This is a genomic window from Chromobacterium sp. ATCC 53434, from assembly GCF_002848345.1.
In the GTDB taxonomy this organism is placed as follows: Bacteria; Pseudomonadota; Gammaproteobacteria; order Burkholderiales; family Chromobacteriaceae; genus Chromobacterium.
Window position 1 is genome coordinate 3,782,703 of sequence record NZ_CP025429.1, and the last position, 57,671, is coordinate 3,840,373.

The 57,671-nt window shown below is 62.5% G+C and carries 50 protein-coding genes, 2 tRNA genes, 3 rRNA genes and 2 pseudogenes (2 of these 57 cut by a window edge); 21 read left to right on the top strand and 36 right to left on the bottom strand.

Annotation, left to right across the window (positions count from 1 at the left end):
- The 17 genes and pseudogenes from CXB49_RS16625 to CXB49_RS16705 form a co-directional block, all read right to left on the bottom strand.
- A protein-coding gene (locus CXB49_RS16625) for an ion channel (RefSeq protein ID WP_101709436.1) crosses the window boundary here: on the bottom strand, positions 1–780 show its 5' portion. It extends 111 nt beyond the left edge of the window; the window shows 780 of its 891 coding nt (coding positions 1–780); the start codon lies at positions 778–780; its stop codon lies off the left edge, out of view.
- 188 nt (positions 781–968) lie between these two features.
- A 5S ribosomal RNA gene (gene rrf, locus CXB49_RS16630) occupies positions 969–1,083 on the bottom strand.
- Positions 1,084–1,207: 124 nt separating this feature from the next.
- A 23S ribosomal RNA gene (locus tag CXB49_RS16635) occupies positions 1,208–4,099 on the bottom strand.
- Positions 4,100–4,355: 256 nt separating this feature from the next.
- A tRNA-Ala gene (locus tag CXB49_RS16640) sits at positions 4,356–4,431 on the bottom strand.
- Between the two features lie 122 nt (positions 4,432–4,553).
- A tRNA-Ile gene (locus CXB49_RS16645) sits at positions 4,554–4,630 on the bottom strand.
- Between the two features lie 94 nt (positions 4,631–4,724).
- Positions 4,725–6,260 (bottom strand): 16S ribosomal RNA (locus CXB49_RS16650).
- The 16S, 23S and 5S rRNA genes sit together here with 2 tRNA genes alongside, the layout of an rRNA operon.
- A 373-nt stretch (positions 6,261–6,633) precedes the next feature.
- Entirely contained in the window at positions 6,634–7,185 is a 552-nt protein-coding gene (locus CXB49_RS16655) for a glutathione peroxidase (RefSeq protein WP_101709437.1), read from the bottom strand.
- Positions 7,186–7,260: 75 nt separating this feature from the next.
- A complete protein-coding gene (trxA, locus tag CXB49_RS16660; protein ID WP_101709438.1) occupies positions 7,261–7,623 on the bottom strand; it encodes a thioredoxin in 363 nt (120 codons plus the stop codon).
- 133 nt (positions 7,624–7,756) lie between these two features.
- The gene (locus tag CXB49_RS16665) at positions 7,757–8,701 is read right to left on the bottom strand and encodes a class I SAM-dependent methyltransferase (RefSeq protein ID WP_101709439.1); all 945 of its coding nucleotides are present in this window, start codon (positions 8,699–8,701) and stop codon (positions 7,757–7,759) included.
- A gap of 79 nt (positions 8,702–8,780) precedes the next feature.
- Positions 8,781–9,311, bottom strand: coding sequence for a pantetheine-phosphate adenylyltransferase (gene coaD / locus CXB49_RS16670; protein ID WP_101709440.1), 531 nt, complete (start codon positions 9,309–9,311; stop codon positions 8,781–8,783).
- A 91-nt stretch (positions 9,312–9,402) separates the two neighbouring features.
- Positions 9,403–9,813, bottom strand: a complete 411-nt coding sequence (locus CXB49_RS16675) for a VOC family protein (RefSeq protein ID WP_101709441.1) — start codon at positions 9,811–9,813, stop codon at positions 9,403–9,405.
- 111 nt (positions 9,814–9,924) lie between these two features.
- Positions 9,925–10,896, bottom strand: coding sequence for a peptide ABC transporter ATP-binding protein (locus CXB49_RS16680; protein ID WP_101709442.1), 972 nt, complete (start codon positions 10,894–10,896; stop codon positions 9,925–9,927).
- Positions 10,889–11,871, bottom strand: a pseudogene (locus CXB49_RS16685) (ABC transporter ATP-binding protein). Before CXB49_RS16685 ends, CXB49_RS16680 begins: the two are co-directional and overlap by 8 nt.
- Before the next feature lie 10 nt (positions 11,872–11,881).
- The gene (locus CXB49_RS16690; protein WP_101709443.1) at positions 11,882–12,802 is read right to left on the bottom strand and encodes an ABC transporter permease subunit; all 921 of its coding nucleotides are present in this window, start codon (positions 12,800–12,802) and stop codon (positions 11,882–11,884) included.
- Positions 12,803–12,815: 13 nt separating this feature from the next.
- Entirely contained in the window at positions 12,816–13,844 is a 1,029-nt protein-coding gene (locus CXB49_RS16695) for an ABC transporter permease subunit (protein WP_101709444.1), read from the bottom strand.
- 411 nt (positions 13,845–14,255) lie between these two features.
- Positions 14,256–15,851 (bottom strand): ABC transporter substrate-binding protein, encoded by a 1,596-nt coding sequence (locus CXB49_RS16700; protein WP_101709445.1) that lies wholly within the window; start codon positions 15,849–15,851, stop codon positions 14,256–14,258.
- Positions 15,852–16,020: 169 nt separating this feature from the next.
- Positions 16,021–17,142 (bottom strand): beta-ketoacyl-ACP synthase III, encoded by a 1,122-nt coding sequence (locus CXB49_RS16705; protein ID WP_101709446.1) that lies wholly within the window; start codon positions 17,140–17,142, stop codon positions 16,021–16,023.
- Between the two features lie 417 nt (positions 17,143–17,559).
- On the opposite strand from CXB49_RS16705, the gene iscR reads away from it, so the two are divergent.
- The 12 genes and pseudogenes from iscR (at position 17,560) to CXB49_RS16765 (ending at position 25,677) form a co-directional block, all read left to right on the top strand.
- The gene (gene iscR / locus CXB49_RS16710; protein ID WP_101710743.1) at positions 17,560–18,054 is read left to right on the top strand and encodes a Fe-S cluster assembly transcriptional regulator IscR; all 495 of its coding nucleotides are present in this window, start codon (positions 17,560–17,562) and stop codon (positions 18,052–18,054) included.
- Between the two features lie 31 nt (positions 18,055–18,085).
- On the top strand, positions 18,086–19,303 hold the full coding sequence (locus CXB49_RS16715) for an IscS subfamily cysteine desulfurase (protein ID WP_101709447.1): 1,218 nt from the start codon (positions 18,086–18,088) through the stop codon (positions 19,301–19,303).
- A gap of 63 nt (positions 19,304–19,366) precedes the next feature.
- Positions 19,367–19,750 (top strand): Fe-S cluster assembly scaffold IscU, encoded by a 384-nt coding sequence (iscU, locus tag CXB49_RS16720; protein WP_043628269.1) that lies wholly within the window; start codon positions 19,367–19,369, stop codon positions 19,748–19,750.
- A 13-nt stretch (positions 19,751–19,763) separates the two neighbouring features.
- Positions 19,764–20,087, top strand: coding sequence for an iron-sulfur cluster assembly protein IscA (iscA, locus tag CXB49_RS16725; RefSeq protein WP_070980833.1), 324 nt, complete (start codon positions 19,764–19,766; stop codon positions 20,085–20,087).
- 91 nt (positions 20,088–20,178) lie between these two features.
- Positions 20,179–20,706, top strand: coding sequence for a Fe-S protein assembly co-chaperone HscB (hscB, locus tag CXB49_RS16730; protein WP_101709448.1), 528 nt, complete (start codon positions 20,179–20,181; stop codon positions 20,704–20,706).
- Between the two features lie 45 nt (positions 20,707–20,751).
- Positions 20,752–22,612 (top strand): annotated as a pseudogene (hscA, locus tag CXB49_RS16735) (Fe-S protein assembly chaperone HscA).
- A 9-nt stretch (positions 22,613–22,621) separates the two neighbouring features.
- On the top strand, positions 22,622–22,963 hold the full coding sequence (gene fdx, locus CXB49_RS16740) for an ISC system 2Fe-2S type ferredoxin (RefSeq protein WP_101709449.1): 342 nt from the start codon (positions 22,622–22,624) through the stop codon (positions 22,961–22,963).
- A 119-nt stretch (positions 22,964–23,082) separates the two neighbouring features.
- Positions 23,083–23,277, top strand: coding sequence for a Fe-S cluster assembly protein IscX (iscX, locus tag CXB49_RS16745; RefSeq protein WP_101709450.1), 195 nt, complete (start codon positions 23,083–23,085; stop codon positions 23,275–23,277).
- Positions 23,278–23,410: 133 nt separating this feature from the next.
- A complete protein-coding gene (locus tag CXB49_RS16750; protein WP_101710744.1) occupies positions 23,411–24,046 on the top strand; it encodes a glutathione S-transferase family protein in 636 nt (211 codons plus the stop codon).
- A 90-nt stretch (positions 24,047–24,136) separates the two neighbouring features.
- Positions 24,137–24,751 carry a uridine kinase gene (udk, locus tag CXB49_RS16755; RefSeq protein WP_101709451.1) on the top strand — a complete coding sequence of 205 codons (615 nt, stop codon included), beginning with the start codon at positions 24,137–24,139 and terminating at the stop codon, positions 24,749–24,751.
- On the top strand, positions 24,748–25,197 hold the full coding sequence (locus CXB49_RS16760) for a hypothetical protein (protein WP_158300918.1): 450 nt from the start codon (positions 24,748–24,750) through the stop codon (positions 25,195–25,197). Before udk ends, CXB49_RS16760 begins: the two co-directional genes overlap by 4 nt.
- 33 nt (positions 25,198–25,230) lie before the next feature.
- A complete protein-coding gene (locus CXB49_RS16765; protein ID WP_101709453.1) occupies positions 25,231–25,677 on the top strand; it encodes an LEA type 2 family protein in 447 nt (148 codons plus the stop codon).
- On the opposite strand, the gene CXB49_RS16770 is transcribed toward CXB49_RS16765, so the two are convergent.
- The 4 genes from CXB49_RS16770 to CXB49_RS16785 form a co-directional block, all read right to left on the bottom strand.
- Positions 25,678–26,121 (bottom strand): hypothetical protein, encoded by a 444-nt coding sequence (locus CXB49_RS16770; RefSeq protein ID WP_233492837.1) that lies wholly within the window; start codon positions 26,119–26,121, stop codon positions 25,678–25,680. It lies immediately after the preceding gene.
- 102 nt (positions 26,122–26,223) lie between these two features.
- Positions 26,224–28,107: a methyl-accepting chemotaxis protein gene (locus CXB49_RS16775; protein WP_101709454.1), complete on the bottom strand. Its 1,884-nt coding sequence runs from the start codon at positions 28,105–28,107 to the stop codon at positions 26,224–26,226.
- A gap of 262 nt (positions 28,108–28,369) precedes the next feature.
- Positions 28,370–30,256 (bottom strand): methyl-accepting chemotaxis protein, encoded by a 1,887-nt coding sequence (locus CXB49_RS16780; protein WP_101709455.1) that lies wholly within the window; start codon positions 30,254–30,256, stop codon positions 28,370–28,372.
- A gap of 103 nt (positions 30,257–30,359) precedes the next feature.
- Entirely contained in the window at positions 30,360–31,316 is a 957-nt protein-coding gene (locus CXB49_RS16785) for a LysR family transcriptional regulator (RefSeq protein ID WP_158300919.1), read from the bottom strand.
- Between the two features lie 86 nt (positions 31,317–31,402).
- Between CXB49_RS16785 and CXB49_RS16790 the strand changes: the two genes are divergently transcribed.
- From CXB49_RS16790 to CXB49_RS16800, 3 genes are all read left to right on the top strand, one after another.
- The gene (locus CXB49_RS16790; RefSeq protein WP_101709457.1) at positions 31,403–32,908 is read left to right on the top strand and encodes an MFS transporter; all 1,506 of its coding nucleotides are present in this window, start codon (positions 31,403–31,405) and stop codon (positions 32,906–32,908) included.
- Positions 32,909–32,952: 44 nt separating this feature from the next.
- Positions 32,953–33,594 carry a TetR/AcrR family transcriptional regulator gene (locus CXB49_RS16795; protein ID WP_101709458.1) on the top strand — a complete coding sequence of 214 codons (642 nt, stop codon included), beginning with the start codon at positions 32,953–32,955 and terminating at the stop codon, positions 33,592–33,594.
- 123 nt (positions 33,595–33,717) lie between these two features.
- Positions 33,718–34,986 carry a hypothetical protein gene (locus tag CXB49_RS16800; protein ID WP_101709459.1) on the top strand — a complete coding sequence of 423 codons (1,269 nt, stop codon included), beginning with the start codon at positions 33,718–33,720 and terminating at the stop codon, positions 34,984–34,986.
- Positions 34,987–35,059: 73 nt separating this feature from the next.
- On the opposite strand, the gene sucD is transcribed toward CXB49_RS16800, so the two are convergent.
- From sucD to CXB49_RS16865, 13 genes are all read right to left on the bottom strand, one after another.
- On the bottom strand, positions 35,060–35,944 hold the full coding sequence (gene sucD / locus CXB49_RS16805) for a succinate--CoA ligase subunit alpha (protein WP_101709460.1): 885 nt from the start codon (positions 35,942–35,944) through the stop codon (positions 35,060–35,062).
- Between the two features lie 27 nt (positions 35,945–35,971).
- A complete protein-coding gene (gene sucC, locus CXB49_RS16810) occupies positions 35,972–37,144 on the bottom strand; it encodes an ADP-forming succinate--CoA ligase subunit beta (RefSeq protein ID WP_021478969.1) in 1,173 nt (390 codons plus the stop codon).
- 163 nt (positions 37,145–37,307) lie between these two features.
- Positions 37,308–38,741 carry a dihydrolipoyl dehydrogenase gene (gene lpdA, locus CXB49_RS16815; protein WP_101709461.1) on the bottom strand — a complete coding sequence of 478 codons (1,434 nt, stop codon included), beginning with the start codon at positions 38,739–38,741 and terminating at the stop codon, positions 37,308–37,310.
- A 16-nt stretch (positions 38,742–38,757) separates the two neighbouring features.
- Positions 38,758–38,943 (bottom strand): hypothetical protein, encoded by a 186-nt coding sequence (locus CXB49_RS16820; RefSeq protein WP_101709462.1) that lies wholly within the window; start codon positions 38,941–38,943, stop codon positions 38,758–38,760.
- Between the two features lie 56 nt (positions 38,944–38,999).
- A complete protein-coding gene (gene odhB, locus CXB49_RS16825; RefSeq protein WP_101710746.1) occupies positions 39,000–40,247 on the bottom strand; it encodes a 2-oxoglutarate dehydrogenase complex dihydrolipoyllysine-residue succinyltransferase in 1,248 nt (415 codons plus the stop codon).
- Between the two features lie 52 nt (positions 40,248–40,299).
- Positions 40,300–43,128, bottom strand: a complete 2,829-nt coding sequence (locus tag CXB49_RS16830; RefSeq protein WP_101709463.1) for a 2-oxoglutarate dehydrogenase E1 component — start codon at positions 43,126–43,128, stop codon at positions 40,300–40,302.
- A 156-nt stretch (positions 43,129–43,284) separates the two neighbouring features.
- Entirely contained in the window at positions 43,285–44,574 is a 1,290-nt protein-coding gene (gene gltA / locus CXB49_RS16835) for a citrate synthase (RefSeq protein WP_101709464.1), read from the bottom strand.
- Between the two features lie 49 nt (positions 44,575–44,623).
- On the bottom strand, positions 44,624–44,872 hold the full coding sequence (locus tag CXB49_RS16840) for a succinate dehydrogenase assembly factor 2 (protein WP_101709465.1): 249 nt from the start codon (positions 44,870–44,872) through the stop codon (positions 44,624–44,626).
- Positions 44,869–45,579 carry a succinate dehydrogenase iron-sulfur subunit gene (locus CXB49_RS16845; protein ID WP_101709466.1) on the bottom strand — a complete coding sequence of 237 codons (711 nt, stop codon included), beginning with the start codon at positions 45,577–45,579 and terminating at the stop codon, positions 44,869–44,871. Before CXB49_RS16845 ends, CXB49_RS16840 begins: the two co-directional genes overlap by 4 nt.
- Before the next feature lie 14 nt (positions 45,580–45,593).
- Positions 45,594–47,366 carry a succinate dehydrogenase flavoprotein subunit gene (gene sdhA / locus CXB49_RS16850; RefSeq protein ID WP_101709467.1) on the bottom strand — a complete coding sequence of 591 codons (1,773 nt, stop codon included), beginning with the start codon at positions 47,364–47,366 and terminating at the stop codon, positions 45,594–45,596.
- Positions 47,366–47,710 carry a succinate dehydrogenase, hydrophobic membrane anchor protein gene (gene sdhD / locus CXB49_RS16855; RefSeq protein ID WP_101709468.1) on the bottom strand — a complete coding sequence of 115 codons (345 nt, stop codon included), beginning with the start codon at positions 47,708–47,710 and terminating at the stop codon, positions 47,366–47,368. Before sdhD ends, sdhA begins: the two co-directional genes overlap by 1 nt.
- A complete protein-coding gene (gene sdhC, locus CXB49_RS16860; protein ID WP_101709469.1) occupies positions 47,704–48,081 on the bottom strand; it encodes a succinate dehydrogenase, cytochrome b556 subunit in 378 nt (125 codons plus the stop codon). Before sdhC ends, sdhD begins: the two co-directional genes overlap by 7 nt.
- Before the next feature lie 218 nt (positions 48,082–48,299).
- Positions 48,300–49,034 (bottom strand): GntR family transcriptional regulator, encoded by a 735-nt coding sequence (locus CXB49_RS16865; RefSeq protein ID WP_101709470.1) that lies wholly within the window; start codon positions 49,032–49,034, stop codon positions 48,300–48,302.
- A 198-nt stretch (positions 49,035–49,232) separates the two neighbouring features.
- Between CXB49_RS16865 and CXB49_RS16870 the strand changes: the two genes are divergently transcribed.
- From CXB49_RS16870 to lysS, 3 genes are all read left to right on the top strand, one after another.
- Complete coding sequence (locus tag CXB49_RS16870) at positions 49,233–50,213, top strand: malate dehydrogenase (RefSeq protein WP_101709471.1); 981 nt, start codon at positions 49,233–49,235, stop codon at positions 50,211–50,213.
- A 111-nt stretch (positions 50,214–50,324) separates the two neighbouring features.
- Positions 50,325–51,432 (top strand): peptide chain release factor 2 gene (gene prfB, locus CXB49_RS16875; RefSeq protein WP_101709472.1). Its coding sequence is split into 2 segments (ribosomal slippage): positions 50,325–50,408 and positions 50,410–51,432, totalling 1,107 coding nucleotides; the frame shifts between segments, so codons are not numbered across the junction.
- Between the two features lie 90 nt (positions 51,433–51,522).
- Positions 51,523–53,031, top strand: a complete 1,509-nt coding sequence (lysS, locus tag CXB49_RS16880) for a lysine--tRNA ligase (RefSeq protein WP_101709473.1) — start codon at positions 51,523–51,525, stop codon at positions 53,029–53,031.
- A 643-nt stretch (positions 53,032–53,674) separates the two neighbouring features.
- On the opposite strand, the gene CXB49_RS16885 is transcribed toward lysS, so the two are convergent.
- On the bottom strand, positions 53,675–54,721 hold the full coding sequence (locus tag CXB49_RS16885; RefSeq protein ID WP_101706528.1) for an IS630 family transposase: 1,047 nt from the start codon (positions 54,719–54,721) through the stop codon (positions 53,675–53,677).
- Positions 54,722–55,229: 508 nt separating this feature from the next.
- On the opposite strand from CXB49_RS16885, the gene CXB49_RS16890 reads away from it, so the two are divergent.
- The gene (locus CXB49_RS16890) at positions 55,230–56,276 is read left to right on the top strand and encodes an IS630 family transposase (RefSeq protein ID WP_101706528.1); all 1,047 of its coding nucleotides are present in this window, start codon (positions 55,230–55,232) and stop codon (positions 56,274–56,276) included.
- Positions 56,277–56,387: 111 nt separating this feature from the next.
- On the opposite strand, the gene CXB49_RS16895 is transcribed toward CXB49_RS16890, so the two are convergent.
- Positions 56,388–56,663 (bottom strand): helix-turn-helix domain-containing protein, encoded by a 276-nt coding sequence (locus CXB49_RS16895; protein ID WP_369826503.1) that lies wholly within the window; start codon positions 56,661–56,663, stop codon positions 56,388–56,390.
- 375 nt (positions 56,664–57,038) lie between these two features.
- Between CXB49_RS16895 and CXB49_RS16900 the strand changes: the two genes are divergently transcribed.
- Positions 57,039–57,335, top strand: a complete 297-nt coding sequence (locus CXB49_RS16900) for a DUF1484 family protein (protein WP_233492838.1) — start codon at positions 57,039–57,041, stop codon at positions 57,333–57,335.
- A 171-nt stretch (positions 57,336–57,506) separates the two neighbouring features.
- Positions 57,507–57,671, top strand: the beginning of a protein-coding gene (locus tag CXB49_RS16905; protein ID WP_101709475.1) for a PAAR domain-containing protein. 1,083 nt of this gene lie beyond the right edge of the window; 165 of the gene's 1,248 nt are visible here — the first part of the coding sequence; its start codon is at positions 57,507–57,509; its stop codon lies beyond the right edge, outside the window.

Sequence of the window (57,671 nt, forward strand, 5' to 3'; positions counted from 1 at the left end):
GATATCCTGGTGCGAGAAGACATGCCGGGCCACCATCGGCTGGATGGTGGTCTCGTCTATGCCGTTGATCGACAGGATCAGCTGCGCCCTGGCCTTCTCCAGCGACTCGGCATCGCGCTGATGCAGCGGGCTGTTCTCGTCTATCTTGTGCACCAGCGTCCAGCCCAGCACGAACATCGGGTGCTCGTCGCGCACCAGATTCAGATCATACAGCTTGCGGAACGTCGTCCCCTCGGAGGTGACCTCATGCTGCAGCAGGCGCAGCCTGGCGCTGGCGTCGATGATCACATTGTTCCTGGCATTGGCGGCGCGCAGCATCAGCGCCGGCTCGCCGCCCAACGGCCGCACGACGACGCTGCCGGTGAACACGATGCGCGCCCTAGGCCGCGAGAAGCGGGCGAAGGTCACACCGGTGATCAGCGCGATGCTCATCATGCCGATGAAGATCTCCAGCATCGAAATCCAGTGGGTGAACAAGGTCTGCGGGTGCATGTCGCCATAGCCGACAGTGGCCAGCGTCTCGACGCTGAAGAAAAAGGCGCCGAGAAAGCCCCGCGGGAATTGATTGGCGATGCCGCCCGGCTGCAGCTGATAGAGCCCGGCGAACAACAGGTTCAATGTAATGAAGGCGGCCGCGATGAACAGATAAAAATACGGCCAGCTGATGGTCATGCAATAGTGGTAGAGGTCGTGCAGCGAGTAGCGCGGCAGGCTGTGAATGAACAGGCTGCGCCCGCCCGCCTCTATGCGCCGCGCCGGCTTGGCTCTGCGGGGAATCATCTGCCGTCGTCCCGTTGAAGTTCGCAAACCGCCGATTGTGTCGGCGATGCCGCCGGGCGTCAATGCGCGCGCCGCAAACGACAAAGCCCCGCCGGATTGCTCCGGCGGGGCTGGTTTTCGGGGTCGCGCGTTTCGACCGCACAACGCAAAAACCCCAGCTCATCGAGCTGGGGTTTCGCTTATCGGGCGTCTGGCGGTGTCCTACTTTCACATGGCGAATGCCACACTATCATCGGCGCTAAGGCGTTTCACGATCCTGTTCGGGATGGGAAGGCGTGGGACCACCTCGCTATGGCCACCAGACATAAACTGGTACAAACTCAAGAAGCCTGGGCCGGTTTCAAACCAACCCTCGAATATTCGGTATTTAATTGTGTCGCACAACACTCCATCATCGTCACCTGGTTCTCCAAGTCACTCAAATGATAGGATCAAGCCTCACGAGCAATTAGTATCGGTTAGCTTCACGCCTCACAGCGCTTCCACACCCGACCTATCAACGTCCTGGTCTCGAACGACTCTTCAGGGAGGTCAAGCCTCCAGGGAAGTCTCATCTTCAGGCAAGTTTCCCGCTTAGATGCTTTCAGCGGTTATCTCTTCCGAACTTAGCTACCCGGCGATGCCACTGGCGTGACAACCGGTACACCAGAGGTTCGTCCACTCCGGTCCTCTCGTACTAGGAGCAGCCCCCGTCAAACTTCCAACGCCCACTGCAGATAGGGACCAAACTGTCTCACGACGTTTTGAACCCAGCTCACGTACCACTTTAAATGGCGAACAGCCATACCCTTGGGACCGGCTACAGCCCCAGGATGTGATGAGCCGACATCGAGGTGCCAAACACCGCCGTCGATGTGAACTCTTGGGCGGTATCAGCCTGTTATCCCCGGAGTACCTTTTATCCGTTGAGCGATGGCCCTTCCATACAGAACCACCGGATCACTATGTCCTGCTTTCGCACCTGCTCGACTTGTCGGTCTCGCAGTTAAGCTACCTTTTGCCATTGCACTATCAGCACGATTTCCGACCGTACCTAGGTAACCTTCGAACTCCTCCGTTACACTTTGGGAGGAGACCGCCCCAGTCAAACTGCCTACCATGCACTGTCCCCAATCCGGATCACGGACCAAGGTTAGAACCTCAAACACACCAGGGTGGTATTTCAAGGTCGGCTCCACCAGAACTAGCGTCCTGGCTTCAAAGCCTCCCACCTATCCTACACAAGTCTGTTCAAAGTCCAATGCAAAGCTACAGTAAAGGTTCACGGGGTCTTTCCGTCTAGCAGCGGGGAGATTGCATCTTCACAAACACTTCAACTTCGCTGAGTCTCAGGAGGAGACAGTGTGGCCATCGTTACGCCATTCGTGCGGGTCGGAACTTACCCGACAAGGAATTTCGCTACCTTAGGACCGTTATAGTTACGGCCGCCGTTTACCGGGGCTTCGATCAAGAGCTTGCACCCCATCACTTAACCTTCCGGCACCGGGCAGGCGTCACACCGTATACGTCCACTTTCGTGTTGGCACAGTGCTGTGTTTTTGTTAAACAGTCGCAGCCACCGATTCTCTGCGACCTGTCAAAGCTTCGTGAGTAAATCACTACACCTCAACAGGCATACCTTCTCCCGAAGTTACGGTATCAATTTGCCGAGTTCCTTCTCCTGAGTTCTCTCAAGCGCCTTAGAATTCTCATCCTGCCCACCTGTGTCGGTTTGCGGTACGGTTCTTATGTAGCTGAAGCTTAGTGGCTTTTCCTGGAAGCGTGGTATCAGTCACTTCAGGTCCGTAGACCCTCGTTATCACGTCTCGGCCTTAAGGGGCGGCGGATTTGCCTACCACCCCAGCCTACCGGCTTGAACAGACTATTCCAACAGTCTGCTGACCTAACCTTCTCCGTCCCCACATCGCACTACATAAAAGTACGGGAATTTTAACCCGTTTCCCATCGACTACGCTTTTCAGCCTCGCCTTAGGGGCCGACTCACCCTACGCCGATGAACGTTGCGTAGGAAACCTTGGGCTTTCGGCGAGCGGGCTTTTCACCCGCTTTATCGCTACTCATGTCAGCATTCGCACTTCTGATATCTCCAGCATCCCTTACGAGACACCTTCACAGACCTACAGAACGCTCCCCTACCACGCACAGTAAACTGTGCATCCGCAGCTTCGGTTATCAGTTTGAGCCCCGTTACATCTTCCGCGCAGGACGACTCGACCAGTGAGCTATTACGCTTTCTTTAAATGATGGCTGCTTCTAAGCCAACATCCTGGCTGTCTGGGCCTTCCCACTTCGTTTACCACTTAACTGATCATTTGGGACCTTAGCTGGCGGTCTGGGTTGTTTCCCTCTTGACGATGGACGTTAGCACCCACCGTCTGTCTCCCATGATTGCACTTTCCGGTATTCAGAGTTTGCCATGGTTTGGTAAATCGCAATGACCCCCTAGCCATAACAGTGCTTTACCCCCGGAAGTGATACATGAGGCACTACCTAAATAGTTTTCGGGGAGAACCAGCTATCTCCGAGTTTGTTTAGCCTTTCACCCCTATCCACAGCTCATCCCCTAGTTTTGCAACACTAGTGGGTTCGGACCTCCAGTGCGTGTTACCGCACCTTCATCCTGGCCATGGATAGATCACTCGGTTTCGGGTCTACGCCCAGCAACTAAATCGCCCTATTCGGACTCGGTTTCCCTACGCCTCCCCTATTCGGTTAAGCTTGCTACTGAACGTAAGTCGCTGACCCATTATACAAAAGGTACGCAGTCACGGAACAAGTCCGCTCCCACTGTTTGTATGCATCCGGTTTCAGGTTCTATTTCACTCCCCTCCCGGGGTTCTTTTCGCCTTTCCCTCACGGTACTGGTTCACTATCGGTCGATCACGAGTATTTAGCCTTGGAGGATGGTCCCCCCATCTTCAGACAGGATTTCGCGTGTCCCGCCCTACTTCTCGTACGCCTAGTCCCTGGAATGTGTTTTCGTGTACGGGGCTATCACCCACTACGGCGGTCCTTTCCATGAACCTTCCACTAACACAATCCATAACACGTACAGGCTGTTCCGCGTTCGCTCGCCACTACTTACGGAATCTCGGTTGATTTCTATTCCTCGAGTTACTTAGATGTTTCAGTTCACTCGGTTCGCTTCCACTGACCTATGTATTCAGTCAGGGATACCGCCTAAGCGGTGGGTTTCCCCATTCGGATATCGCGGGATCAAAGCTCTATTGCCAGCTCCCCCGCGCTTTTCGCAGGCTTACACGTCCTTCATCGCCTGTGATCGCCAAGGCATCCACCAGATGCACTTAGTCGCTTGACCCTATCATTTCAGTAACCTAAATCACTAAAACAACAGAGAGTGTTTGTGCGACGACCGCACCGCCCCTTTTGATATGGCGACGCAGCCTTAGATACAATCAAATACCCAAGATGACGATTCATTCAACAGAAGAGTTAACTCCTATCGTTTGTTTCGCCGTCTTATATATTCGGCTTCTTCAGTTTGTTAAAGATCGGGCGTTTCTACAACGCAAACAGAATCAAACTTCTCAATTTGATTTTGTTTGCGGCGTAAGTGGTGGAGGATGACGGGATCGAACCGACGACCCCCTGCTTGCAAAGCAGGTGCTCTCCCAACTGAGCTAATCCCCCTCTTTTTGTCCCATGCCGCGTTGCTCAGTCGCTCATGTGCATTCGCACACTTCGCTTCTTCGCGCCTTGCCTGGAACAAAAATGGTTCTCCGTAGTGCTCATCAGAACACCCAGAGTGTAACTGGTGGGTCTGGTAGGACTCGAACCTACGACCCCTGCGTTATCAACACAGTGCTCTAACCAGCTGAGCTACAAACCCAGTTGACTTATGAGATCGTGGCATCCACAACCTCAATGCCCTTCAAATCAAATAACCGATAGGTTGTAAGTACTTGGCAATCGCCAGTCTCTAGAAAGGAGGTGATCCAGCCGCAGGTTCCCCTACGGCTACCTTGTTACGACTTCACCCCAGTCATGAATCCCACCGTGGTAAGCGGCCTCCTTACGGTTAGCCTACCCACTTCTGGTGAAACTCACTCCCATGGTGTGACGGGCGGTGTGTACAAGACCCGGGAACGTATTCACCGCAGCATGCTGATCTGCGATTACTAGCGATTCCGACTTCACGCACTCGAGTTGCAGAGTGCGATCCGGACTACGATCGGTTTTCTGAGATTAGCTCCACCTCGCGGCTTGGCAACCCTCTGTACCGACCATTGTATGACGTGTGAAGCCCTGCTCATAAGGGCCATGAGGACTTGACGTCATCCCCACCTTCCTCCGGTTTGTCACCGGCAGTCTCATTAGAGTGCCCAACTTAATGATGGCAACTAATGACAAGGGTTGCGCTCGTTGCGGGACTTAACCCAACATCTCACGACACGAGCTGACGACAGCCATGCAGCACCTGTGTTAACGCTCCCTTTCGGGCACCAAGATATCTCTACCAAGTTCGTTACATGTCAAGAGCAGGTAAGGTTTTTCGCGTTGCATCGAATTAATCCACATCATCCACCGCTTGTGCGGGTCCCCGTCAATTCCTTTGAGTTTTAACCTTGCGGCCGTACTCCCCAGGCGGTCAATTTCACGCGTTAGCTACGCTACCAAGGATTCAAACCCCCAACAGCTAATTGACATCGTTTAGGGCGTGGACTACCAGGGTATCTAATCCTGTTTGCTCCCCACGCTTTCGTGCATGAGCGTCAGTGTCATCCCAGGGGGCTGCCTTCGCCATCGGTATTCCTCCACATCTCTACGCATTTCACTGCTACACGTGGAATTCTACCCCCCTCTGACGCACTCTAGTCGTGCAGTCTCCAATGCCGTTCCCAGGTTGAGCCCGGGGCTTTCACATCAGACTTACACAACCGCCTGCGCACGCTTTACGCCCAGTAATTCCGATTAACGCTCGCACCCTACGTATTACCGCGGCTGCTGGCACGTAGTTAGCCGGTGCTTATTCTTCAGGTACTGTCATCCCCGCCAGGTATTAACCAGCGGGATTTCCTCCCTGACAAAAGTCCTTTACAACCCGAAGGCCTTCTTCAGACACGCGGCATGGCTGGATCAGGCTTGCGCCCATTGTCCAAAATTCCCCACTGCTGCCTCCCGTAGGAGTCTGGGCCGTGTCTCAGTCCCAGTGTGGCGGATCATCCTCTCAGACCCGCTACTGATCGTCGCCTTGGTGAGCTCTTACCTCCCCAACTAGCTAATCAGACATCGGCTGCTCGTATAACGTGAGGCCTTACGGTCCCCCACTTTCCCCCTCAGGGCGTATGCGGTATTAATCCGGCTTTCGCCGAGCTATCCCCCATTACACGGTACATTCCGATGCATTACTCACCCGTTCGCCACTCGTCAGCGGTGCAAGCACCCTGTTACCGTTCGACTTGCATGTGTAAAGCATGCCGCCAGCGTTCAATCTGAGCCAGGATCAAACTCTTCAGTTCAATCTCATAGCAATTTTCTGGCACGCAAGTTCAAAGAAATAAACAAGTATCTCTTGTCTCTTGCAGTGCAAGTGTCGGCTTTCGCCAAGCACTTACACCTATCGGTTATTCGTTCTGTTAAAGAGCAGTGCTGGCCGCTGCGTCGTCTTCACCGGAACCGTTTCGTTTCCGCCGTTTCGTTCGCTGCGTCAGCTGAGGAGGCGAACTATACCGGCCACCCCAGGAGGCGTCAACACCTTTCGCGAGAAATTTCGCAAGATTTCCGCCACGAGAACACAAGCCCTTGATGGATAAGGAAAGCCGGGCTGAAGATTTTCATCGAAATGCAAAACGCCGCCCGAAGGCGGCGTTCCGTCCAGACGCTGCGAGCCGCTTACTGCTGGCTCGCGGCCTGATTTTGCGGCTGCAGATAAGGCAGGAAGGCATCGACCACCTCCGGCGCGTCCGGTTTGGTGCGGGTGCCTATGCTGATCACCTTGCTGGCGCCGGGCAGGATCAGATACTTGTGGAAGTTCCACGACGGCGCGTCGCTGGTTGCCTGGATCAGCGCCTTGAAGAAAGGCTGGGCATCGTCGCCTTTGACATGTCCCTTGCCCGCCATCGGAAAGGTCACCCCGTAGTTGGCCTGGCAGAAGGCGCCGATCTCGCCGGGCTTGTCCAGCTCCTGGAAAAAGTCGTTGCTGGGAAAGCCCACCACCATCAGTCCTCTCGGACCGTACTGCTTATATAGAGATTCCAGCTGCGTGAACTGCGGCGTGAAGCCGCAGTGGCTGGCGGTGTTGACCACCAGCACAGGCCGGTCGGCATACTGGCAGAGATTGATTTCGCCGCCCATCAGGCCGGGCACCGTGTAATTCATCAGCGCCGGACAATTCGCCAGCGCGGCCTGGCTGCACAACAGCAGCACCGCTCCCCATCGCTTCATGACGCGCTCCTTAATCGGTAAACGACTGCACGCCTCAATAATAGGGCAAGCGGCGCCGCGTGGGGCGCCGCACCGTCATTCCGGCTGGCTGGCGATCTCGGCCCTGACCTTGTCCATGTCCAGCTCGCGCAGGCTCTGGATCAGCTGTTCGAACTGGGCGCCCATCATCGCGCCGGCCTGATTGAACACCATGATGCCGTCCTTGATCGCGATCAGCGTCGGAATGGAGCGGATATTGAAGTGGCCGGCCAGCTCGCGCTCGTCCTCGGTGTTGATCTTGCCGAACACGACGTCGCCGTGCGCTTCCGACGCCGCCTCGAACACCGGGCCGAACATCTTGCACGGGCCGCACCACGGCGCCCAGAAGTCCAGGATGACGAGACCCTCGTCCTTCATGTGGTTGTTGAAGTTGTCGGCGTTCAGATTGATGTAGGCCATGGCGGTACTCTTTCGATATTGTGCGCGCCCGCGATCGCGGGCCCTCTGCACGAAAGATATGAGCGCGCCGGGGTCATTGCAAGGCGTGAGCCCGGTTGAATTTATCAATCCGGCCGATAGCCGCCCGACCGGATCAGCCGCGCTCGATGCGCCAGCACTGATGGATTTTCCGGTTGCGGAAGTCTTCCGGCACCGACTGCGCGCTGAGGTCGCGGATCCGGTAATCGCCGTGCAGGCGCTCGTCCAGCTGGAAGCTGCGCAGATTATTGGAGAAGTACAGCCAGCCGCCCGGCGCCAGCAGCGCCATCGCGTAATCGATCAGCCAGACATGGTCGCGCTGCACGTCGAGGATGTCCTGCATCTTCTTCGAGTTGGAAAAGGTCGGCGGGTCCATCACGATCAGATCGAAACGCTTGCCCTCGTCCACCGCCTGCTCCAGATACTGGAACACATCGGCGCGCACCAGCTGGTGCCGGTTCAAATCCAGTCCGTTCAACTCGAAGTTGCGGCGCGACCAATCCTGATAGGTATTGGACATGTCCACGGTTTCCGACGACGCGGCGCCGCCGGCGCCGGCATAGACGGTGAAGCTGCCGGTATAGGCGAACAGATTGAGGAAGCGCTTGCCGGCGGCCTCCTCGCGCACCCGCTGGCGGGTGTTGCGGTGATCGAGGAACAGGCCGGTATCCAGGTATTGGTCCAAATTGACGATGAAGCGCTGGCCGCACTCCTCGACGATGAAGTCCTGGCCTTCGGCGCCCACTTTTTCGTACTGGCTGACACCCTTTTGCCGGCGGCGGTTCTTCAGCGTGACGGCGGCGGCCGGGATGCCGGTCACCTGCGAGATGGCCTCGACCACCGCGTCTATCCACGCGCGGTATTCATCGTCCTCCATCTCCCAGCCGGTGTCGTACTCCTGCAGATGGACGCGCTGGCCGTAGATGTCGACCGCGAACGGAAACTGCGGCACGTCCTTGTCGTAGGCGCGCCAGGCGTCCAGCCCCTGACGGCGGGCCCATTTGGCGTAGTGCTTGTAATTCTTGGCCAGCCGGTTGGCGAAGGCGCTGACATCCTGCATCGGTATCCTCGGAAGCTGCAAAGCGAACGCGCCAGTCTAGGCTGGCGCGATATACGGTTCAAACCGGCATTATAAGACGCTATTGCTCGGAGTACATCGACAGCATCTTGTGGTACACCGGCTCGGGCAGGTACTGACGGATCACGCCCTCCCAGCCGCGCGGGCCGATCAGGCCCTTGACCATGGTCGACGACACCTCGGCGTACTCCCGCGGCGGCAGCAGGAACAAGGTGGTGATGTCGGGGTGCAGATCGGAATTGATGTAGCGCATCGTGCGCTCGTATTCGTAATCGCTGGCGGTGCGGATGCCGCGCACGATGTAGTTGGCGCCGACGCTCTGCGCGTAGTTCACCAGAAACTGATTCTCGAAGACCTCGACCCTCAGCTTGCTGAAGCCGACCGTCACTTCGCGCAGCAACTGCACGCGCTCCTCGGCACTGAAAGTGCAGTGCTTGTCCGGATTGACCCCGACGGCGACGATCAGCTCGTCAAACAGTTCCACCGCCTCGCGTATCATCCACAGATGACCGTTGGTCACCGGATCAAAGCTGCCGGCATAGACGGCTCGTTTCAATTCGCGTTTTCCTTTGGCTTTGATTGCGTGCTCCATGACAAATGTATCTTGCGTTGAGGGAGGGGTAAAGGATTTTTTGTGCGGCGCGGCAAAAATCCGCCGCGCCGGAACGCCTGTCAAGAAAAGGTCACAATTGACAGTTGATCATCCAGTTGACGCCGCCGAATTTATCATTAAAGCAGCCGAAAAGCGCGTTCCAGAACGTTTTGTGCAAGGGCAGCGTCACCTGGCCGCCGTCGCTCAGCGCGGCGAAGACCTTCTCCGCCGTCGCGGTGTCGCCGTCCAGATTGATCGACAAGGAGATCTGCTGGCTGGGTCCCACCGGTCTGTCGGTATCCGAAATCATCAGCACATTGGCGCCGAAGGCCAGCCTGGCGTGCATGATCCAATTCGGGTCTATGCCTCCCATCGCCGGCCCGTCCTTGGGCGCGTCGGCATAGCGCATCAATATCGCGATTTCGCCGCCCAGTGCCTGGCGGTAGAAGTTCAGCGCCTCTTCGCCGCGACCATTGAAATTCAGATACGGATACACATGCATGGCAAGCCTCCGTTGGGGATGGGAAGGCCAGTGTACGCCGAGCGGCGGAGGCGATGGAATAAAAAAAGCCCGCGACGACACTCGCCGCGGGCCCTTGGTGCCGATTCGGTCTCAGCCGTTGATCCGCTCCGCGTGATGGCAGGCCACCATGCGCTGATCCAGCTCGCGCAACTGCGGCACTTCGGCCTTGCAACGCTCGTCGGCGTGCGGGCAACGCTTGTGGAAGGCGCAACCGGACGGCGGATTCAGCGGGCTGGGCAGCTCGCCCTCGATCTTGATCTTGACCCGCCGGTCGTCCGGGTCGATGGACGGCGTCGCCGACAGCAGCGCCTGGGTGTACGGATGCAGCGGACGCTGGTAGACCCGCGCCTTTTCGCCGACTTCCACCGCGCGGCCCAGATACATCACCATCAGGTCGTCGGCCACATGCTCGACCACCGCCAGATTGTGCGAAATGAACACATAGGCGGTGTTGAACTCCTCCTGCAGATCCATGAACAGGTTCAACACCTGCGCCTGGATCGACACGTCCAGCGCCGAAGTCGGCTCGTCGGCGACGACGATCTTCGGATTCAGCATCATCGCGCGGGCGATGGCGATGCGCTGGCGCTGACCGCCGGAGAACATGTGCGGATAACGGAAATAGTGCTCCGGACGCAGGCCGACGCGGGTCATCATCGACCTGACCTTGTCCTCCCGCTCCTTGGCCGACAGATCGGTGTTGATCAGCAGCGGCTCGGACAGCTGGGCGCCTATCTTCTGCCGCGGGTTCAAGGAACCGTACGGGTTCTGAAACACCATCTGCACCTTGCGCCGCATCGCCTTCAGCGCCTGGCCGCCGGCTTGCGCCGCGTCCTCGCCGTCAAGCAGCAGCGAGCCGGAAGTCGGCGGCTCGATCAGCGTCAGCTGGCGCGCCAGCGTGCTCTTGCCGCAGCCGGATTCGCCGACGACCGCCAGCGTGCGGCCGGCTTCCAGTTCGAACGAGACGCCTGCCAGCGCCCTCACCTCGGCCTTGGGCTTGAACATGCCCTGGGCCACATCGTAGTAACGGGTCAGCTCCCGCGCCTGCAAAACCTTAGCCATGCTGCTTCTCCTTGGCCAGCAACGGGTAGTGGCAACGCACCGCGCCATGCTCGTGGGCGGTCAATCCGGGCCGGCTGCCGCGGCAGTCGTCCTTCGCGTACGGGCAGCGCGGCGACAGCAGACAGCCGCTGGGCCTGTCGTACTGGCCGGGCACGATGCCGGGCAGCGTCGCCAGCCGGCGCGCGCCCTTGCTGTGCTCGGGAATCGACGACAACAGCGCCTCGGTGTACGGATGCGCCGGATGGCGGAAGATCTCCGGCACCGTGCCCATCTCGGCCACCTGGCCGGCGTACATCACCACCAGCCGCTGCGCGACTTCGGCGACCACCGCCAGATCGTGGGTGATCAGGATCAGCGCCATGTTCTGGCTCTTCTGCAGGGACACCAGCAGTTCCATGATCTGGGCCTGGATGGTGACGTCGAGCGCGGTGGTCGGCTCGTCGGCGATCAGCAGTTTGGGATTGCAGGCGATGGCCATCGCGATGGCGACGCGCTGGCTCATGCCGCCGGACAACTGGTGCGGATAGGCGGACAGACGCGCGACTCGGCGGCCGGAATCTCCACCAGCTGCATCAATTCGAGCGCGCGCGCCTTCAAGGCCGCGCCGCGCAGGCCCTGATGGGCCTTCAGCACTTCCATGATCTGGTAGCCGACGGTGTAGCTGGGATTCAGCGCCGTCATCGGATCCTGGAAGATCATCGAGATGTCCTTGCCGACGATCTTGCGGCGACCGCGCGCCGAAATGGTCAGCAGGTCCTTGCCGTCGAAGCTCAGTTCATCGGCGACGATGCGGCCCTGCCCTTCCAGCAGGCCCATCATCGCCATCATGGTCACCGACTTGCCGGAACCGGACTCGCCGACGATGCCGACGATCTCGCCCTGGGCGACGCTCAACTCCAGCCCTTCCACCGCGCGGAACGGGTTTTTCTCCGATCCGAACTCGACGGACAGGTTTTTGATTTGCAACAGACTCATGTTCTTGTCCTCAGGCGGCGCGCTTCAGCTTCGGGTCCAGCGCGTCGCGCAGGCCGTCGCCCATCAGGTTGATCGCCAGCACCGACAGCAGGATGGTCAGGCCCGGCAAGGTCACCACCCACCAGGCGCTCTCGATGTAGTCGCGCGCGGAGGCCAGCATCGTGCCCCACTCCGGGGTCGGCGGCTGCACGCCCAGGCCCAGGAAGCCCAGCGCGGCGATTTCGAGGATGGCGGAGGAAAAGCTCATCGTGGCGTGCACGATCAGCGGCGCCATGCAGTTGGGCAGCACGGTGACGAACATCAGGCGGCCGAGGCCGGCGCCGGCCACGCGCGAGGCCACCACATAGTCGCGGTTCAGCTCGGTCATCGCCGACGCGCGCGTCAGCCGCACATAGGCCGGCAGCGACACGGTGGCGATGGCGATCATCGCGTTGGTCAGACCCGGCCCGAGGATGGCCATGATGGCCACGGCCAACAGCAGCGACGGCAGGGCCATCATGATGTCCATCAATCGCATGATGGAGGCGCCCAGCGCCTTCGGGAAGAAGGCGGCCAACAGGCCCAGGATCACGCCCGGCACCAGCGCCATCAGCACCGACATCAGGCCGATGAACAGCGACAGCCGCGCGCCGTGGATCAGCCGCGACAGGATGTCGCGGCCCAGCTCGTCGGTGCCAAACAGGAACTGCACGCTGCCGCCCGACTCCCAGACCGGCGGCGTCAGCAGGTGGTCGCGGTACTGCTCGATCGGGCTGTACGGCGCCAAGACCGGCGCCAGCAGCGCACAGGCGACGATGAACAGCACGAAGACCAGGCCGGCCACCGCGCCCTTGTTGTGGGAAAAGCCCTGCCAGAACTCCTTCAGCGGAGACGGATAGGACAGCGCCAGATCGGCCGTCTGCGCGGCCGCGGTTTGCTTGCTTTGGCTCATATTGCGTCCCTGCTTACTTGGCGTGACGGATGCGCGGATTGGCGATGCCGTACAGGATGTCGACGATGAAGTTGGTGACGATCACCAGCGTGGCCACCATCAGGATGCCGTTCTGCACCACCGGATAGTCGCGGCGGGCGATGGCGTCGATCAGCCATTTGCCGACGCCGGGCCAGGAGAAGATGGTCTCGGTCAGCACCGCGCCGCCCATCAGCGTGCCCACTTGCAGGCCGATCACCGTCAGCACCGGGATCAGCGCGTTGCGCAGCGTGTGAATGAAGATCACGCGAACCGGCGACAGGCCCTTGGCGCGCGCGGTGCGGACATAGTCCTCGCGCAGCACTTCCAGCATCGACGAGCGGGTCATCCGCGCGATCACCGCCAGCGGAATGGTGCCCAGCACGATGGACGGCAGGATCAAATGGGACAGCGCGCTCTTGAAGGCGCCCGCATTGCCTTCGGGATCGGCCGCCTCGGCCAGCCAGCTGTCTATCAGCATGAAGCCGGTGCGCGGATGGATGTCGAACATCAGGTCCATCCGGCCCGACACCGGCGTCCAGCCCAGCTTGACCGAGAAGAACATGATCAGGATCAGGCCCCACCAGAAGATCGGCATCGAGAAACCGGTCAGCGAAATGCCCATCACGCCATGGTCGAACAGCGAGCCGCGTTTGATCGCGGCCACCACGCCGGCCAGCAAGCCCCAGACGATGGCGAACAGCAGAGCGGACAAGGCCAGCTCCAGCGTCGCCGGGAACAGCGTCTTGAACTCGGTCCAGACGCCGACCTTGGTCACCAGCGATTCGCCGAGATTGCCGTGCAGCAGATTGACGACGTAATCGAGATATTGCGCGTACAGCGGCTTGTCCAGCCCCAGCCTATGCAGCGCCTCGGCGTGCAGCTTGGGGTCGAGCGTGCGCTCGCCCACCATCACCTCGACCGGGTCGCCGGGAATCAGACGGATCAGGCTGAAAGTCAGCAGCGTGATGCCGAAGAAGGTCGGCACCAGCAGGCCCAGCCTGCGCAGGATGAATGAAAACATGAAAACCTCTCCCGGACGCGCGCATGACGGCACGCCCTCAGACCTAAGACATCGCGTGCAAGGAAGTCGGTACGGGAAAGGTAGAAACGCAAGACGCGCCGATACGGCGCGAAACGGGTAAACGGGTGCCGGACAGCGGACAGGCAACTAAACCACCCACCAGCATTAGCTGCATCCACTGTCGCGGCAGGAAAGACAATAGCAGCGCACTGTCCCTTCCCCCTTGACGCAGGTCAAACCGACGCCATCGCCGGTCCGTCTCCGTCCCATCTCTACCAATTCCCATGCAGACACTGCCATGCCGCGGCGGCCGTCCTCTCTGACGGAGGGCTGGCCGCCGCGGCACTTACGCCAGGCGGACGGAGCTTGCGCCCCGCCGCCGATTACGGTTATGCCTGGTTCAAGCCAGACTTACTTGACGCTGACGCCGTAGAACGAGTTCAGGCCGAACGGGCTGACCTTGAAGCCCTGCACCGACTTCAGCATCGGCTGATTGACGGTGGAGTGGGCGATCGCGGTGTACGGCAGTTGCTGCTTCACGATCTCCTGCGCCTTCATGTACAGCTTGGTGCGCTCGGCGACGTTGGCGGTGCTCTTGCCCTTCTGGATCAGGTCCTCGAACGGCTTGTAGCACCACTTGGTGAAGTTGTTGCCGTTCATCGCCTCGCAGCCGAGCTGGGTGCCCAGCCAGTTGTCCGGATCGCCGTTGTCGCCGGTCCAGCCGATCAGCATCGCGTCGTGCTCGCCGGCCTTGGCGCGCTTGATGTACTCGCCCCACTCATAGGAGGTGATCTTGGCCTTGACGCCGATCTTGGCCCAGTCGGCCTGGATCATCTCGGCCATCAGCTTGGCGTTCGGGTTGTACGGACGCTGAACCGGCATCGCCCACAAGGTGATCTCGAAACCGTTCGGGAAACCGGCCTTGGCCAGCAGCGCCTTGGCCTTGGCCACATCGTACGGCGCGTCCTTCAGGCTCTTGTTGTACGACCACTGGGTCGGCGGCATCGGATTGGTCGCGGCTTGGCCGGCGCCCTGGTACACCGCCTGCAGAATCGCCTTCTTGTTGATGGACATGTCCAGCGCCTGGCGCACTTCCAGCTTGTCCATCGGCTTGTGCTTGACGTTGTAGGCCAGGTAACCAAGGTTGAAGCCGGCCTGGGCGATCACGTTCATCTTCGGATCGGCCTTCATCGCGGCGATGTCGGTCGGACGCGGGAAGGTGGTGATCTGGCATTCGCCGGCCTTCAGCTTCTGGTAGCGCACCGAGGCGTCGGTGGTGATCGCGAACACCAGGTTGTCAATCTTGGGACCGTCGGCCTTGTCCCAGTACTGCTTGTTGGCGGCGAAGCGGATCTGCGCGTCCTTCTGGTAGCGCTTGAAGATGAACGGGCCGGTGCCGACCGGCTGCTGGTTGATCAGCTGCGGCTTGCCGTCCTTCAGCAGCTTGTCGGCGTACTCGGCCGACTGGACCGAGGCGAAGCTCATCGCCAGATTCTGCACGAAGGCGGCGTCCACCTTCTTCAGCGCGAACTTGACGGTATACGGATCGACCTTCTCCACCTTGACGATATTGGTGTCCATGCCCATGTCGGAGAAGTACGGGAATTCGGTCGGATAGGCTTTGCGGAACGGACTGTTCTTGTCGATCATCCGATTGAAGGTGAACACCACGTCGTCGGCGTTGAAATCGCGCGTCGGCTTGAAGTAGTCGGTGGTGTGGAACTTGACGCCCTTGCGCAGGTGGAAGGTGTAGTTCAGGCCATCGGCCGACACATCCCACTTTTCGGCCAGGCCCGGAATCACCTTGGTGCCGCCGCGCTGGAATTGCACCAGGCGGTTGAACACGGTTTCGGCGGCGGCGTCGAAGTCGGTGCCGGTGGTGTATTGACCGGGATCGAAGCCGGCCGGACTACCCTCGGAGCAGAACACCAGTGTCCCGGCGGCTTGAGACGCGGCGGCCGCCCCAGCGATCACGCTTGCAACCAGCAGCTTTTTGAAAGCTTGCATAATGTTTCCCTTCCCTTTGTACAGACTATTGAGCTTTATTCTGATCTTCGGTCCATGCCCTCGCAGGCTGGCCAGTGGGGGATACATTATGCACAGAGGGCGCTTTTGACAAGCGCCCCCTTTCTTTTTTTGTAAGGCGGCCGATACAGGCGCCGCCGCGACCGCGCGGCTACAGCTTGCGGATCACCACCGAACCGACGGAATAGCCGGCGCCGAACGAACAGATGACGCCGACATCGCCTGCATTCAGGTCGTCGGCATGCAAATGGAAGGCGATGATGGAACCGGCGGAACTGGTGTTGGCATAGCGGTCCAGAATCACCGGCGCCTCGACGCCGTCGGCCTCCCGGCCCAGCACCCGCTTGGCGATCAGTTGGTTCATCGCCAGATTGGCCTGGTGCAGCCAGAAGCGGCGCACGCCGGTCGGCGCGATGTCCACCGACTCCAGATGGGCGATGATGTGCTCGCCCACCATCGGGCACACTTCCTTGAACACCTTGCGGCCCTGTTGCACGAACAGCTTGTCCGCCAGGCCGATGCCGGCCTCGTCGCAGCGATTGAGGAAGCCGAAGTTGTTGCGGATATTGTTGGAGAACACCGTGGCCAGCTTGCAACCCAGCACTTCGTAACGGACGGCGGCCACGGCGGCGTCGGCGCGCTCAAGCACCACGGCGGTGCTGGCGTCGCCGAAGATGAAGTGGCTGTCGCGATCGCGGAAATTCAGGTGGGCGGAGCAGATTTCCGGATTCACCATCAACACCGCGCGCGCCTGGCCAGTGGCGACGGCGTTGACGGCGGTCTGAATGCCGAAGGTCGCCGACGAACAGGCGACGTTGACGTCGAAGGCGTAGCCGTTGATGCCCAGCGCCTGCTGCACCTCGATCGCCATCGCCGGATACGGCCGCTGCATATTGGAGCAGGCGACGATCACCATATCGATGTCGGCCGCGCGCCGGCCGGCGGCTTCCAGTGCCTGCTTCGCGGCGGCCACCGCCATCTCGGCCTGCAGCGACACTTCGTCGTTGCCCCGTTCGGGCAGGCAAGGCGCCATTCTTTCCGGATCCAGCACGCCGTCCTTGTCCATCAGGAAGCGCTGCTTGATGCCGGACGCCTTCTCGATGAATTCGGCGCTGGACTCCGCCAGCGGCTCCATCGTCCCGGCGGCGATCTCGGCCTGGTGCGCCGCGTTGTGCCGGCCGACATAGGCGTTGAACGCCTCGACCAGCTCGGCGTTGCTGACCGCGTGCGGCGGGGTGAACAATCCGGTGCCGCTGATGACAACCTTGTGCATTTCGTATCCTTTTTCATCCCCGGCTGCGGGGCAAGCGTGACGGCGGAACCGGCCGGCGGCTCTCCCGCCGAGGCCCGGCCGCCGTCGGACGCCCTGACGGGCGATCTTGAGTAGCGGGTGTATTGCAGCGATTTTACACAAGCGTCTGCTTGAAAGTGAGAAATCCTTAGTCCGACCGGTCGAGGCCGGCCCGAGCGCACCACGGCGCCGAGATGCGCCGCGCCGAAGGCGGAGGATGCGCGGCCGCCTCCCGCCGGAGCCGGCCGCGGCGTCGAAATTTAGTGTTAACCAGCCCTAAACCAAGTAAAATGGTCGACTTTGTGGCTCCGGCGCGGCGCTTGTTCCTGATCAATACTTGACTAATTTAGTCGGATATTAGGTATAATGGACGGAACCACCCAACCGGAACGAAACATCATGCGCCTCACCACCAAAGGACGTTTTGCCGTCACCGCGATGCTGGACCTCGCGATGCGCGAGGAAGGCGGGCCGGTCACCCTGGCCGGCATCAGCGAGCGCCAGAGCATTTCGCTGTCCTATCTGGAACAGCTGTTCGGCAAGCTCCGGCGCGCCGAGCTGGTTGACAGCGTGCGCGGTCCCGGCGGCGGCTACACCCTGGCCAAGCAAATCAGCGACATCACCGTGGCCGACATCATCGTCGCCGTCGACGAGCCGGTGGACGCCACCCAGTGCGGCGGCCGCGAAAACTGCCGCGGCAGCCAGCGCTGCATGACGCACGATTTGTGGACCAACCTCAACGTCACCATTTTCGACTACCTGTCCAAGGTAAGCCTCGCCAGCCTGGTGGAAGAGCAACACACCAAAGAGCAGCAAGCCAAGGAAACCAGCGTGGTACAGGACAAGCGCGACAGCTGTAGCAGCGCGCACGCTGCCATCGGCAGCGCCCTGTAAGCGCCTGAAAAATCTTGCGGAGATTATGTAAATGAGCCAGCCCAAGCTACCGATCTATCTGGATTACTCGGCCACCACCCCGGTGGACCCGCGCGTCGCCGACATGATGATTCCCTACCTGACCGGCAAGTTCGGCAACCCCGCCTCGCGCAGCCACAGCTTCGGCTGGGAAGCCGAGGAAGCGGTCGAGAACGCGCGCGCCGAAGTGGCCAAGCTGATCGGTGCCGATCCGAAGGAAATCGTCTGGACCTCCGGCGCCACCGAGTCCGACAACCTGGCGATCAAGGGCGCGGCCCAGTTCTACAAGAGCAAGGGCAAGCACATCATCACCGTCAAGACCGAGCACAAGGCGGTGCTGGACACCTGTCGCGAGCTGGAGCGCATCGGCTTCGAAGTCACCTATATGGACGTGCAGGAAAACGGCCTGATCGACATAGCCGCGTTCAAGGCCGCCATCCGTCCGGACACCATCGTGGTGTCGGTGATGTATGTGAACAATGAAATCGGCGTGATCCAGGACATCCCGCAGATCGGCGAGATCTGCCGCGAGAAGGGCATCATCTTCCACGTCGACGCCACCCAGGCGCCGGGCAAGGTGAAGATCGACCTCGCCACGCTGAAGGTCGACCTGATGAGCCTGTCCGCGCACAAGGCCTACGGCCCGAAGGGCATCGGCGCGCTGTACGTGCGCCGCAAGCCGCGCGTGCGGCTGGAAGCGCAGATGCACGGCGGCGGCCACGAGCGCGGCTTCCGCTCCGGCACGCTGGCCACCCACCAGATCGTCGGCATGGGCGAGGCCTTCCGCATCGCCCGCGAGGAGATGGACAGCGAGTCCGAGCGCATCCGCATGCTGCGCGACCGCCTGTGGAACGGCATCAGCGACATGGAAGAGGTCTACATCAACGGCGACGTCGATCAGCGCGTGCCGCACAACCTCAACGTCAGCTTCAATTTCGTCGAGGGCGAGAGCCTGATCATGGCGATCAAGGAGCTGGCCGTGTCCAGCGGCTCCGCCTGCACCTCGGCCTCTCTGGAACCGTCCTACGTGCTGCGCGCGCTGGGCCGCAACGACGAAATGGCCCACAGCTCGATCCGCTTCACGCTGGGCCGCTTCACCACCGAGGAAGAGATCGACTTCACCATCGCCTTGCTGAAGTCCAAGATCGGCAAGCTGCGCGAACTGTCGCCGCTGTGGGAGATGTACAAAGACGGCGTGGACCTGAACAGCGTTCAATGGGCGGCCCACTGAGCCGATAACAGATTACCGGCCGCGGAGACTTGAACAAGTCACGGCCTAGCAGGAGTGAAAGTCATGGCATACAGCGAAAAAGTGTTGGACCACTACGAAAACCCGCGCAACGTCGGCTCGTTCGACAAGGGCGACGACAGCATCGGCACCGGCATGGTCGGCGCGCCGGCCTGTGGCGACGTGATGAAGCTGCAGATCAAGGTCGGCGCCGACGGCGTGATCGAGGACGCCAAGTTCAAGACCTACGGCTGTGGCTCCGCCATCGCCTCCTCGTCTCTGGTGACCGAGTGGGTGAAGGGCAAGTCGCTGGACGAGGCGCTGTCGATCAAGAACACCGCCATCGCCGAGGAACTGGCGCTGCCGCCGGTGAAGATCCACTGCTCCATCCTGGCCGAAGACGCGATCAAGGCCGCGGTGGAAGACTACAAGCAGAAACACGGCAAGTAAGCGGAGGCGACAGATGGCACTCACTCTTTCCGAACGCGCCGCCCAGCACGTAGGCGCCTTCCTCGCCAAGCGCGGCAAGGGTCTGGGCGTCCGCCTGGGCGTCAAGACCTCCGGCTGCTCCGGCATGGCCTACAAGCTGGAGTTCGTCGACGTCGAGAACGGCGAAGACGTCCGCTTCGAAAGCTATGGCGTGGCCATCTACACTGACGCCAAGAGCCTGGCCTATCTCGACGGCACCGAGCTCGACTACGTCAAGGAAGGCCTGAACGAGGGGTTCCGCTTCAACAACCCCAACGTCAAGAACGAGTGCGGCTGCGGCGAGAGCTTCAACGTCTGACCGCCGCCGCCGCGGGGCGGAGCGTTGACGCGCGCGCGTTCATGCTCCGCCCTCGGCTTTTCAGGCCCAACACCTTAGTCCGGACGCATCGATGAACCACGATTTCAACCAGGATTTCTTCAGCCTGTTCGGCCTGCAGCGCCGCTTCGCCATCGATACGGCCGGCCTCGACGCCGCCTGGCGCGCCGCCGCGGCCCAGGTCCATCCGGACCGCTACGCCAGCGCCGGCGACGCCGACAAGCGCAGCGCGCTGATGCTGGCCACCCGCGTCAACGAGGCCTACCAGACGCTGAAATCGCCGCTGGCCCGCGCCCGTTACCTGTTGCAGCTGTCCGGCGTCGACACCCAGGAAGAGAACAATACCCGGATGCCGACCGACTTCCTGATGGCGCAGATGGAGTGGCGCGAGAGCATAGACGACGCCCGCGCCGACGTGGACGCGCTTGAGGCGCTGTCGCGCCGGCTGCGCGGCGAAAGCGGCGAGCTGCAGGCCGAGCTGGAAGCCGCGCTGGACGCGCGCGCCGATTTGGATGCCGCCGCCGTCCTGGTGAGAAAATTGCGCTTCATGGAAAAGCTGGACCAGGAGATCGGCGACGCCATCGAAAGCCTGCTGGACTGAATCCCGCGCGCCGCCGTTCCCGAGCAACGACATAAAGATCACGACATGGCTCTACTGCAAATCGCCGAACCCGGCCTCTCCGCCGCCCCCCACCAACACCGCCTGGCCGTCGGCATAGACCTGGGCACCACCAACTCGCTGGTGGCCACCGTCAGGAGCGGCTCCGCCGCCGTGCTGCCCGACGCAAACGGCCGCAGCCTGCTGCCGTCGGTGGTGCGCTACGGGCGACGAAGGCGTGCTGGCGGTCGGCTACGACGCGCAGAAGGAACAGAACCGCGATCCGCACAACACCATCGTCTCGGTGAAGCGCTTCATGGGCCGCGGCGTCAGCGACATCAAGGACGCCGGCAGCCTGCCCTATCGCTTCGTCGACGCGCCGGGCATGGTGCAGCTGGTGACCCGCGCCGGCGTCAAAAGCCCGGTCGAGGTGTCGGCCGACATCCTGCGCGCGCTGAAGGACCGCGCCGAAGAGAGCCTCGGCGGCGAGCTGACCGGCGCGGTGATCACCGTGCCGGCCTATTTCGACGACGCCCAGCGCCAGGCCACCAAGGACGCCGCCCGCCTGGCCGGCCTCAATGTGCTGCGCCTGTTGAACGAGCCGACCGCCGCCGCCATCGCCTACGGCCTGGACAACGGCAGCGAAGGCACATATGTCGTATACGACCTGGGCGGCGGCACGCTGGATGTGTCCATCCTCAGGCTGACCCGCGGCGTGTTCGAGGTGCTGGCCACCAGCGGCGACTCCGCTCTCGGCGGCGACGACTTCGATCACCGCGTGTTCTGCTGGCTGTTGGAGCAGGCCGGCGTGACCGGCCCGTCGGCGCACGACATGCGCCTGCTGCACACCCGCGCCCGCGAAGCCAAGGAAGCGCTGACCGACCACGCCAGCACCCGCGTCACCGCGATACTGTCGGACGGCCAGTCGCTGGACCTGGAACTGGACCAGACGACGCTGCACGCGATCACCAAGACCCTGGTCGACAAGACGCTGACGCCGGTGCGCAAGGCGATGCGCGACGCCAAGATCTCGCCCGAGGACATCCAGGGCGTGGTGATGGTCGGCGGCGCCACCCGCATGCCGCACGTGCAAAAAGCCGTCGCCGACTACTTCGGCCGCGCGCCGCTGACCAATCTCGATCCGGACAAGGTGGTGGCGCTGGGCGCCGCCATCCAGGCCAATGTGCTGGCCGGCAACAAGCAGGACGACGAGTGGCTGCTGCTGGACGTGCTGCCGCTGTCGCTGGGCATCGAGACCATGGGCGGCCTGACCGAGAAGATCATCCCGCGCAACAGCACCATCCCGGTCGCCCGCGCGCAGGACTTCACCACCTTCAAGGACGGCCAGACCGCGATGTCCATCCACGTGCTGCAGGGCGAGCGCGAACTGGTGTCCGACTGCCGCAGCCTGGCCAAATTCACGCTGACCGGCATTCCCCCGATGGTGGCCGGCGCCGCGCGCATTCGCATCACTTTCCAGGTTGACGCCGACGGCCTGCTGTCGGTCACCGCGCGCGAGCAGACCTCGGGCGTGGAATCCAGCATCGAGGTCAAGCCGTCCTACGGCCTGGCCGACGACGAGATCAGCCGCATGCTGAGCGAGTCGCTGGCCAACGTCCAGGAAGACATCGAGGCGCGCAAGCTGCGCGAGGCCATCGTCGACGCTGAAAGCCTGCGCGACGCCACCGTCAACGCGCTGGGCCAGGACGGCGACCTGCTGGACGAGGCCGAACGCGCCGAAGTGGAAGCCGCCGTCGCCGCCGTCGCCGCGGCCATCGCCGACGGCGTCACCCGCCGCATCAACGAGGCCAGCGCCGCGCTGAACCACGCCACCGAAACCTTCGCCTCCCGCCGCATGGACCGCAATATCCGTCGCGCGCTGAAGGGCCACAAGATTACTGATCTGTAAGGATACGCCATGCCGCGCATCATCGTTTTGCCGCACCCGGACCTGTGTCCGGAAGGCGCCGTGATAGACAATGTAGAAACCGGCCAGAGCATCTGCGACGCCCTGCTCGCCCACGATATCGAGATCGAGCACGCCTGTGAGATGTCCTGCGCCTGCACCACCTGCCACTGCATCGTCCGCGAAGGCGGCGGCTCGCTGAACGAAGCCGACGAGCTGGAGGAAGATCTGCTGGACAAGGCCTGGGGACTGGAAGCCCAGTCGCGGCTGTCCTGCCAGGCCATCGTCGCCGACGAAGACCTGGTGATCGAGATTCCGAAGTACACGATCAACCACGCCCGCGAACATCACTGATTCCGCCTCTCGGGCCGCGCTGCCTTTGTCGCCCTCGCCTCGCCGTGCTATTGGCACTGTCTTCGGCTCGGCTTCGCGGCATCGCCGCCCGATAGACGAAATCCCCCAGGAGACATCTTATGAAATGGACCGACGTTAACGACATCGCCATCGAACTGGTGGACGCCCATCCGGACGTGGACCCGAAGACCGTGCGCTTCGTCGACCTGCACAACTGGGTGGTCAGCCTGCCCGGCTTCGACGACGACCACGCCCGCGGCGGCGAGCGCGTGCTGGAGGCGATTCAGCAGGCGTGGATAGACGAGGCGGAATAAACCGCCGCCGTCCCCCAAGACAGGCCCCGCGACGCGGGGCCTTTCGTTTGCCCTGGTGAAAATCGCCGACGCCCGGCGTATCATCAGAAAGATGCGCGCCGGCGCCGTGCCGGCGCCCGGACCCGGAGCCGCCATGTTCACGCTGATCATCGGCAACAAGAACTACTCCCCCTGGTCGCTGCGCCCCTGGCTGCTGCTGAAGATGCTGGACGAGCCGTTCAAGGAACAGCAGATCGACCTCTACCTGTCCGACAGCAAGGCCCGCATCCTGGCCGCCAATCCGGCCGGCAAGGTGCCGGTGCTGGTCGACGGCAAGCTCAGGGTCTGGGACTCGCTGGCCATCTGCGAATACCTGGCCGAATGCTTCCCCGCTTCCGGCCTGTGGCCCGCCGACAGCGCGCTGCGCGCCGTCGCCCGCTCCATCGTCGCCGAAATCCACTCCGGCTTCGCCGCGCTCAGGGAAAACCTGCCGATGGACATCACCTTGCGCCAGATAGACTACGAGAGCTCGCCGGCGCTGGAATCCGACATCGCCCGCGTGATTTCGCTGTGGGAGGAACACCGCGAGCGCCATGTCGCCGACGGCGAATGCCTGTTCGGCCGCTTCACCATCGCCGACGCCTGCTTCGCGCCGATCTGCACCTGCTTCCAGACCTATAACGTCAAGCTGCCGGAGCGCTCGCAAGCCTATGTCCGCCATATTCTGGCCCTGCCGGCGATGCAGGAATGGTATGCCGCCGCCACCGCGGAAAGAAAACGCCCGTTCTGAGTCCATACATGTCGCAAAACGAGTGGAACTGCGCGCCATAAGTCATTAGAATGGCGCGTTTTTTATACTTTTCTTACGTTAGGACCCCTCATGAGCACCCCGTTCATCATTGGCGTTGCCGGCGGCAGCGGCAGCGGCAAAACCACGGTTACCAACAAAGTGCTGGAAACCATTGGTTCCGAGATGGCGGCGGTAATCATCCAGGACTACTACTATCGCGACCAAAGCCACCTGACCTTCGAACAACGGCTGGGCACCAACTACGACCACCCGCAGGCCTTCGACTGGCCGCTGCTGATCTCCCACATCGACGATATGCGCAACGGCCGCTCGATCGAGATGCCGGTGTACGACTTCGCCAACCACACCCGCTCCGACCAGACCGTCACCGTGCAGCCGGCGCCGGTGATCGTGATCGAAGGCCTGTTTCCGCTGTACGACGCCGCGCTGCGCGAGATGATGTCGCTGAAGATCTTCGTCGACACCGACTCCGACGTGCGCTTCATCCGCCGCCTCAAGCGCGACATCGCCGAGCGCGGCCGCACGATGGAAAGCGTGATCGAGCAATACCTGTCCACCGTGCGTCCGATGCACAACCAGTTCATCGAGCCGACCAAGCGCTTCGCCGACGTGATCCTGCCGCACGGCGCCAACGATCCGGCGGTGGACATCATCACCACCAAGGTCGCCAGCCTGATGGTGTGAGGCCGCGCGACGCCGCCTGCGACAAAGCCGCCCGAGGGCGGCTTTTTGCTTGCCCGGTTGACGCCGCGGACCGGGCAAACGACAATCGCCGCTCGCGCCATCCGGCGCGGCATCAAACGGAAAAACACATGCACACCATCAAACCGCGCAATCCGCTGGCTTGCGCAGCCATCCTGAAAAAGGGCGGCGCCCACGGCCGCAGCCGATCCGGCCTGCGCCAATCGCAAAAGCAATCGCTATGGTCCGAACTGGACGACTGGCGGGAAGAGAACGAACAGCGGCGCGTCGACGCCGCCCTCGGCCAGAACGCCGACGAGGCGTTTTTGACCGGCAAGTCCCCAAAAGCAACAGGCCATCATCCGATGGCCTGTTGCTTTTGGGCATTCGCCCACACGCTAACAATTCAGCACATTCCGCCCACACAAGGCCACAAAGCCGGCCGGTAAAATAGCGGTATCGCCTGATAACGGAATATCGCCATGAAACGAATCGCCATCTGCCTGCTGCTGTCGCTGCTGGCCGCCTGCGGCAGCCTCGGCCTACAGAAACCCCAGGTCAGCCTGAGCAATATCGAGCCGGGCGGCAGCACGCTGTTCGAACAGAACTTCACGGTGACGCTGCGCGTCGCCAACCCCAACGCCATTCCGCTGAACGCCAGCGGCATCGACTTCGATCTGATGCTGGGCGGCGAAAAGCTGGGCGGCGGCAGCAGCAATCAGGCCATCGCCATCCCCTCGCGCGGCGAAGGCCAGGTCACCTTGCAGGTGCACACCTCGCTCGCCACCTGGATACGGCAGCTGGCCAACTGGAAGCAGCTGCCCGACGGCAAGCTGAACTACGCCATCCGCGGCCAGCTGCACAGTCTGAACGGCTTCGCCGACCTGCCCTTCGAGAACAAGGGCGAGTGGCAGCTGCCGCAGCGCTGATTACTGCTGCTCCATCGCCAGGCAGTTGTTGCCGTCGAAGCTGACGCTCAGCACTTCCTTGCTTTTCTTGTCCACGACGAAGTTGGTCGTGCATTCGTAATGGACGGTGCCGCCGCCGGTCATGCCGTTGCTGACCCAGCGTCCCGGGGTTTCCACCACCCGGGACTGCCCGTCCTTGTCGGTCATCGTCAGCTTGGTGCCCGGCTCGTAGCGGGTGTTCTCCTGCAGCGGCCGCTGCTCGGTGCTTTCCTTCACGTAGCTGTACAGGCTGTTGCCGTTGGGCATCTGCATGGTCTTGGTCGGCGCGCCCCATTGCGCCAGCAGCTCGTTGACGTCTCGGCCCTGCCAGCGGTACACCTTCTGCGCATAGCCCTGCTGGGTGGGGAACATCGAGCAGCCGGCCATGCCCAGCAGCAACAGCGGCACGCACAATTTCTTCATCATCGGATTCCGTCTTTCCTTATACAAACCATCATCCATTGTCCGGTCGCGGCAGCAAAAACGCCAGCGCGAAGGCTGGCGTTATGAACGGAATACCGGCGCTGTTTACAATTTGAAGCGGCTGAAAGCCTGCTGCATGCCGCGCGCCACGCCGTCCAGCGTGGCCAGCGTCCGTTGCGCGCTCTGCAACGCCGCGTCGGAATCCAGGATTTGATTGTTGATCGACTCGGTGCTCTGCGCCATCGCCGTGGTGGCGTTGTGTTGCTCGCCGGTGGACAACGCCACGTCGCCGATCTTCTCCACCACCTGCCGCATCGCGCGGGTGATGTCCTCCAGCCGCGCGCGCGCCTGCTCGGTCTGCGCCGCGCTGCTGTCCACCGTGCCTATCGTGCTTTCCATATTGCCGACCGCGCGTCCGGTTTCCGCCAGGATGTTCTGCACCATATCGCCGATCTCGACGGTGGCGCTGCCGGTGCGTTCGGCCAGCTTGCGCACTTCGTCGGCCACCACGGCGAAGCCGCGGCCCTGCTCACCGGCCCGCGCCGCCTCGATCGCCGCGTTCAGCGCCAACAGATTGGTCTGATCGGCGATGTCGCGGATCACGCCGGTGATCTTGGAAATCTCCTGCGATCGCTGCTCCAGCGAGGCCAGCAAGGCCGACAGCTCGCCGACCGAGCGGCTGGTCTTGGCCATCTCGCCGCTGATGCGCTGCAACTCCTCGGCGCTGGCCTGGGAGTTGGCGCCGGTGTCGCGCGCCAGCTCGTCGGTTTCGCGAGTGGCGTCGGCGATGTGGGAGATGCTGACGGTGACCTGCTCGATCGCCGCCGCGTTGGAGCTGGAGATATCGGCCAACACATGGGAGTCCTCGGCCAGCCGCGCCACGTCGCCGCCGACGGCGATGACGCCCTGGGCCAGTTGCTCGGCTTCCGAACGCAGTTCGCGGAACATGCCGTTCAGACGGCCGACGAAGCGGTTGAAGGCGTCGGCCATCTGCGCCACCTCGTCGTCGCCGCCGGCCTCGATGCGGCGAGTCAGGTCGCCCTCGCCCTCGGCGATCTCGCGCAGCGCGTCGCGCACCTGGAACAGGCCGCGCAGCAGACGGCGCAGATAGGCGCCGGCCAGCAGTTGGGTGATCACCAGCACCGCCAGCAGCGACAGCGCCATCGACAGCATCATCTGCCGCAGCGGCGCGTCCAGCAATTCGCTGTCCGCCACCACGCCCAGCACCCAGTCGCTGCCCTCAACCGAGCGCAAACGCAGCAGACGGCTCTCGCCGTCCATCGTCACCGTCGCCAGCTCCTGCTTGTCCAGCAGGCCGGCGATGCGGTCGGCGTCCATGCCCGGCATCAGCTCCGACAGCGGCTTCAGCGCGGTGTCGGCCTTCGGATAGGCGATCAGCTTGCCGTCCTTGCCCATCAGGAACACGAAGCCGTTGCCCGGCAGCGACACCGACAATACCGACTTGACCAGCTGGCCGATGGCGATGTCGCCGCCGACCACCTTGTTGCCGGCGGGCAGCGCCTGGGCCACGGTGATCACCAGGTCCTTGATCGACGCGCTGGCCGGCTGGTACGGCGCGGTGACGATGGCGCCGCCTTGGGATTTGGCCATCTTGAACCAGCTGCGCGAGGCCGGATCATAGTCCGGGCTGGGCTTCTGCTTGCCGGGAATGGAATAGACCATGCCCTTGCTGTCGCCGTCGCCGACGAAGATCTGGGTATAGCCGCCAGCTTCGGCCAGCTGCTGCAGATAAAGGCTGGGATCGGTCTCGCCGCCATGGCGCAGCGCGCTGGCGATGATCTGCCGGCGTTGTTCCAGCCAGGCGGAAACGAAGCGTTGTTGGCCGGCGATGGCCAGGTCCAACTGGGCATTGACGCTGGACGACAGGCTGTCGCGGAACTTCAGGTAGGCGCTGACGGCGGTGCTCAGCGTGGCCACCAGCATGGCCAGCGCCAGCAGCAGGGCGATCTTGCTTCGAATGGATTTCATGGCAATCGGCTTATGGCTTCTCTATGCCGATCCCGCAGACAGCGACAAGGGCGCACGCGGCGCCCCTGTCGACAACCGGCCCGGACCGGTGGTCATGCTCTGTAAGGATCAGCTCGTTTATGACCGGGCACATTGTAAACAACGTTTACAAATACCGCGATCAAACGCCGGCCGATTATGCTGATGGTTTTGATTTTACTGGTAAAAATCATCCAAACCATGGCTTTTTCGCCACACCGATGCCCCGGCGTGGCGCCATCGCTTACAACCTGAAGCGGCCGAAGGCGCCCTGCATGCCGTGCGCCAGCTGCTTCAGCGCTTCCAGCGTCTGCATCGCGCCCTGCAGCGCGGCGTCGGAATCCAGTATCTGGTTGTTGATCGATTCGGTGCTCTGCGCCATCGCAGTGGTGGCGTTGTGCTGCTCGCTGGTGGACAGCGCCACGTCGCCTATCTTGTCCACCACCTGCTGCATCGCGGTGCCGATCGCCATCAGCCTGCCGCGCGCCTGGCTGGTCAGCTCCACGCTGGTATCGACCGCGCTGACGGTGCGCTGCATATTGCCGACCGCCTTGCCGGTCTCGCCGAGGATGTTTTCCACCATCTCGCTGATTTCCACCGTCGCCTTGCCGGTGCGCTCGGCCAGCTTGCGCACTTCGTCGGCCACCACGGCGAAGCCGCGGCCCTGCTCGCCGGCCCGCGCCGCCTCGATCGCCGCGTTCAAGGCCAGCAGATTGGTCTGGTCGGCGATGTCGCTGATCACATTGGTGATCTTGGAAATTTCCTGCGAGCGCTGCTCCAGCGAGGCCAGCAGCGTCGACAGCTCGCCGACGGACTGGCTGGTCTGTTCCATCTCGCTGCTGATGCGCTGCATGTCGCCGGCGCTCTCGCGAGAGTGTTCGCCGGTGTTGCGCGCCAGCGTGTCGGTCTCGCGCGTCGCCTCGGCGATGTGCGAGATGCTGACCGTCACCTCCTCGATCGCCGCGGCGTTGGAACTGGAGATGTCGGCCAGGCGATGGGAGTCGGCCGCCACCTGCTTCACCGCGCCGCCGACTTCGATCACGCCTTGCGCCAGCTGCTCGGCCTCGTCGCGCAGCTCGCGGAACATGCCGTTCAGACGGCCGACGAACTGGTTGAAGGCCTCGGCGGTCTGCGCCACCTCGTCCTCGCCGCGAATCTCGATGCGGCGGGTCAGATCGCCCTCGCCCTGCGAGATCTCTCGCATCGCGTCGCGCACCTGGATCAGGCCGCGCAGCAGGCGGGCAAGGTAGGCGGAGCTCAGCGCCACCAGCGCCAGCAACACCACCACCACGCCGCCGGCGATCAGCCAGATCAGTTGCGTCACCGGCGCCAGCACCGCGGCCTCGTCGGCCGCCACGCCCATCACCCAGTCGGTGTTCGCCACCTGTTTCAGCGTCACCAGGAAGGTGCGGCCGTCGATATCGACCGGCGCCACATCGCCGCTGGACAGCAGTTGCTGGAAGCGGTTGTCGTCCAGCGCCGGAATCAATTCGCCGACCGGGCGCAGTTCCTGGCCCGGTTTCGGATAAGCGATCACCTTGCCCTGGCGGGTCAGCAGAAAGGCGTGGCCGTCGCCGGCCAGCTTGATGTCCAGCACCGACTTCACCAGCTTGTCGATCAGGATGTCGCCGCCGACGACCACCTCCTGGCCGGGCGCCTTGTCGGCGATGGTGATCACCAGCTTGTCCTTGGTCTCCGGCTCGGAATCCTTGTACGGGTCGGTGACGACGACGCCGCCCTGCGCCTTGGCCTGCTGATACCACGGCCGTTGCGCCGGCTGGTAGTCGGCGCTGGGCTTGGTCCGGCCCGGCACCGAGTAGAACATCTCGCCGCTGTCGCCGTGGCCGGCGTAGATGATGTTGAAGCCGCCGCCCTTGGCGATCTGCTGCAGGTAGTAGCTGGCCTGCGGGTCGCCGGCGCGCGACAGGCTGGCGCTGATCAGGTTCTTGCGCACAGTCAGCCATTCCGACACCAGGCCGCCCTGCAACTGCAGCACCTGGGTGACTTCGCGCTTGGCTTCGTCGTAGGCGTGATTACGGATATTGAGGCAGGCGATGACCGTCACGCTGATCGTGGCGACCAGGATGGACACCGCCGTCAGCAGGATGAGCTTGTGTCGGATGGAGCGCATGAGATGATTAGCCGATACTGATAAAAGGCCTATTATCCGTCATATCAGCTGGCGCGCATCGTTAAAAATCACATTCCGTTTAAATACTTGCGTCAGATTTAAATCAACCAGCCAATAATCCCGCCATTCCCTGCTCATCGCGCCACCGCGCCGTCTGCCGCCACAGCAAGCGGTCGATGAACTGCCGCAGCGGATAGCCGTCGCAGCGCGGATGCCAGACGTGCTCGACCGCGATGGACAGCGCGGCCGCGCCGACCGGCCGGCACCTCAGCTCGCCGGCGCGCAACACCTCGGCGATCAGCGCCGGCAGCACCGCCACCGCCGGCAATCGTTCCAGCAGCAACGGTATCGCCAGCAGGCTGGCGGTGGAGGCGATCACCCGCCGCGACTGGCCGTGCGCGGCGAGATAGTCGTCGACCAGGCTGGCGCTGTTGCCGATATAGGACGTGTACAGATGCGGCGGCCGCGCCAGCGCTTCCGCGTCCAGCGTCTCCGGCAGCGCCAGCCGGCCGGGATGGAACAGGCAGACAAAGCCGCTGCGGAACAAGCCGCGCCGCGACAGCCGCCCGGCGCCGGCCGCCGGGAAATGACCGACGGCGCCGTCTATGCGCCGCGCCTCCAGCGCCGCCTCGGCCTCGTCGGCCGCCATCGCCACCACCTGCAGCCGCAAGCCCGGCGCTTCGCGCTGCAGCGTCTCTATCAAATCCGGCAGCAGCGCCGCTTCCAGCAGATCCGGCATCGCCAGCCGGTAGACGCCGTCCAGCGCCGCCGGATCGAAGGCCGGCGGCGCCAGCAGGCGCTGCGCCTCGGCCAGCCACGCCTCCAGCGACGGCAACAGCGCCTCGGCGTACGGCGTCGTCGTCAGGCCTCGGCCATCGCGGCACAGCAAGGCGTCGCCGCACTGCTCGCGCAGCTTCTTCAGGATGTGGCTGACCGCCGGCTGGCCCAGGCACAGTTGCTCGGCGCTGCGGCTGACGCTGCGGGTGCTCAGCAGCGTGTACAGCGCCACCAGGCTGTTCAGATCCAGCCGCCTCAGCTTCAGCGCGTCAATATCATTCAAAACAATATATCCAATGAAAAACATCGATTTTATTAAATCATAAGCGCTTTCTACACTGGCCGCATCCCCACCTCCGGACGCCGCGCATGCATCCCTTCTCGCATCAACCCCACTGGAGCCGGCTGGCGGCGATCGCGCTGATCGCCTGGCTGGAATTCCTGCAGAACGGCCTGCTCAATTTCGCGTCGTCGCAGGTGATGGGCGGCGTCGGCGCCGGGCCGGAGGAATTCAGCCAGGCGGCGATGGCCTACGCGCTGTGCGCGGTGGTGGCGCTGTTCAACCATCAGTGGTGCGTCGAGCGCTTCGGTTCGCGCCGCCATCTGCAAGGCTCCATCCTGCTGTTCGCGCTGGGCGCGCTGATCGCAGGCAGCGCCTCGTCGCCCGCCGGCTTCATCGCCGGCCGCGCGGTGCAGGGGCTGGGCGGCGCCGCCTTCTTCACCGCCGCCCGTCTCGACGTCGCGCAGCTGCCGCCGGCCAGCCGGGGGCTGGGCCTGGTCGCCTTCGGCCAGGCGCTGCTATTGGGCAGCGCGCTGGGGCCGCTGCTCGGCGGCGTCTTGCTGCAAGCCTACGGCTGGCGCGCGCTGCTCTGGGGCATGCTGCCCTTGCTGCCGCCCGCCTGGTGGGCGGCCCACCAATTGCCGCTGCGGCCGCCGGCGCATAGGCCCGCGCGATATCCGGCCTGGACCTTCATGCTGTTGTTGGCCGCCGCCTTCCTCTTGCAGTGGCTGATCCAACAGACGCCTTACCAGCTGTTCGGCCATCCGCAATGGCTGGCCGGCCTGGCCGCCATAGCCGTCGCCGCCTGGCTGCTGTTCGGCGCCGCGCATCGCCGCCGCGCGTCCGACCGCCGCCGCTGGCGGCCGCTGCGCCGCCACGGCTACCGGCTGGGCCTCATCGGCTACAGCTGCTGCTATCTGCTGGTCTCGGCCAACAGCTACATCCTGCCGATGCTGTCGGCGCAGGCGCTGGGCTTCGACCTGCCGACCAGCGGCATGCTGCTGTCGGTCAGCTACCTGGCCGGCATCGCCTGCGCGCTGCTGTACGCCAAGCTGCTGCTGAAAGGACGCGCGCCCGGCCTCTCGCAGACGATGGCTGCCGGCTGCCTGCTGCTGGCCGGCTACGGCTGGCTGATGAGCGGCTTGAACGCCGAGGCGACGCTGGGTCGCGTCGCCGCCATCCTGCTGCTGAACGGCGGCTTCATGTCGCTGTTCATCATGGCGGTGGCGCAGAGCACTTTCCGCGACATCGCGCCGGCGGCCTTCGGTCGCGCCTACCAGACCAAGAACATCGTGCGCCAGGTATCGGTATCGGCCGGCGTCGCGCTGGCCAGCGTGTTCATGCAGGCGCGCAACGCGCTGCACTACAACCGATTGTCCGAAGGTTTTTCCTGGAATACGCCACAGTTTGTCGACGCTTTGCATCAATTACGACAATTCATGCCCGATTTGAGCGATACTCAACGGCTTGGAGTGCTGGCCGGCGAACTCGCCCGGCAGGCCACGCTGATTTCCTGCCTCGACTTCTTTCGTCTGGAAGGCTGGATGGGCCTGGCGCTGGCGGTCTGCCTGCTCGCATCGAGGAAGGCCGGTTGAGCCGGCCCTCCTCGCATCTAAAGTTTTATCGGGAAGAGCCAAGCATGCGCAAAAGCAGCCAATCGGAGACTTTCGACAAGATCGTCGAAGCAAGCCTGCAACTGTTCAACCAGGAAGGCGAGCGCGTCATCACCACCAACCACATCGCCGACCGGATGAACATCAGCACCGGCAAGCTCTACTATCACTTCCGCAACAAGGATGAGATCGTCAACGAGCTGTACCAGCGCTACGTCAAGGGCATGGCCGATCAGCTGTCCGCCGCGCTGAGCCACAGCAACTCGATCGAGGCGATGGTGATGGCAATGGAGAAGACGCTGCGCCACATCTGGAGCTTCCGCTTCCTGCCCAAGAGCCTGCCCAGCCTGTTCTACGTCAATCCGCAGCTGGAGGAGGAACACCAGCAGCTGTCGCGCGGCCAGTTGAACAGCAAGCTGGGCCAGCTGTTCTCCCGCCTGCGCGAACAGGGCATGATTCTGCTCGACGATCAGCAGCTGACGCATCTGGTGCAGCATTTCCAGATGGTGCAGACCGGCTGGATCAGCACCATCAAGCAGAACGCCAGCGCGGCGGAGCTGGACAGGCTGATCCAGTCCGGCTGCCGCAGCCTGATGTATCTCTTGACGCCCTACGTCAGCCCGCGCTTCCAGTCGCCGTTCGAGCGCGCCTGCGCCCGCTTCGCCTAGCCTTTCCCGCGTCCCCGCCGCGACCGCGGCGGGGGCCGCCGTCACAAAGCCTCCCTCCCGACGTCCATCCGAGCAAGCGGGTGCCCGGCCCGCCGCCAGTCATCAACGGACAGGGAGCGAGCCATGCAGGCCATCAACGATCAAAAGGCGATAGACACCTTCATTCAGCAGAAGGCCCTCAACGAATTCAGGATGGCCAAGGAGCTGTGCGAGCTGTTCGACAATGAACGCTTTTGGCTGCACGATCAATTGCAGACCATCACCGCCACCGCGCTGAACAGCCTGGTGCAATTCAACGCCTATCTGAAGAACGGCGGCAAATACCCGAAGACCGCCCCGCTGGTCGGCGGCGTGTACTTCTCCGAAGGCAAGCTGAAAATCTTCCAGCACGTGGTTTTCGACGCGCATGATCACGCCGGCAATCTGGACAAGGCGAGCGCGACATTCACGCAATTGCTCGCCACCACGCCGAACTGCCAAACCATAGGCGAAATCGTCCGCGTCTTCGCCGGCGTCTGCGAGAAGGTCAAGGACAGCCCCGACGCGTTGCGGGAGGTGCAGACGCTGACCTATATCAAGACCGCGGACCAGGCCCGGCTGATCGGCTTCGGCGACTTCTGCTCGACGCTGGGCGCCTATCGCACCACCCAGTACGGCGAGGCGGCCTTCTCTCCCCGCTCGCGCGCCCGCTGCGACGGCAAGAACGGCAATCCGACGCCGGCCCGCGACGGCCGCGCCATCGATCCCGCCATCGCCGAGGCGCTGGGCCTGAGACCGGCCGACAAGGTGGCGACCGGCAACACCTTCTACCTGCCGCTGCTGCCCGGCGACGTCGTTCGCGCCATCGACAGCGTGCTGGGACTGCCTCAGGGCGCGTCGATCTCCGGCACCACCTCCGACACCATCTGGGCGCTGGAGACGCTGAGCAACTTTATCTACGTCGGCAGCGGCGGCAACACCGCCGACGCCAACCTGATCCTGCTGGCGCTCGCCGCCATCGTTTCCGGCTATCACCACACGGCGCTGGAAGTCGGCCTGCCGATGACGATCAACGGCTACATCAGCTATCAGCCCGGCCTCTACACCAGCTTCCAGTCGCCGGCCATGGCCGCCACCCGGGCCGGCGCCAGAATACGGGAAATCCTGCTCGCCTATGAAAACGCCGAAGCAAACCGCCTGATGCTGATCACCCAGAGGACCGCGACGGACCGGGAACTGACGCTGTTCGACAAACGGGATCCGGACGAGCTGGCCCGCTTCCGGACCGCGGTCACGATGAATTACGGCAACTACCGCAAGTGGCAACAGCTGGCGCATGGCCCGACGCGGCTGCCCAGCGAGAATCCGTCCTTGTTCCCCAGGCTGGAGCTGGTCGGCATCATCGCGCTGTGACGCCCGCCGAGCGGACGTGAAAAAGCCCTGCCGGCAAACGCCGGCAGGGCTTTCGTCGGGTCGAAAACCCGGCTTAGATCATGCCCTTGCTCTTCAGCAGTTCGAACATGGTCTTGCCGATTTCGGCCGGGCTGCGGGTGTAGGCGATGCCGGCCTTCTCGAAGGCCTTGAACTTCTCTTCCGCCGTGCCCTTGCCGCCGGAGATGATGGCGCCGGCGTGGCCCATGCGCTTGCCCTTCGGCGCGGTGACGCCGGCGATGTAGCCGACTACCGGCTTGGTCACGTAGGACTTGGCGAACTCGGCCGCCTCTTCCTCGGCGGAACCGCCGATTTCGCCGATCATCACGATGGCGTCGGTGTCCGGATCATCCTGGAACAGCTTCAGCGCGTCGATGTGGCTGGTACCCGGGATCGGGTCGCCGCCGATGCCGATGCAGGTGGACTGGCCCAGACCCAGCGCGGTGGTTTGCGCCACAGCTTCATAGGTCAGCGTGCCGGAGCGCGACACGATGCCGATGCGACCCGGGTTGTGGATGTGCCACGGCATGATGCCGATCTTGCACTCGCCCGGGGTGATGATGCCGGGGCAGTTCGGGCCGATCAGGCGGATGCCGGCTTCGTCGACGGCCTTCTTCACGTACAGCATGTCCAGGGTCGGCACGCCTTCGGTGATGCAGACGATCAGCTTCACGCCGCTGTCGATGGCTTCCAGGATGGAATCCTTGGCGAAGGCCGCGGGTACGTAGATCACCGAGGCGTCGGCCTGGGTCTGACGCACGGCGTCCTTCATGGTGTTGAACACCGGCAGGCCCAGGTGCTCTGCGCCGCCCTTGCCCGGGGTCACGCCGCCCACGACCTTGGTGCCGACCTTCAGCGCCTGCTCGGCGTGGAAGGTGCCATTCTTGCCGGTGAAGCCTTGCACCAGCACTTTGGTGTCTTTGTTTACCAATACGCTCATTTTGTATTCCTCAGCTCAGTGCGGGTCTCAGGCCACGGCCTTGACGGCGGCGACGATCTTCTCGGCAGCGTCGTTCAGACCCTGTGCGGAAGTCAGTTTCAGGCCGGATTCGTCCAGGATCTTGGCGCCCAGTTCGGCGTTGTTGCCTTCCAGACGGACCACGACCGGCACGGTCACATTCACTTCCTTCACGGCGGCGATGATAGCCTCGGCGATCATGTCGCAGCGGACGATGCCGCCGAAGATGTTGATCAGCACGCCTTGCACCGAGGTGTCGGCCAGGATCAGCTTGAACGCCTCGATCACGCGCTCTTTGGTCGCGCCGCCGCCGACGTCCAGGAAGTTGGCCGGCTGGCCGCCCTTCAGCTTGATGATGTCCATCGTGGCCATCGCCAGGCCGGCGCCGTTCACCATGCAGCCGATATTGCCTTCCAGGGCCACGTAGTTCAGGTCGAACTCGGAAGCCTTCACTTCACGCTCGTTCTCCTGGCTCTTGTCGCGCTGGGCCAACAGTTCCGGGTGGCGGTACAGGGCGTTGGAGTCCAGATTGATCTTGCCGTCCACGCAAGCCAGTTCGCCGTTTTCGCGCAGCGCCAGCGGGTTCACTTCGAACAGCGCGAAGTCGTTCTCGACGAAGGCCTGGTAGGAACCCAGCATCAGCTTGCTGAACGCGGCGATCTGCGCGCCGGACAGGCCCAGCGCGAAAGCGGCGTCGCGCGCCTGGAACGGCTGCATGCCGACCAGCGGGTCCACTTCGATCTTGATGATCTTTTCCGGGGTTTCCTCGGCGACCTTCTCGATTTCCACGCCGCCTTCGGTGGAAACCATGAACACGACGCGCTGGCTGCCGCGATCGACCACGGCGCCCAGGTACAGTTCGCGCTGCACCGGGTACATGTCTTCGCAGACCAGAACCGAATTCACCGGCTGGCCGGCGGCGTCGGTCTGATAGGTCACCAGATTGGTGCCGATCAGGGTCTTGGCGACTTCGGCGGCTTCTTCGCGGCTCTTCACCACTTTGACGCCACCGGCCTTGCCGCGGCCGCCGGCGTGCACCTGGGCCTTGACGACGGCGAATTTGCCGCCCAGCTTGTCGTAGGCGGCAGCCGCTTCTTCCGGCGACTTGGCCAGAATGCCTTGTTGCACCGGCAGGCCGTAACGGCTCAGCAGCTCTTTCGCTTGGTATTCATGCAGGTTCATCTATGGTTTCCTTTCGGGGAAATGATGGCGGGCATGCGCCTCTGCCTCTATTCCTTGATCGCTTGCCAAACCTTGGTTGGCTGGGACAGGCGGCCGGCCCCCCGGCAGGCCGCTCCATCCATTACCGGTCGGGTCGTGCGCATTGTACACGACCCGTGTTCACTCAACCGTGCAACGCGCGCTTGTCGGCGGCGAGGGCGGCTTCGTGGATCACTTCCGACAACGACGGGTGGGCGTGGACAATGCGCGCCAGGTCTTCGCTGGCGGCCTTGAACTCCATCGACACCACGCCCTCGCTGACCAGCTCGGACACCATCGGGCCTATCATGTGCAGGCCCAGAATGCGGTCGGTCTTGGCGTCGGCCAGAATCTTGACCGTGCCCTGCGCCATGCCCAGGCCCAGCGCGCGGCCATTGGCGCCGAAACCGGAGGTGCCCTTCTTGTACTCGACGCCCTCGGCCTTCAGCTGCTCCTCGGTCTTGCCGACCCAGGCGATCTCCGGCGAAGTGTAGATCACCCACGGGATCACGCCGAAATCGACGTGCGGCTTCTGACCGGCGATGCGCTCGGCCACGGCCACGCCCTCTTCCGACGCCTTGTGCGCCAGCATCGGGCCGCGCACCACGTCGCCGATCGCCCAGATATTGGGCAGATTGGTGTGGCAGTGATCATCGACGGCGACGAAGCCGCGCTCGTCCAGCTGCAGGCCGACGGTCTCGGCGCCCAGGCCCTGGGTGTTCGGCACGCGGCCGATGGAGACGATCAGCTTGTCGAACTCGGCCTTCACCGCTTCGCCGTTCAGCTCGTAGCTGACGGTGACGCTCTTCTTGCCTGCCTTCACTTCGCCGATCTTGACGCCCAGCTTGATGTCCAGGCCGGTGTCCTTGGTCAGCGTCTTGAACGCTTCCTTGGCGATCTGCTGGTCGGCGGCGGCCAGGAAGGTCGGCATCGCCTCCAGGATCGTCACCTCGGAACCCAGGCGCTTCCACACCGAGCCCATTTCCAGGCCGATCACGCCGGCGCCGATCACGCCCAGGCGCTTCGGCACGTCCGTCAGCGCCAGCGCGCCCTCGTTGTCCAGCACCAGCTTGTTGTCGGTGGCCAGGCCCGGCAGCGCGCGCGGGCTGGAACCGGTGGCGATGATGACGTGGCCGGCTTCCAGCGTGTCCACGACCTTGCCGCCGTCGGTGACCTCGATCGCCCACTTCTCGCCCTGACGGCCCTTCAGGCTGCCCAGACCGTGGATGTTGGCGACCTTGTTCTTCTTGAACAGGAAGCCGATGCCGGCAGCGTTCTTGTTGATGATGTCGGTCTTGCGCGACAGCATCTGGCCGACATCCATCTTGGCGCCGGACACGCTGATGCCGTGCTTGGCGAAGTCGTGCTGGACGGCGTGGAAGTTCTCCGACGACTGCAGCAGCGCCTTCGACGGGATGCAGCCCACGTTCAGGCAGGTGCCGCCGAGCGACGGCTTGCCTTCCGGATTCTTGAACGCGTCGACGCAGGCGGTGCTGAAGCCCAGCTGGGCCGCGCGGATGGCGGCCACATAGCCGCCGGGACCGCCGCCGATCACTACAACATCAAACTGTTGGCTCATGGATTTTCCCTTGGGGTCAGGCCTTGCCGACTTTGAACAGCAAGGCCCCGAAAGCGATCATGAACAGCGCAATGACGATCTTGCCGAACAACACGTAACGGTCTTCGCGCACGCCCTGCTGGCGCTTCTTCCAGCAGAGGAACAACAACACCGCCCCGGCCAATACCGAGGCGAACGCGTAAACCCAGTCCGGCAGATTCATTCTGGCTCCGTTCATGCAGATTCAAACAGGCCGGCTTGCGCCGGCCCGGTGCTTCATTACAGGTCGAGCAGCAGACGCGCCGGATCCTCGATGGCGTCTTTGATCGCCACCAGGCTCAGCACCGCTTCGCGGCCGTCGATGATGCGGTGGTCGTAGGACTGGGCAAGATACATCATCGGACGCACCACCACTTGACCGTTCTCAACCACGGCGCGCTCCTTGGTGGCGTGCATGCCCAGAATGGCCGATTGCGGCGGGTTGATGATCGGGGTGGACATCATCGAGCCGAAGGTGCCGCCGTTGGAGATGGTGTAGGTGCCGCCGGTCAACTCCTCGACGGTCAGCTTGCCTTCCTGGGCGCGCTTGCCGAATTCGGCGATCTGCTTCTCGATGTCGGCCAGGCTCAGCTGATCGGCGTTGCGGATCACCGGCACCACCAGGCCGCGCGGGCTGCCCACGGCGACGCCGATGTCGAAGTAGCCGTGGTAGACGATGTCGTTGCCGTCCACGGACGCGTTGACGATCGGGTACTTCTTCAGCGCGGCGACCACGGCCTTGACGAAGAAGCCCATGAAGCCCAGCTTGATGCCGTGCTCTTTCTCGAACTTGTCCTTGTACTTGGCGCGCAGGTCCATCACCGGCTTCATGTTCACTTCATTGAAGGTGGTGAGGATGGCGTTGGTCTGCTGCGACATGATCAGACGCTCGGCCACGCGCTGGCGCAGACGGGACATCGGCACGCGCTGCTCGGCGCGGCCGGACAGGATGCCGGCCACATTGACGGCGGCCGGGGTGGCGGACAGCGCGGCGCCGGTGGCGGCCGGGGCCAGCACCGGGCCGGCTTGCGACGGCGCGGCCGGCTTGGCGACGGCCTGCACGTCTTCCTTCAGCACGCGGCCATCGCGGCCGGAACCGGCGACCTTGGACAGGTCGACGCCGGTTTCGGCGGCCAGCTTGGCGGCGGACGGCATCGCGGCGGCGGCGGACGGGGCGGCCTGGACAGCGGCCGGAGCGGCGGCGGGCGCCGGGGCGGCGGCTGCGGCCGGAGCGGCGTCGCCGGCCTTAGCGGCGGTGTCGATCTTGGCGATCAGTTGGCCGGAGACGACGGTGGCGCCGTCTTGCTCGATGATTTCAACCAGCACGCCGGCTTGCGGCGCCGGCAGCTCCAGCACCACCTTGTCGGTTTCCAGATCGATCACGTTTTCGTCGCGGTTGACGAACTCGCCCACCTTCTTGTGCCAGTTCATCAGCGTGGCTTCGGATACGGATTCCGGCAATTGCGGGACTTTGACTTCAATCAGCATGTTCTTCTCCATGGCGGGGCGGCGCCGCGCCGCCCCTTAATTTCTCAATGGCTCAGCGGGCAACCGACATGGCTTCTTCGACGAAGGCCTTCAGCTGGGCGACGTGCTTGCTCATATAGCCGACGGCCGGCGAGGCGGACGACGGACGACCGGCAAACGACAGCTGCTGCTTGGCGCTCAGCAGGCCTTCCAGACGATGGCGGATCTGGTACCAGGCGCCCTGGTTGCGCGGCTCTTCCTGCACCCACATCACTTCCTTGGCCTGGGTGAAGCGCGCCAGCTCGGCGGCCACCTGCTCGGTCGGGAACGGATACAGCTGCTCGATGCGCACGATGGCCACTTCGTCGTCCAGACCGCGTTCCTTGCGGCCGGCGGCGAGGTCGTAGTAGACCTGGCCGGCGCACAGCACCACGCGCTTGACCTTCTTCGGATCGTTGACCACGGTGTCGCCGATCACCGGACGGAAGCTGCCGGTGGTCAGGTCTTCGATCGGGCTCATCGAGTCCTTGAAGCGCAACAGACGCTTGGACAGGAAGATCACCAGCGGCTTGCGGTACGGACGCAGCACCTGGCGACGCAGCAAGTGGAACATCTGGCCGGCTTCAGACGGCATCACCACCTGCATATTGTGCTCGGCGCACAGCTGCAGCCAGCGCTCCAGGCGGGCGGAGGAGTGCTCCGGACCCTGGCCGTCGTAGCCGTGCGGCAGGATGGAGGTCAGACCGCACAGACGGCCCCACTTGGTCTCGCCGGAGGAGATGAACTGGTCGATGGCCACCTGGGCGCCGTTGGCGAAGTCGCCGAACTGGGCTTCCCAGATCACCAGCTGATCCGGAGCGGAACAGGCGTAGCCGTATTCGTAGGCCAGCACCGCCTCCTCGTTCAGGATGGAGTCGATCACCAGGAAATCGGCCTGGTTGTCGGACATATTGCGCAGCGGCACGTAGGCGCCCTGGTCCCAGCTCTCGCGGTTCTGGTCGTGCAGCACCGAATGGCGGTGGCTGAAGGTGCCGCGGCCGGAGTCCTCGCCCGACAGGCGGACGCCGAAGCCGTTGGTCACCAAGCTGGCGTAGGCCAGCGTCTCGGCCATGCCCCAGTCGACGTTCTGCTCGCCGGCGGCCATCGCCTTGCGCGCGGCCAGCACCTTCTGCACCGTCGGGTGCAGCTTGAAGCCTTCCGGCAGCGTGGTGAACTTGTCGGTCAGGCGCTGGATGTCGGCCAGCGGCAGCGAGGTGTCGGTCGGGTGCGCCCAGTGGGTGCCCAGGTACTGGCTGAAGTCCAGCGCGTGCTCGCGCTTGTAATTGGTCAGCGCGGTCTGTTCGACATGCTCGCCCTTGTCCAGCGCGTCGCGGTAGGCCTGGATCTGCGCGTCGGCCTCCTCGGCCGCCAGCACGCCCTCCTGCACCAGGCGGGCGGCGTACATCGCGCGCACGCCCTGGTGCTTGGCGATCTTCTTGTACATCATCGGCTGGGTCAGGAACGGGTCATCGCCCTCGTTATGACCAAGCTTGCGATAGCACACCAGATCGATCACCACGTCCTTCTTGAAGGTCATGCGGTAGTCGAGCGCGGCCTGCATCACGTAGCAGACGGCTTCCGGATCGTCGCCGTTGACGTGCAGGATAGGCGCCTCGATCATCTTGGCCACGTCGGTGCAATACATCGTCGAACGGATGTCGCGGGTGTCCGACGTGGTGAAGCCCACCTGGTTGTTGATGACGATGTGGATGGTGCCGCCGGTGCCGTAGCCGCGGGTCTGCGACAGGTTGAAGGTGCCCTGGTTGACGCCCAGGCCGCCGAAGGCCGAGTCGCCATGGATCAGCACCGGCACCGCGGTCTTGCGCTCGGTGTCCTTGCGGCGTTCCTGGCGGGCGCGCACGGAGCCTTCCACCACCGGGTTGACGATTTCCAGGTGGGACGGGTTGAAGGCCAGCGACACGTGCATCGGGCCGCTCGGCGTCGGGATGTCGGACGAGAAGCCCATGTGGTACTTCACGTCGCCGGACGCCATCTGCTGGGCGGCCTTGCCTTCGAATTCGGCGAACAGGTCGCGCGGCAGCTTGCCCAGGGTGTTGACCAGCACGTTCAGGCGGCCGCGGTGGGCCATGCCGATGATCAGCTCCTGCACGCCCTGCTCGGTGGCGTTCTGGATCAGGTGGTCAAGCGCCGCGATGGCGGATTCGCCGCCTTCCAGCGAGAAACGCTTCTGGCCGACGTACTTGGTGTGCAGGTAGCGTTCCAGCGTCTCGGCCGCGGTGATCTGCTTCAGGATGCGCTGCTTCTTGGCCGCGTCGTAGCGCGGCGTGGACAGCGCGTCCTCGAAGCGTTTCTGCACCCAGTGCTTTTCGTCGGACTGGGTGATGTGCATGAATTCGACGCCGATATTGCCGCAGTACGTCTGCTTCAGGCGCGCGATGATGTCGGACAGCGGCAGCTTCTGCGGGCCGGCCAGCGAGCCGACATTGAACTGCACCGCCATGTCGGCGTCGTTCAGACCATGGGTGGCCGGGTCCAGCTCGCGCACGATGGCCTGGTCCATCCGGCGCAGCGGGTCCAGATTGGCCTGGCGCGAACCCAGTACGCGGTAGGCCGAGATCAGCTTCAGCACGCCCACCTGCTTCTGCATCGCTTCCCAGTCGGTGGCGGCGGCGCTGCGCTGACCGATCACCGGCTTCTTCGCCAGCTGAATGAACGACTCCTGGATCGGCTGGTGCGGCACGTCGCGCTCGGCGGCGCCCGGCGACTGCGCCAGCTTGTCGAAGTAGTCGCGCCACTCCTGCGGCACGGCTGTGGCGTCAGCGAGGTACTGTTCGTACAGCTCCTCGATGAACGGAGCATTCCCACCAAACAGGTAGGAATGGCTGTACATGGTTTGCATCATGGTCTGGCTACCCTTTGTCTTGGACGTTGCAGCAATTATTCAAAGCGCTATGGCAAGGCGGTCCTTGCCGCAGCGCTCTGTTGACGGAAAACCGCAAACAGCTTCAAAAAGGGGCTGGCGGGGACTTCCATCCCTGCCAACCCCGATTCAATCACTTCAGCGCTTGGCGACCTCGACGAAGTCGCGACGGTCGGAGCCGGTATACAGCTGGCGCGGACGGCCGATCTTCATGCCCGGATCGCCGATCATCTCGTTCCAGTGCGCGATCCAGCCCACGGTGCGGGCCAGCGCGAAGATCGGAGTGAACATCGACACCGGGATGCCGATGGCCGACAGCACGATGCCGGAGTAGAAGTCCACGTTCGGGTACAGCTTGCGCTCGATGAAGTACGGATCGGACAGCGCGATCTTTTCCAGCTCCATCGCCAGCTTGAACTTCGGATCGTTGTGCAGGCCCAGTTCGTTCAGCACCTCGTCGCAGGTGTGCTTCATGATGGCGGCGCGCGGGTCCATGTTCTTGTACACGCGGTGGCCGAAGCCCATCAGCTTGTAGCGCTTGTCCTTCACGCCCTGCATGAAGTCGGCGACGTTATCGACGGAGCCGATCTCGTCCAGCATCTTCAGCACGGCCTCGTTGGCGCCGCCGTGGGACGGGCCCCACAGGCAGGCGATGCCGGCGGCGATGCACGCGAACGGGTTGGCGCCGGAGGAGCCGGCCAGGCGCACGGTCGACGTCGAGGCGTTTTGCTCGTGGTCGGCGTGCAGGGTGAAGATGCGGTCCAGCGCGCGCGCCAGAACCGGGTTCACCTTGTACTCCTCGCACGGCGTGGAGAACATCATGTGCAGGAAGTTTTCCGCGTAGGTCAGGCCGTTCTTCGGATACGAGAACGGCAGGCCCTTGTTGTAGCGGTAGGCTTGCGCGGCGATCGTCGGCAGCTTGGCCACCAGGCGATGCGCGGAAATGCGGCGATGCTCCGGATTGGAGATGTCCAGCGAGTCGTGATAGAACGCGGACAGCGCGCCCACCACGCCGACCATCACGGCCATCGGGTGCGCGTCGCGGCGGAAGCCCTTGAACAGGCTCATCAGCTGATCATGCAGCATGTTGTGGCGCATGATGCCGCGTTCGAATTCCTTGCGCTGCGCCGCGGTCGGCAACTCGCCGTTCAGCAGCAGGTAGCACACTTCCAGGTAGTCGCTCTTCTCGGCCAGTTGCTCGATCGGGTAGCCGCGGTAGTACAGCTGGCCCAGATCGCCGTCGATGAAGGTGATCTTGGATTCGCAGCTGGCCGTGGCCAGAAAGCCCGGGTCGAAGGTAAACATGCCGGTTTTGCCAAAGGCGCGGATGTCGACGACGTCCGGACCCAGCGTGCCCCCCAGGACCGGCAGGTCCAGGGTTTCCTTACCCTCGTTGTAGCTGAGCGTGACTTTGCGATTAGTTTCCACAGCAATACTCCCAGTCGTTATTTCGTTGTTGTAGTGTGGTGGGGGGCCGTCACAGCGATCTGAGGATCGCGATGATGGCCATTTCTTCCGGATCCTCGAGATCGGCCTTGCCGTTGACGATATCCAGAAAGTCGGTGTCCGGCAGATCCAGCACTCGGCGGTACGCCTCGATCTCGGCGGGCGCCAGCTGGTCGAACGGGCCGGCGAAGAACTTCTCCAGCACCAGGTCCAGTTCCAGCAGGCCCCGCCGCGACCGCCAGCGGATCCGTTTCAGCTCGATCGGATCGTAGCTCGTCATACCGCCCGCTTGACCATCAGGTCCTTGATCTTGCCGATCGCGCGCGTCGGGTTCAGGCCCTTCGGACACACGTCGACGCAGTTCATGATGCTGTGGCAGCGGAACAGGCGGTACGGATCCTCCAGATTGTCCAGACGGTCGCTGGTCGCCTCGTCGCGGGTGTCCGCGATGAAGCGGTAGGCCGCCAACAGGCCGGCCGGGCCGACGAACTTGTCCGGGTTCCACCAGAACGACGGGCAGGACGTGGAGCAGCACGCGCACAGAATGCACTCGTACAGGCCATCCAGCTCCTTGCGGTCTTCCGGCGACTGGCGACGCTCGCGTTCCGGCGGCGGCGTGTCGTTGATCACGTACGGCTTGATCGAGTTGTACTGATTGAAGAACTGCGTCAAGTCGACGATCAGGTCGCGCACCACCGGCAGGCCCGGCAACGGACGCAGCTCGATAGGCTGCTTCAGGCCGCGGAAGTCGGTCAGGCAGGCCAGACCGTTCTTGCCGTTGATGTTCATCGCGTCGGAGCCGCACACGCCTTCCCGACAGGAACGGCGGAAGCTCAACGTGTCGTCCTTGGTCTTCAGCTTGACCAGCGCGTCCAGGAGCTTGTGCTCGGTGGCGTCCATGTCAATGCTGATGTCCTGCATGTAAGGCTTGGCATCCTTGTCCGGGTCGTAGCGGTAGATGCGGAATTTGACGGTTTCGGTAGTCATCTCTGGTCCAACCCTTAGTAGGAGCGGGTCTTCAACGCGATCGTGTCGACGGTCAGCGGCTTCAGGTTCACCGGCTTGTATTCCAGGCGATTGCCATCGCGGAACCACAGCGTGTGCTTCAGCCAGTTCTTGTCGTCGCGGCCGTTCGGGGTTTCCTCGGTGTCCGGCGCGTCGTCGCGCACGTGGGCGCCGCGGCTCTCGGTGCGGGCGTTGGCCGAGATCATCGTGGCCTTGGCCACCTCGATCAGGTTCTCCAGCTCCAGCGCCTCGATGCGGGCGGTGTTGAACACCTTGGACTTGTCGCCGATCTCGGTCTTGGCCACCAGCTTCTCCACTTCGAGAATCTTGGCGGCGCCCTCGGCCAGCATGTCTTTGAAGCGGAACACGCCGCAGTGCGTCTGCATCGTGCGCTGCAGCTCGGCGCGGGCCTCGTGCACCTGCACGCCGTTCGTCTGGTTGTCCAGGCGGGCGACGCGGGCGACCGAACGTTCGACGTCGGCCGTCGACAGCTCCGGCAGGTCTTCCGGGTGCTGCTTGATGAACTCGATCATCGAGTTGGCCGAGCTCTTGCCGAAGACCAACAGGTCCAGCAGCGAGTTCGTGCCCAGGCGGTTGGCGCCGTGCACCGACGCGCAGGCGCATTCGCCGGCGGCGTAGAAGCCGGATACCGGTTCGCCGTGGATCACCACTTCGCCGTGGTAATTGGTGGGGATGCCGCCCATCTGGTAGTGGCAGGTCGGCACCACCGGGATCGGGGCCTTGATCGGGTCCACGCCGGCGAACTTGATCGAGATCTCGCGGATGCCCGGCAGCTTGGACATGATCACCTCGGGGTCGAGGTGGGTGATGTCCAACAGCACGTGATCCTTGTTCGGACCGCAGCCGCGGCCTTCGTTGATCTCGGTCACCATCGCGCGCGACACCACGTCGCGGGAGGCCAGGTCCTTGGCGTTCGGCGCGTAGCGTTCCATGAAGCGCTCGCCCTGCGCGTTGCGCAGAATGCCGCCTTCGCCGCGCACGCCCTCGGTGATCAGCACGCCGGCGCCGGCGACGCCGGTCGGGTGGAACTGCCAGAACTCCATGTCTTCCAGCGGAATGCCGGCGCGGGCGGCCATGCCGACGCCGTCGCCGGTATTGATGAAGGCATTGGTCGACGAGGCGAAGATGCGGCCGGCGCCGCCGGTGGCGAACAAGGTGGCCTTGGCCTGGAACACAACGATTTCCGACGTTTCCATTTCCATCGCCACCACGCCCTGCACGCGGCCTTCGGCGTCGCGGATCAGGTCAAGCGCCATCCACTCGACGAAGAAGTGGGTGTTGGCGCGCACATTGCGCTGGTACAGCGCGTGCAGCATCGCGTGGCCGGTACGGTCGGCGGCGGCGCAGGCGCGGCGCACCGGCTTCTCGCCGAAGTTCGACATATGGCCGCCGAACGGACGCTGATAGATGGTGCCGTCGGCGTTGCGGTCGAACGGCATGCCGAAATGCTCCAGCTCCACCACCACCTTCGGCGCCTCGCGGCACATGAATTCGATCGCGTCCTGGTCGCCCAGCCAGTCCGACCCCTTGACGGTGTCGTACATGTGCCAGTGCCAGTGATCCTCCTCGGAGTTGCCGAGCGAGGCGGACACGCCGCCCTGGGCGGCCACGGTGTGGGAACGGGTCGGGAACACCTTGGACAGCACGGCGGTCTTCAGGCCGGCCTCCGACAACTGCAGCGCGGCACGCATGCCGGCGCCGCCGGCGCCCACGATCACTGCATCGAAATGACGAACAGGTACGCCCATTACAGCCCCCAGACCACTTTAACGGAATAGATGAAACAGGAAACCAGCCAAACGATGGTGAACACGTGCAGCGACAGGCGGATGCCCACCGGCTTGACGTAGTCCATCCACACGTCGCGGATGCCCACCCATACGTGCAGGAACAGCGCCAGCAGCGTCACCTGGGTGAACAGCTGGACCCAGGTATGGCTGAACAGCTCCTTCCAGCTCTCGTAGCCGGACGGCAGCGCCAGCAGGAACAGCGCCAGTCCCACGGTGTAAATCAGCATGATCACGGCGGTGACCCGCTGCATGATCCAATCGCGCAGGCCGTAGCCGGCGCCGACGACGTGGCGGTTTACCATAGTGCGATACCTCCCAGAACCGCGGTCAGCACCAGGCTGACGGCCAGCACGGTCTTGGCGGTGGCGCGGGCGGTCTCGAGTTCGAGACCCTTATGAATGTCGAGGAACAGAAAGCGGATGCCGGCACAGAAGTGGTGCATATAGGCCCAGATCAGACCCAGCAGCACCAGCTTCATCAGCGGGTGCGATACCACGGCGCGGTAGGTTTCGAACGATTCGGCGGAACTGAGCGAACCGTGCAGCAGGTAGATCAACAGCGGGAGGGAAAAGAACAGCGCCACACCACTGACCCGGTGCAGGATGGAGACGAAGCCCGGCACGGGCAGTCTGATCCTGGCCAAGTCCAGATGCTTCGGTCTTTGCTTCTGCATAAGGCTTTCCTTGGATGTTTTGTGACCAAGTGGTTACACGGGGGACGCCCACCTTGGACGCCCGCCCGACAGGCTGCGGCCCTGATCCGGGGCCGGAGCCTGCCATTTCCTGGCATATCGCGACTATTCGTTTGCGATATGCGCCGGGGATTCTAACAAATGTTGGCCTATACCGCGCCGCTTACGCCTGTTTTAATCCAGATCAAACTCTTCGCGCGTCAGCCGTGCTTCACTGTATAGGCCAGCTGGTGCGTCAGGCAGTAACGCTGCCGCCACTCCAGCGGCCGGCCGTCCATGTCCGCCGACAGGCGCAGCAGGCACAGGGCCGGCACGTCGGCCACCATGCCGGTGACGCCCAACAGGCCCGCCTCCTCGCGCGGCAGCATCTCGGCGCGGAACTGCTCGCTGACCGCGCGCAGCCGCGTGCCGAAGCGCTGCTGCAAAGTGGCGTACACGCCGGCCGAACTGCGCAGCCAGCGCGCCTCCATGCCCTCGAACGGCTCGGCCGGCAGCAACACGTCGTCCAGCGCCACCGGGGCGCCGTGCCAGCGCCACAGCTGGCGAATTCTCAATAAAGGCGCCAGGCGCCGCAATTGCAAAGCCTCGGCGATGTCCTCGCTGGCATTCAGTCGGGACAGGCCGAGAAATTCGCGCACCAATTCGTCGGGCCGCTCGAAGAACAGGCCCGGCGTCAACAACGCCGCGTCGCCCCAGTCGCCGGGCACCGGCTCCACATACGTGCCCCGCCCCTGCTGCCGGTACAACAGGCCGTCCGCCACCAACTCGGACAGCGCCTTGCGCACCGTGCCCTGGCTGGCCCCCAGCGCGTCGGCCAGTTCCCACTCGCTTGGCAGCGCGTCATGCGCCTGCCACTCTCCGTCGCCTATCCGCTGCTGCAACAGCTGCTTGACCTGGACGTACAGCGGCTGTCTCTTCAGCGTATTGGCTGTCATGGTCTGTGTTTTAACACCAAACAAATCAAGCGTAAAGGTAAGTCTTATATAAGACATAAGACTCAAACGCTCGTTTGGCGACTTATTGTTGGCGGCATAGTCCAAATCGATAAACACCGTGATACACTTCAGGCCACATCTATACTGCAGAGCAACATCTGCAGTTCATTATCGGATACGTCAAAGGAGAGTCCGCCAATGAAAGCCCCCGTTCGCGTTGCCGTTACCGGCGCTGCCGGCCAAATCGGCTACAGCCTGCTGTTCCGCATTGCCAGTGGTGAAATGCTGGGCAAGGACCAGCCGGTGATCCTGCACCTGCTGGACCTGCCGCAGGCCCAAACCGCGCTGAAGGGCGTGATGATGGAGCTGGAAGACTGTGCCTTCCCGCTGCTGGCCGGCATGGTGGCCACCGATGACCCGAACGTTGCCTTCAAGGATGTGAAGGTTGCCCTGCTGGTCGGCGCCCGTCCGCGCAGCAAGGGCATGGAGCGCAAGGACCTCCTGGAAGCCAACGGCGCCATCTTCACCGTTCAGGGCAAGGCGCTGAACGACCACGCCGCCCGCGACGTCAAGGTGCTGGTGGTGGGCAACCCGGCCAACACCAACGCCTGGATCGCGATGAAGTCCGCTCCGGATCTGGATCCGAAAAACTTCACCGCCATGTTGCGTCTTGACCACAATCGCGCGCTGTCGCAGATCGCCGCCAAGACCGGCAAGCCGGTGGCCGCGATCGAGAAGCTGGCCGTGTGGGGCAACCACTCGCCGACCATGTACGCCGACTACCGCTTCGCCACCATCGATGGCCAATCGGTCAAGACGATGATCAACGACGACGTGTGGAACCGCGACACCTTCCTGCCGACCGTCGGCAAGCGCGGCGCCGCCATCATCGAAGCGCGCGGCCTGTCGTCCGCCGCCTCCGCCGCCAACGCCGCCATCGACCACATCCACGACTGGGTGCTGGGCAGCAACGGCAAGTGGGTGACCATGGGCATTCCGTCCGACGGCTCCTACGGCATCCCGGAAGGCGTGATGTACGGCGTACCGGTTGTATGCGAAAATGGCGAATACAAGCGAGTTGAAGGTCTGGAAATCGACGCGTTCAGCCGCGAGCGCATGGACCTGACCCTGGCCGAACTGGAAGAAGAGCGCGCAGCCATCGCGCATCTGTTCGGCTGATTTCCGGCCCGACCGAGACAAAGCGCACCAAGCGGTGCGCTTTTTGTCTTTGGTCAAACCGCAAAACCGCATTTGAATTTACCAATACAGACTGCCATTTGGAGCGAGAGCATGATTGAAGTTGAAGTCCAGAACCAAATCGCGGCCAAAATCGAAGACCTGGCCGCCCGCGCCGCCGATATTCGGGGGTATCTTTGACTACGACGGTAAAAAAGACCGTCTGGAAGAAGTTTCCCGCCTGACCGAAGACCCGGAAATCTGGAACGAGCCGAAGAAAGCCCAGGAACTGGGCCGCGAGCGCAAGCAGCTGGAAGACGTGGTGCTGGTGCTGGACAGCATCATCGCCGCCGTCGACGACAGCCGCGAACTGTTTGAGATGGGCAAGAGCGAGGAAGACGACGACACCCTCCTCGCGGTGCAGGCCGATCTGGAAGAAGTGGAAGAGAAAGTGGCGAAGATGGAATTCCGCCGCATGTTCCACGATCCGATGGACCCCACCAACTGCTTCATCGACATCCAGGCCGGCGCCGGCGGCACCGAAGCCCAGGACTGGGCCGGCATGCTCTTGCGCATGTACACCCGCTACGCCGAACGCAAGGGCTTCAAGGTGGACGTGCTGGAACTGTCCGAAGGCGAAGTGGCCGGCGTCACCAGCGCCACGCTGAAAATCGAGGGCGAATACGCCTACGGCCTGCTGCGCACCGAAGTGGGCGTGCACCGCCTGGTCCGCGTGTCGCCGTTCGACTCCAACGCCCGCCGCCACACCTCGTTCTCGTCCGTCTTCGTCTACCCCGAGGTGGACGACAGCTTCGAGATCGACATCAACCCGGCCGATGTGCGCACCGACACCTACCGCGCCTCCGGCGCCGGCGGCCAGCACATCAACAAGACCGACTCGGCGGTGCGCCTGACCCACATCCCGACCAATATCGTCGTGCAGTGCCAGAACGACCGTTCCCAGCACCGCAACCGCGACGAGGCCTGGCAGATGCTGCGCGCCAAGCTGTACGAGCTGGAACTGAAGAAGCGCAACGAAGCCAAGCAGGCGCTGGAAGACACCAAGACCGACGTGGGCTGGGGCCACCAGATCCGCTCCTACGTGTTCGACCAGTCGCGGATCAAGGATTTGCGCACCAGCTATGAAGTGGGCAACATCAAGGGCGTCATGGACGGCGACCTGGACGGCTTCATCGAAGCCAGCCTGAAACAGGGCGTGTAAGCCATATTGGGCCGGCTCCTTCGCGGAGCCGGCCTTCGCGTTGTCGTTTTAGTTAATTGCCGAAGGAACCCTACCCGGCACGGAGTCATCATGTCTGATCACGAACAAGCACAGGCGCAAAGCCAAGACGAAAACCAGATCATGGCGGAACGCCGCCTGAAACTGAAGGCGATCCGCGAAAAGGGCATCGCCTACCCCAACGACTTCAAACGCAGCCACTTCGCCAAACCGCTGCAGGACGACCACGCCGCCAAAGAGGCAGAGGCGCTGGAAGCCGAGAAAATCGAAGTCGCCGTCGCCGGCCGCATGATGCTTAAACGTGTGATGGGCAAAGCCAGTTTCGCCACGCTGCAGGACAGCAGCGGCCGCATCCAGGCCTTCGTCTCCCGCGACAATGTCGGCGAAGACGTCTACGCCGACTTCAAGCGCTGGGACCTGGGCGACATCGTCGCCGTCAAGGGCGTGCTGTTCAAGACCAAGACCGGCGAGCTGACCGTGCAGGCGACCGAAGTGCGCATGCTGTCGAAGAATATCCGTCCGCTGCCGGAGAAATTCCACGGCATCGCCGACCAGGAAACCAAGTACCGCCAACGCTACGCCGACCTGATCATGAGTGAGGAAAGCCGCGACACCTTCATCAAGCGCTCCAAGATCGTGCAGAAGGTGCGCGACGTGATGGTGGGCGAAGGCTACCTGGAAGTGGAAACCCCGATGATGCACCCGATTCCGGGCGGCGCGTCGGCCAAACCGTTCGTCACCCACCACAACGCGCTGGACATGCCGCTCTACCTGCGCATCGCGCCGGAGCTGTATCTGAAGCGCCTGGTGGTGGGCGGCCTGGAACGCGTGTTCGAGATCAACCGCAACTTCCGCAACGAGGGGATGAGCACGCGCCACAACCCCGAGTTCACCATGATCGAGTTCTACGAAGCGTATAGCGACTACCAGCGCATGATGGAGATGACCGAAACCATCATCCGCGAGTGCGCGCTGGTTTCCTGCGGCGCCACCACCGTGTCCTACCAGGGCAAGGAAGTGGACCTGGGCAAGCCGTTCGACCGCTTCACCATCGTCGAAGCGATCAAGCACTACAACCCGCAATACACCGACGCGCAGCTGTCCGACGCCGCCTGGGTGGCCAGCGAGATCAAGCGCCTGGGCGGCAAGCTGCCCCCGGCGCCGGGCCTGGGCAGCCTGCAGCTGGCGCTGTTCGAGGAATGCGCCGAGAGCTTGCTGTGGAACCCGACCTTCATCATCGACTACCCGGTGGAAGTCTCCCCGCTGGCCCGCGGCTCCGACACCCAGCCGGGCCTGACCGAGCGCTTCGAACTGTTCATCGTCGGCCGCGAACACGCCAACGGCTACTCCGAGTTGAACGACCCGGAAGACCAGGCCGCCCGTTTCCAGGCTCAGGTGGCCCAGAAGGACGCCGGCGACGACGAGGCGATGCACTACGACGCCGACTACATCCGCGCGATGGAATACGGCCTGCCGCCCACCGGCGGCTGCGGCATCGGCATCGACCGCCTGGTGATGCTGCTGACCGATGCGCCGTCTATCCGGGATGTGATCTTGTTCCCGCAGATGCGTCCGGAGTAAGCTTTAGCAAGCTTACATTGGGCTAAAGAGAAAGCCGCTCACTGCAAGGTGGGCGGCTTTTTTATGAAAATTGCATGCAACTTCCATCCATTGCCTGGAAAGCTTATGGATGACGCCCAACTCACCCCCTCCCTCTCACAACTCAGGATTGAAAAGCAACCTCTGTTAGCACGGATTGGAACATTGATAGAATGGGTCAAGTACTGGCAGCCTGGGTCGATAAAACGTAGTGAAGTGAAGATTCTGTAGCCTGTGGATCAATAGAAAAACTACCAATCAACAAAAATGAAGGTTTGGCTAACAGTATTAATGTCAAGCACATAGTCATTCATCTACCTGAAAGATCACGTCCCCACTCTCTCCTTCATGCAGACTAAGGGGTTAGCAAGAAGTGTGCTCTGAAATACTCTAACATAAGGTCTATATTCGTGGCTTTTCGGCACTTTTCTAAAGTGGCTCAAAAATGGCTTCTAGCTAGCCTCTGATAGGTCTATTCTACGTATTGCACAGGGCTATGCGACCATCTAGCAAAACAGGACAAAGTCATGAAGCATGCAACAGCTAACGAACTGGCTAATTCGGGACGGTTTCTCTCTGCATCCAAAGTACTATTAATCCGGCAGTCAAATACCGTACAGAAAGCTCATGCCGCGTAGCGGATTTTTTCATGCCGGAAGTACGACCGGATTCTGGCCGGCTGCTTCTGCAATGAGCGTAAATGGGACAGCACTTTCCCTTGAAGTTGACCGTCTGATCGAACCGGCTCACCTGCGCTCATTCTGGCCTTCAGGTCGCCGTTCAAGTATTCATCCGGGTTCAGTTCCGGTGAGTAGCTGGGCAGGAAGAACAACTCAATCGCCTTCTTGTTCTCTTCCTCCTCCAACCATGCTTGCACCAGCTTGCTGTGATGCACGCGCAAGTTGTCGAGGATCAAGAACACCTTCTTGCCGCCAGCATCACGGATCAGCCGCATCAGAAACTTGATCAGCACCCGGGCCGTCAAGGTCTCCCGGTACAGCATGAAGCGCATCTTGCCTTGGTTGGTAATGGCCGAAATCAAGTTGATGCGCGCTCTTTTCGATTGGGATAACACCAGAACTGGGGTTTGGCCTTTTGGGGCGTAGCCACGCGGAAAGTGCTCAACACTCGACACCGCCGATTCGTCGCCCCAGCTGATTTCAGCCATTTCCGCTTTGGCACGCGCGACGATAGCCGGGTATTCCTCCTTGAGCCATTTCTCGACTGCTGCCGGTCGCTGCTCATAAGCGCGTTTGAGCGGGCGCTGCGGCGTAAAGCCCCAGCGGGCCAAGTACAGACGGACAGTACGGATCGGCAGATCGATCAGAAACATCTGCTTGATTACAGCCTTGACCGCCTGAGCACTCCACAGGGCAAACCTCAGCTTCATCTGGTCTGGCGTGCGATCCACGATGTCCTGCTTGATCCGGGCTTCCTGCGCCTCGGTCAGCCGACGGCCGGTGCCTTCGGCGCGACCGCGCTTCTGTTCTTTGAATCCCTGCGCACCTAGTGCTGCCTCACGCACCACCCAGGCGGAAATGGTGGGGCGGCGCAGCCCGAGTTCTTCGGCAATACTGGCTTGAGACCGGCCTCGCTTGTACATCCGGATAGCGGTACGCCTCAGCTGCTCACGGGCGGCCAGTTCAAGCTTGCGCACATCGATTTTTTCCATGCCGGAAGTATACAATCTGTACGGATTATTACTGCCGGATTAATAGTGACATTTCATGTCTGTCACTATGTGAAATCATGAAATTTCCCTTTCAAATCAACGATGTCACTACGTCACTACTGTCACTACCATTTTTTAGAGGGGTGGCGAAACCGCCGTAAGGGAGGGGCAAGGCTTTCAGTTGCGGCATGACTTGCGGCGGGCCGTCCCTAGCACCACCCGGCAAATAGGTTCTTCCTGGACGGGGGTGGCTTACGGGTGTTCGATCCCCCACGCTGAGCCAGGCACAGACTCCCCATGCTAACTAAACAGTTTAGTAAACGGGCCGAGGGGAAGCCGGGGACCCTGGCACTTTGGAAGCATGTGCGGGTGGCCTGACCCGCAACGCCTGGCCAGCGGCAGCCCTGGAAAGTTAGTGAAATGGTGAAATCGGTGGAGGGGGGTGAAATTCCCCTGAAGAAGTTATTAATTCGGCAGTAATAATCCGTACAGATTGTATACTTCCGGCATGGAAAAAATCGATGTGCGCAAGCTTGAACTGGCCGCCCGTGAGCAGCTGAGGCGTACCGCTATCCGGATGTACAAGCGAGGCCGGTCTCAAGCCAGTATTGCCGAAGAACTCGGGCTGCGCCGCCCCACCATTTCCGCCTGGGTGGTGCGTGAGGCAGCACTAGGTGCGCAGGGATTCAAAGAACAGAAGCGCGGTCGCGCCGAAGGCACCGGCCGTCGGCTGACCGAGGCGCAGGAAGCCCGGATCAAGCAGGACATCGTGGATCGCACGCCAGACCAGATGAAGCTGAGGTTTGCCCTGTGGAGTGCTCAGGCGGTCAAGGCTGTAATCAAGCAGATGTTTCTGATCGATCTGCCGATCCGTACTGTCCGTCTGTACTTGGCCCGCTGGGGCTTTACGCCGCAGCGCCCGCTCAAACGCGCTTATGAGCAGCGACCGGCAGCAGTCGAGAAATGGCTCAAGGAGGAATACCCGGCTATCGTCGCGCGTGCCAAAGCGGAAATGGCTGAAATCAGCTGGGGCGACGAATCGGCGGTGTCGAGTGTTGAGCACTTTCCGCGTGGCTACGCCCCAAAAGGCCAAACCCCAGTTCTGGTGTTATCCCAATCGAAAAGAGCGCGCATCAACTTGATTTCGGCCATTACCAACCAAGGCAAGATGCGCTTCATGCTGTACCGGGAGACCTTGACGGCCCGGGTGCTGATCAAGTTTCTGATGCGGCTGATCCGTGATGCTGGCGGCAAGAAGGTGTTCTTGATCCTCGACAACTTGCGCGTGCATCACAGCAAGCTGGTGCAAGCATGGTTGGAGGAGGAAGAGAACAAGAAGGCGATTGAGTTGTTCTTCCTGCCCAGCTACTCACCGGAACTGAACCCGGATGAATACTTGAACGGCGACCTGAAGGCCAGAATGAGCGCAGGTGAGCCGGTTCGATCAGACGGTCAACTTCAAGGGAAAGTGCTGTCCCATTTACGCTCATTGCAGAAGCAGCCGGCCAGAATCCGGTCGTACTTCCGGCATGAAAAAATCCGCTACGCGGCATGAGCTTTCTGTACGGTATTTGACTGCCGGATTAATAGGTAAATCGAACAAAATAGAGACAAACTGACTCACCCCCACTAGCCCCCCCTTGAAAAGCTTGGCATCGTTTGCTAATTACTTGCTTGCTTTGTCCAGCAATCCGCCAAACATCTCTGGATCAACCAAGTCTCTCAACGCCACGCCCAAAGCATCAGCCAATGCGCCCATGTTGTCGATAGAGACGTTTCGCTCACAACGCTCGATCTCCGAGACATAGGTTCTGCTCATCCCCGCCTGTAACGCTAGAGCCTCTTGCGACACATCATGCAGACGTCTGGCAATCCGCAGATTACGGGCAAAAACCGCGCGCGCGGACAAGGGTTTAGTCGTGTTTTCCATATCCGCAAGCATCACCGCTTGCCATCCCAAGAACCACGCGATATGCTTTGCAAATTGCAAACTATAAGTGACTTTTTGTTTTTCATTGATATCTTCTTGCCACTAATTAAGCTACGACTTGTGCAGACAGCCACACGGGGAGATGCCTATGCATCGGAGTTCCTGCTTTGGATTTCAGACACTACACGGCCAACCGCCTCGTCGACTCAGCGCCGGTAGCGTAGTTCACGGGGCTGCACCAGCGCCCCATGCAAGGAGGACTTTGCCATGCCCAGCATCCCCCGTAGTCGATCACACCTCGCCGTCTCTCTGAAAAACCGCCGCCCCGTCAGCACTCGCTGGCTGCGTCACGTCCAAGCCTCCACGCCGACTCTCAGCCTGTTGGCGATGACCCGGCTGCATGACGCGCTCGCCGCCTTGCAGATACACCTGGATAGCCGGGATTACGCCAAGATGCGGTTGCCAGCCGCCCATGTGGCCTATCTGTGCGAGGAGATAGAGCAGGCGGTGATCGAAGCCGTCTGCCACCTCGCCCACGGCCAGCTGGGCTTGCAGTCGGTGCTGGGCCTGCTCGCCTGCCTGGGCGACGACGCCCATCTGCCATCCCGCCGCCTGCAGGCCTTGCTGATACCGCTGGACAAGCGGATGGACGAAGCCTTCGCGCGGCTGACCCGCGTGCTGTAGGCCCCCTCCCATCCAAGCAACAGCCAGGCCCGCCTCCCGGCGGCCTGGCTGCTGCCAAAACCTGCGTTTACGCTGCGGGCAGCTAAGCGGTCCGTACGACCTGCCCTGTTTGCCAGCAGGCTGAATAAGTGTTTTCGAATATAATTCGCCGTTTGCTTTTCCCCTCTTCTTATGAAACGCGTCATACGCATCGGCGACCCCACCAGCCATGGCGGCAAGGTCGTCAGCGCCTCAGCCACCACCTCCATGTTCGGCAAAGCCGTCGCGCTGATCGGCGATGCTGTCAGCTGCCCGCAGAACGGACACGTCAACTGCGTCATTGTGGAAGGCGACCCG

Coding starts and splice junctions, on each gene's coding strand:
- CXB49_RS16655 (WP_101709437.1), bottom strand. CDS start 7,185: ATGAAGCGATGGGGAGCGGTGCTGCTGTTGTGCAGCCAGGCCGCGCTG.
- trxA (WP_101709438.1), bottom strand. CDS start 7,623: ATGGCCTACATCAATCTGAACGCCGACAACTTCAACAACCACATGAAG.
- CXB49_RS16665 (WP_101709439.1), bottom strand. CDS start 8,701: ATGCAGGATGTCAGCGCCTTCGCCAACCGGCTGGCCAAGAATTACAAG.
- coaD (WP_101709440.1), bottom strand. CDS start 9,311: ATGGAGCACGCAATCAAAGCCAAAGGAAAACGCGAATTGAAACGAGCC.
- CXB49_RS16675 (WP_101709441.1), bottom strand. CDS start 9,813: ATGCATGTGTATCCGTATCTGAATTTCAATGGTCGCGGCGAAGAGGCG.
- CXB49_RS16680 (WP_101709442.1), bottom strand. CDS start 10,896: ATGGCTAAGGTTTTGCAGGCGCGGGAGCTGACCCGTTACTACGATGTG.
- CXB49_RS16690 (WP_101709443.1), bottom strand. CDS start 12,802: ATGAGCCAAAGCAAGCAAACCGCGGCCGCGCAGACGGCCGATCTGGCG.
- CXB49_RS16695 (WP_101709444.1), bottom strand. CDS start 13,844: ATGTTTTCATTCATCCTGCGCAGGCTGGGCCTGCTGGTGCCGACCTTC.
- CXB49_RS16700 (WP_101709445.1), bottom strand. CDS start 15,851: ATGCAAGCTTTCAAAAAGCTGCTGGTTGCAAGCGTGATCGCTGGGGCG.
- CXB49_RS16705 (WP_101709446.1), bottom strand. CDS start 17,142: ATGCACAAGGTTGTCATCAGCGGCACCGGATTGTTCACCCCGCCGCAC.
- iscR (WP_101710743.1), top strand. CDS start 17,560: ATGCGCCTCACCACCAAAGGACGTTTTGCCGTCACCGCGATGCTGGAC.
- CXB49_RS16715 (WP_101709447.1), top strand. CDS start 18,086: ATGAGCCAGCCCAAGCTACCGATCTATCTGGATTACTCGGCCACCACC.
- iscU (WP_043628269.1), top strand. CDS start 19,367: ATGGCATACAGCGAAAAAGTGTTGGACCACTACGAAAACCCGCGCAAC.
- iscA (WP_070980833.1), top strand. CDS start 19,764: ATGGCACTCACTCTTTCCGAACGCGCCGCCCAGCACGTAGGCGCCTTC.
- hscB (WP_101709448.1), top strand. CDS start 20,179: ATGAACCACGATTTCAACCAGGATTTCTTCAGCCTGTTCGGCCTGCAG.
- fdx (WP_101709449.1), top strand. CDS start 22,622: ATGCCGCGCATCATCGTTTTGCCGCACCCGGACCTGTGTCCGGAAGGC.
- iscX (WP_101709450.1), top strand. CDS start 23,083: ATGAAATGGACCGACGTTAACGACATCGCCATCGAACTGGTGGACGCC.
- CXB49_RS16750 (WP_101710744.1), top strand. CDS start 23,411: ATGTTCACGCTGATCATCGGCAACAAGAACTACTCCCCCTGGTCGCTG.
- udk (WP_101709451.1), top strand. CDS start 24,137: ATGAGCACCCCGTTCATCATTGGCGTTGCCGGCGGCAGCGGCAGCGGC.
- CXB49_RS16765 (WP_101709453.1), top strand. CDS start 25,231: ATGAAACGAATCGCCATCTGCCTGCTGCTGTCGCTGCTGGCCGCCTGC.
- CXB49_RS16770 (WP_233492837.1), bottom strand. CDS start 26,121: ATGATGAAGAAATTGTGCGTGCCGCTGTTGCTGCTGGGCATGGCCGGC.
- CXB49_RS16775 (WP_101709454.1), bottom strand. CDS start 28,107: ATGAAATCCATTCGAAGCAAGATCGCCCTGCTGCTGGCGCTGGCCATG.
- CXB49_RS16780 (WP_101709455.1), bottom strand. CDS start 30,256: ATGCGCTCCATCCGACACAAGCTCATCCTGCTGACGGCGGTGTCCATC.
- CXB49_RS16790 (WP_101709457.1), top strand. CDS start 31,403: ATGCATCCCTTCTCGCATCAACCCCACTGGAGCCGGCTGGCGGCGATC.
- CXB49_RS16795 (WP_101709458.1), top strand. CDS start 32,953: ATGCGCAAAAGCAGCCAATCGGAGACTTTCGACAAGATCGTCGAAGCA.
- CXB49_RS16800 (WP_101709459.1), top strand. CDS start 33,718: ATGCAGGCCATCAACGATCAAAAGGCGATAGACACCTTCATTCAGCAG.
- sucD (WP_101709460.1), bottom strand. CDS start 35,944: ATGAGCGTATTGGTAAACAAAGACACCAAAGTGCTGGTGCAAGGCTTC.
- sucC (WP_021478969.1), bottom strand. CDS start 37,144: ATGAACCTGCATGAATACCAAGCGAAAGAGCTGCTGAGCCGTTACGGC.
- lpdA (WP_101709461.1), bottom strand. CDS start 38,741: ATGAGCCAACAGTTTGATGTTGTAGTGATCGGCGGCGGTCCCGGCGGC.
- CXB49_RS16820 (WP_101709462.1), bottom strand. CDS start 38,943: ATGAATCTGCCGGACTGGGTTTACGCGTTCGCCTCGGTATTGGCCGGG.
- odhB (WP_101710746.1), bottom strand. CDS start 40,247: ATGCTGATTGAAGTCAAAGTCCCGCAATTGCCGGAATCCGTATCCGAA.
- CXB49_RS16830 (WP_101709463.1), bottom strand. CDS start 43,128: ATGATGCAAACCATGTACAGCCATTCCTACCTGTTTGGTGGGAATGCT.
- CXB49_RS16840 (WP_101709465.1), bottom strand. CDS start 44,872: ATGACGAGCTACGATCCGATCGAGCTGAAACGGATCCGCTGGCGGTCG.
- CXB49_RS16845 (WP_101709466.1), bottom strand. CDS start 45,579: ATGACTACCGAAACCGTCAAATTCCGCATCTACCGCTACGACCCGGAC.
- sdhA (WP_101709467.1), bottom strand. CDS start 47,366: ATGGGCGTACCTGTTCGTCATTTCGATGCAGTGATCGTGGGCGCCGGC.
- sdhD (WP_101709468.1), bottom strand. CDS start 47,710: ATGGTAAACCGCCACGTCGTCGGCGCCGGCTACGGCCTGCGCGATTGG.
- sdhC (WP_101709469.1), bottom strand. CDS start 48,081: ATGCAGAAGCAAAGACCGAAGCATCTGGACTTGGCCAGGATCAGACTG.
- CXB49_RS16865 (WP_101709470.1), bottom strand. CDS start 49,034: ATGACAGCCAATACGCTGAAGAGACAGCCGCTGTACGTCCAGGTCAAG.
- CXB49_RS16870 (WP_101709471.1), top strand. CDS start 49,233: ATGAAAGCCCCCGTTCGCGTTGCCGTTACCGGCGCTGCCGGCCAAATC.
- lysS (WP_101709473.1), top strand. CDS start 51,523: ATGTCTGATCACGAACAAGCACAGGCGCAAAGCCAAGACGAAAACCAG.
- CXB49_RS16885 (WP_101706528.1), bottom strand. CDS start 54,721: ATGGAAAAAATCGATGTGCGCAAGCTTGAACTGGCCGCCCGTGAGCAG.
- CXB49_RS16890 (WP_101706528.1), top strand. CDS start 55,230: ATGGAAAAAATCGATGTGCGCAAGCTTGAACTGGCCGCCCGTGAGCAG.
- CXB49_RS16895 (WP_369826503.1), bottom strand. CDS start 56,663: ATGCTTGCGGATATGGAAAACACGACTAAACCCTTGTCCGCGCGCGCG.
- CXB49_RS16900 (WP_233492838.1), top strand. CDS start 57,039: ATGACCCGGCTGCATGACGCGCTCGCCGCCTTGCAGATACACCTGGAT.